General features: G+C 39.8%; 53 protein-coding genes, 2 tRNA genes and 1 riboswitch (2 of these 56 running past the window's edge). Of the genes, 26 read left to right on the forward strand and 29 right to left on the reverse strand.

The genetic code is table 11. The features are described from left to right. The 3 genes from MKL36_RS01615 to MKL36_RS01625 all read left to right on the forward strand — a co-directional run. Nucleotides 1–782, forward strand: partial view of a DUF4062 domain-containing protein gene (locus MKL36_RS01615; RefSeq protein WP_021511366.1) — the 3' portion only. The gene continues 223 nt to the left of window position 1, outside the view; only the last 782 of its 1,005 coding nucleotides appear in the window; its start codon lies off the left edge, out of view; its stop codon occupies nt 780–782. Nucleotides 783–855: 73 nt separating this feature from the next. After that, nucleotides 856–1,872, forward strand: coding sequence for a ferrochelatase (hemH, locus tag MKL36_RS01620; protein ID WP_000007335.1), 1,017 nt, complete (start codon nt 856–858; stop codon nt 1,870–1,872). A gap of 23 nt (nt 1,873–1,895) precedes the next feature. Further along, the gene (locus MKL36_RS01625; RefSeq protein WP_021511365.1) at nt 1,896–2,540 is read left to right on the forward strand and encodes an MBL fold metallo-hydrolase; all 645 of its coding nucleotides are present in this window, start codon (nt 1,896–1,898) and stop codon (nt 2,538–2,540) included. Here MKL36_RS01625 and MKL36_RS01630 read toward each other — a convergent pair. After that, nucleotides 2,537–2,731, reverse strand: coding sequence for a DNA gyrase inhibitor YacG (locus MKL36_RS01630; RefSeq protein ID WP_001138289.1), 195 nt, complete (start codon nt 2,729–2,731; stop codon nt 2,537–2,539). The genes MKL36_RS01625 and MKL36_RS01630 overlap by 4 nt on opposite strands. An 87-nt stretch (nt 2,732–2,818) precedes the next feature. On the opposite strand from MKL36_RS01630, the gene MKL36_RS01635 reads away from it, so the two are divergent. The 4 genes from MKL36_RS01635 to crcB all read left to right on the forward strand — a co-directional run bounded on the left by MKL36_RS01635 (nt 2,819) and on the right by crcB (nt 5,756). Further along, complete coding sequence (locus tag MKL36_RS01635) at nt 2,819–3,457, forward strand: SAM-dependent methyltransferase (RefSeq protein ID WP_171251860.1); 639 nt, start codon at nt 2,819–2,821, stop codon at nt 3,455–3,457. Next, complete coding sequence (locus tag MKL36_RS01640; RefSeq protein WP_021511363.1) at nt 3,447–4,652, forward strand: TIGR03862 family flavoprotein; 1,206 nt, start codon at nt 3,447–3,449, stop codon at nt 4,650–4,652. Before MKL36_RS01635 ends, MKL36_RS01640 begins: the two co-directional genes overlap by 11 nt. A 77-nt stretch (nt 4,653–4,729) precedes the next feature. After that, the gene (locus MKL36_RS01645; RefSeq protein WP_021511362.1) at nt 4,730–5,140 is read left to right on the forward strand and encodes a GFA family protein; all 411 of its coding nucleotides are present in this window, start codon (nt 4,730–4,732) and stop codon (nt 5,138–5,140) included. A 44-nt stretch (nt 5,141–5,184) separates the two neighbouring features. Next, a riboswitch (Fluoride riboswitch) is annotated at nt 5,185–5,251 on the forward strand. A 124-nt stretch (nt 5,252–5,375) separates the two neighbouring features. Further along, on the forward strand, nt 5,376–5,756 hold the full coding sequence (gene crcB, locus MKL36_RS01650) for a fluoride efflux transporter CrcB (protein ID WP_005129802.1): 381 nt from the start codon (nt 5,376–5,378) through the stop codon (nt 5,754–5,756). 502 nt (nt 5,757–6,258) lie between these two features. Here the strand turns inward: crcB and MKL36_RS01655 are convergent. The 3 genes from MKL36_RS01655 to MKL36_RS01665 all read right to left on the reverse strand — a co-directional run bounded on the left by MKL36_RS01655 (nt 6,259) and on the right by MKL36_RS01665 (nt 8,498). Beyond that, on the reverse strand, nt 6,259–6,591 hold the full coding sequence (locus tag MKL36_RS01655; protein WP_000046495.1) for a HopJ type III effector protein: 333 nt from the start codon (nt 6,589–6,591) through the stop codon (nt 6,259–6,261). A gap of 252 nt (nt 6,592–6,843) precedes the next feature. Beyond that, nucleotides 6,844–7,098, reverse strand: a complete 255-nt coding sequence (locus MKL36_RS01660) for a type B 50S ribosomal protein L31 (protein WP_001224256.1) — start codon at nt 7,096–7,098, stop codon at nt 6,844–6,846. A 101-nt stretch (nt 7,099–7,199) separates the two neighbouring features. Then, nucleotides 7,200–8,498, reverse strand: coding sequence for an ABC1 kinase family protein (locus tag MKL36_RS01665; RefSeq protein ID WP_021511360.1), 1,299 nt, complete (start codon nt 8,496–8,498; stop codon nt 7,200–7,202). 257 nt (nt 8,499–8,755) lie between these two features. On the opposite strand from MKL36_RS01665, the gene MKL36_RS01670 reads away from it, so the two are divergent. Both MKL36_RS01670 and MKL36_RS01675 read left to right on the forward strand, forming a co-directional pair. Continuing rightward, nucleotides 8,756–10,003, forward strand: a complete 1,248-nt coding sequence (locus MKL36_RS01670) for an SfnB family sulfur acquisition oxidoreductase (RefSeq protein WP_000202662.1) — start codon at nt 8,756–8,758, stop codon at nt 10,001–10,003. Between the two features lie 33 nt (nt 10,004–10,036). Then, on the forward strand, nt 10,037–11,287 hold the full coding sequence (locus MKL36_RS01675; protein WP_021511359.1) for an acyl-CoA dehydrogenase family protein: 1,251 nt from the start codon (nt 10,037–10,039) through the stop codon (nt 11,285–11,287). 35 nt (nt 11,288–11,322) lie between these two features. Here the strand turns inward: MKL36_RS01675 and abeM are convergent, their stop codons facing one another. Then, a complete protein-coding gene (gene abeM / locus MKL36_RS01680; RefSeq protein WP_000073360.1) occupies nt 11,323–12,669 on the reverse strand; it encodes a multidrug efflux MATE transporter AbeM in 1,347 nt (448 codons plus the stop codon). 33 nt (nt 12,670–12,702) lie between these two features. Then, nucleotides 12,703–13,164 (reverse strand): DMT family transporter, encoded by a 462-nt coding sequence (locus MKL36_RS01685; protein WP_001984522.1) that lies wholly within the window; start codon nt 13,162–13,164, stop codon nt 12,703–12,705. A gap of 117 nt (nt 13,165–13,281) precedes the next feature. Between MKL36_RS01685 and hemW the strand changes: the two genes are divergently transcribed. Next, the gene (hemW, locus tag MKL36_RS01690) at nt 13,282–14,436 is read left to right on the forward strand and encodes a radical SAM family heme chaperone HemW (RefSeq protein WP_021511358.1); all 1,155 of its coding nucleotides are present in this window, start codon (nt 13,282–13,284) and stop codon (nt 14,434–14,436) included. A 51-nt stretch (nt 14,437–14,487) separates the two neighbouring features. Here the strand turns inward: hemW and MKL36_RS01695 are convergent, their stop codons facing one another. After that, nucleotides 14,488–15,243 carry an SDR family oxidoreductase gene (locus tag MKL36_RS01695; RefSeq protein WP_000207252.1) on the reverse strand — a complete coding sequence of 252 codons (756 nt, stop codon included), beginning with the start codon at nt 15,241–15,243 and terminating at the stop codon, nt 14,488–14,490. Between the two features lie 112 nt (nt 15,244–15,355). Between MKL36_RS01695 and MKL36_RS01700 the strand changes: the two genes are divergently transcribed. After that, the gene (locus MKL36_RS01700) at nt 15,356–16,252 is read left to right on the forward strand and encodes a LysR family transcriptional regulator (RefSeq protein ID WP_000375499.1); all 897 of its coding nucleotides are present in this window, start codon (nt 15,356–15,358) and stop codon (nt 16,250–16,252) included. Nucleotides 16,253–16,315: 63 nt separating this feature from the next. On the opposite strand, the gene MKL36_RS01705 is transcribed toward MKL36_RS01700, so the two are convergent. The 4 genes from MKL36_RS01705 to MKL36_RS01720 form a co-directional block, all read right to left on the reverse strand. Next, nucleotides 16,316–16,391, reverse strand: a tRNA-Lys gene (locus tag MKL36_RS01705). A 22-nt stretch (nt 16,392–16,413) separates the two neighbouring features. Then, nucleotides 16,414–16,489 (reverse strand) — tRNA-Lys (locus MKL36_RS01710). Between the two features lie 232 nt (nt 16,490–16,721). Then, the gene (locus tag MKL36_RS01715) at nt 16,722–18,563 is read right to left on the reverse strand and encodes a long-chain-acyl-CoA synthetase (RefSeq protein WP_000084326.1); all 1,842 of its coding nucleotides are present in this window, start codon (nt 18,561–18,563) and stop codon (nt 16,722–16,724) included. A 192-nt stretch (nt 18,564–18,755) separates the two neighbouring features. Continuing rightward, complete coding sequence (locus MKL36_RS01720) at nt 18,756–22,088, reverse strand: Rne/Rng family ribonuclease (RefSeq protein ID WP_021511357.1); 3,333 nt, start codon at nt 22,086–22,088, stop codon at nt 18,756–18,758. A 721-nt stretch (nt 22,089–22,809) separates the two neighbouring features. Here MKL36_RS01720 and MKL36_RS01725 point away from each other — a divergent pair. The 4 genes from MKL36_RS01725 (at nt 22,810) to MKL36_RS01740 (ending at nt 25,837) form a co-directional block, all read left to right on the forward strand. After that, on the forward strand, nt 22,810–23,742 hold the full coding sequence (locus MKL36_RS01725; protein ID WP_001089412.1) for an RluA family pseudouridine synthase: 933 nt from the start codon (nt 22,810–22,812) through the stop codon (nt 23,740–23,742). Further along, nucleotides 23,739–24,413 (forward strand): HAD-IA family hydrolase, encoded by a 675-nt coding sequence (locus MKL36_RS01730; RefSeq protein WP_005112194.1) that lies wholly within the window; start codon nt 23,739–23,741, stop codon nt 24,411–24,413. Before MKL36_RS01725 ends, MKL36_RS01730 begins: the two co-directional genes overlap by 4 nt. A 73-nt stretch (nt 24,414–24,486) precedes the next feature. Then, nucleotides 24,487–25,182, forward strand: coding sequence for a helix-turn-helix transcriptional regulator (locus tag MKL36_RS01735; RefSeq protein ID WP_000091415.1), 696 nt, complete (start codon nt 24,487–24,489; stop codon nt 25,180–25,182). 49 nt (nt 25,183–25,231) lie between these two features. Next, nucleotides 25,232–25,837 carry a glutathione S-transferase family protein gene (locus MKL36_RS01740; RefSeq protein WP_000053848.1) on the forward strand — a complete coding sequence of 202 codons (606 nt, stop codon included), beginning with the start codon at nt 25,232–25,234 and terminating at the stop codon, nt 25,835–25,837. 57 nt (nt 25,838–25,894) lie between these two features. Here the strand turns inward: MKL36_RS01740 and MKL36_RS01745 are convergent, their stop codons facing one another. After that, nucleotides 25,895–26,572, reverse strand: coding sequence for a DUF1345 domain-containing protein (locus MKL36_RS01745; protein WP_000232915.1), 678 nt, complete (start codon nt 26,570–26,572; stop codon nt 25,895–25,897). Between the two features lie 264 nt (nt 26,573–26,836). Beyond that, nucleotides 26,837–27,736 carry a DNA-binding transcriptional regulator HcaR gene (hcaR, locus tag MKL36_RS01750; RefSeq protein WP_000423241.1) on the reverse strand — a complete coding sequence of 300 codons (900 nt, stop codon included), beginning with the start codon at nt 27,734–27,736 and terminating at the stop codon, nt 26,837–26,839. A 734-nt stretch (nt 27,737–28,470) separates the two neighbouring features. On the opposite strand from hcaR, the gene MKL36_RS01755 reads away from it, so the two are divergent. After that, the gene (locus MKL36_RS01755; RefSeq protein ID WP_000653392.1) at nt 28,471–29,523 is read left to right on the forward strand and encodes an MBL fold metallo-hydrolase; all 1,053 of its coding nucleotides are present in this window, start codon (nt 28,471–28,473) and stop codon (nt 29,521–29,523) included. Nucleotides 29,524–29,589: 66 nt separating this feature from the next. On the opposite strand, the gene katG is transcribed toward MKL36_RS01755, so the two are convergent. The 3 genes from katG to MKL36_RS01770 form a co-directional block, all read right to left on the reverse strand. Then, entirely contained in the window at nt 29,590–31,746 is a 2,157-nt protein-coding gene (gene katG, locus MKL36_RS01760) for a catalase/peroxidase HPI (protein ID WP_021511356.1), read from the reverse strand. Nucleotides 31,747–32,276: 530 nt separating this feature from the next. After that, nucleotides 32,277–34,571, reverse strand: a complete 2,295-nt coding sequence (ptsP, locus tag MKL36_RS01765) for a phosphoenolpyruvate--protein phosphotransferase (protein WP_000069121.1) — start codon at nt 34,569–34,571, stop codon at nt 32,277–32,279. Between the two features lie 85 nt (nt 34,572–34,656). Continuing rightward, complete coding sequence (locus tag MKL36_RS01770) at nt 34,657–35,142, reverse strand: RNA pyrophosphohydrolase (RefSeq protein WP_000567254.1); 486 nt, start codon at nt 35,140–35,142, stop codon at nt 34,657–34,659. A 182-nt stretch (nt 35,143–35,324) separates the two neighbouring features. On the opposite strand from MKL36_RS01770, the gene MKL36_RS01775 reads away from it, so the two are divergent. Then, nucleotides 35,325–35,975, forward strand: coding sequence for an HAD family hydrolase (locus tag MKL36_RS01775; protein ID WP_021511355.1), 651 nt, complete (start codon nt 35,325–35,327; stop codon nt 35,973–35,975). 4 nt (nt 35,976–35,979) lie between these two features. On the opposite strand, the gene MKL36_RS01780 is transcribed toward MKL36_RS01775, so the two are convergent. Then, the gene (locus MKL36_RS01780) at nt 35,980–36,840 is read right to left on the reverse strand and encodes a LysR family transcriptional regulator (protein ID WP_001046500.1); all 861 of its coding nucleotides are present in this window, start codon (nt 36,838–36,840) and stop codon (nt 35,980–35,982) included. Nucleotides 36,841–36,957: 117 nt separating this feature from the next. After that, nucleotides 36,958–37,212, reverse strand: coding sequence for a DUF2061 domain-containing protein (locus MKL36_RS01785; RefSeq protein ID WP_000244900.1), 255 nt, complete (start codon nt 37,210–37,212; stop codon nt 36,958–36,960). Nucleotides 37,213–37,449: 237 nt separating this feature from the next. Between MKL36_RS01785 and leuC the strand changes: the two genes are divergently transcribed. The 4 genes from leuC (at nt 37,450) to leuB (ending at nt 41,348) form a co-directional block, all read left to right on the forward strand. Further along, nucleotides 37,450–38,868 (forward strand): 3-isopropylmalate dehydratase large subunit, encoded by a 1,419-nt coding sequence (gene leuC, locus MKL36_RS01790; protein WP_000907603.1) that lies wholly within the window; start codon nt 37,450–37,452, stop codon nt 38,866–38,868. Nucleotides 38,869–38,886: 18 nt separating this feature from the next. Next, nucleotides 38,887–39,534 (forward strand): 3-isopropylmalate dehydratase small subunit, encoded by a 648-nt coding sequence (leuD, locus tag MKL36_RS01795; protein ID WP_000649453.1) that lies wholly within the window; start codon nt 38,887–38,889, stop codon nt 39,532–39,534. Between the two features lie 112 nt (nt 39,535–39,646). Beyond that, on the forward strand, nt 39,647–40,237 hold the full coding sequence (locus MKL36_RS01800) for a hypothetical protein (RefSeq protein ID WP_001984507.1): 591 nt from the start codon (nt 39,647–39,649) through the stop codon (nt 40,235–40,237). A 31-nt stretch (nt 40,238–40,268) separates the two neighbouring features. Continuing rightward, on the forward strand, nt 40,269–41,348 hold the full coding sequence (gene leuB / locus MKL36_RS01805) for a 3-isopropylmalate dehydrogenase (protein WP_000043186.1): 1,080 nt from the start codon (nt 40,269–40,271) through the stop codon (nt 41,346–41,348). A gap of 53 nt (nt 41,349–41,401) precedes the next feature. Here leuB and MKL36_RS01810 read toward each other — a convergent pair whose 3' ends face one another. Beyond that, on the reverse strand, nt 41,402–41,809 hold the full coding sequence (locus MKL36_RS01810; protein WP_002058669.1) for a hypothetical protein: 408 nt from the start codon (nt 41,807–41,809) through the stop codon (nt 41,402–41,404). 168 nt (nt 41,810–41,977) lie between these two features. On the opposite strand from MKL36_RS01810, the gene MKL36_RS01815 reads away from it, so the two are divergent. Continuing rightward, a complete protein-coding gene (locus tag MKL36_RS01815) occupies nt 41,978–42,346 on the forward strand; it encodes a lysozyme inhibitor LprI family protein (protein WP_000724602.1) in 369 nt (122 codons plus the stop codon). Between the two features lie 51 nt (nt 42,347–42,397). Here MKL36_RS01815 and infA read toward each other — a convergent pair whose 3' ends face one another. Continuing rightward, entirely contained in the window at nt 42,398–42,619 is a 222-nt protein-coding gene (gene infA, locus MKL36_RS01820) for a translation initiation factor IF-1 (protein WP_001284370.1), read from the reverse strand. 264 nt (nt 42,620–42,883) lie between these two features. On the opposite strand from infA, the gene MKL36_RS01825 reads away from it, so the two are divergent. After that, nucleotides 42,884–43,894 (forward strand): AraC family transcriptional regulator, encoded by a 1,011-nt coding sequence (locus MKL36_RS01825; protein ID WP_002009591.1) that lies wholly within the window; start codon nt 42,884–42,886, stop codon nt 43,892–43,894. A gap of 19 nt (nt 43,895–43,913) precedes the next feature. Here MKL36_RS01825 and truA read toward each other — a convergent pair whose 3' ends face one another. The 5 genes from truA to asd all read right to left on the reverse strand — a co-directional run bounded on the left by truA (nt 43,914) and on the right by asd (nt 49,706). Continuing rightward, nucleotides 43,914–44,711 carry a tRNA pseudouridine(38-40) synthase TruA gene (gene truA / locus MKL36_RS01830; RefSeq protein WP_001190102.1) on the reverse strand — a complete coding sequence of 266 codons (798 nt, stop codon included), beginning with the start codon at nt 44,709–44,711 and terminating at the stop codon, nt 43,914–43,916. Nucleotides 44,712–44,725: 14 nt separating this feature from the next. Beyond that, nucleotides 44,726–45,697 (reverse strand): asparaginase, encoded by a 972-nt coding sequence (locus MKL36_RS01835; protein ID WP_021511354.1) that lies wholly within the window; start codon nt 45,695–45,697, stop codon nt 44,726–44,728. Between the two features lie 58 nt (nt 45,698–45,755). Beyond that, complete coding sequence (locus MKL36_RS01840) at nt 45,756–47,015, reverse strand: hypothetical protein (RefSeq protein WP_021511353.1); 1,260 nt, start codon at nt 47,013–47,015, stop codon at nt 45,756–45,758. 59 nt (nt 47,016–47,074) lie between these two features. Continuing rightward, entirely contained in the window at nt 47,075–48,439 is a 1,365-nt protein-coding gene (locus MKL36_RS01845) for a type IV pilus assembly protein FimV (protein ID WP_021511352.1), read from the reverse strand. A gap of 148 nt (nt 48,440–48,587) precedes the next feature. Beyond that, the gene (gene asd, locus MKL36_RS01850) at nt 48,588–49,706 is read right to left on the reverse strand and encodes an aspartate-semialdehyde dehydrogenase (RefSeq protein ID WP_000862762.1); all 1,119 of its coding nucleotides are present in this window, start codon (nt 49,704–49,706) and stop codon (nt 48,588–48,590) included. A gap of 189 nt (nt 49,707–49,895) precedes the next feature. Between asd and MKL36_RS01855 the strand changes: the two genes are divergently transcribed. Continuing rightward, nucleotides 49,896–51,017, forward strand: a complete 1,122-nt coding sequence (locus MKL36_RS01855) for an endonuclease/exonuclease/phosphatase family protein (protein WP_000639217.1) — start codon at nt 49,896–49,898, stop codon at nt 51,015–51,017. A 688-nt stretch (nt 51,018–51,705) separates the two neighbouring features. Next, nucleotides 51,706–52,992: a glutamate/aspartate:proton symporter GltP gene (gene gltP / locus MKL36_RS01860; RefSeq protein ID WP_000787677.1), complete on the forward strand. Its 1,287-nt coding sequence runs from the start codon at nt 51,706–51,708 to the stop codon at nt 52,990–52,992. Nucleotides 52,993–53,049: 57 nt separating this feature from the next. Here gltP and MKL36_RS01865 read toward each other — a convergent pair whose 3' ends face one another. The 3 genes from MKL36_RS01865 to MKL36_RS01875 all read right to left on the reverse strand — a co-directional run bounded on the left by MKL36_RS01865 (nt 53,050) and on the right by MKL36_RS01875 (nt 56,103). Beyond that, on the reverse strand, nt 53,050–54,150 hold the full coding sequence (locus MKL36_RS01865; protein WP_000867095.1) for a glycosyltransferase family 4 protein: 1,101 nt from the start codon (nt 54,148–54,150) through the stop codon (nt 53,050–53,052). Nucleotides 54,151–54,415: 265 nt separating this feature from the next. Further along, the gene (locus MKL36_RS01870; protein WP_000078868.1) at nt 54,416–55,351 is read right to left on the reverse strand and encodes an LpxL/LpxP family acyltransferase; all 936 of its coding nucleotides are present in this window, start codon (nt 55,349–55,351) and stop codon (nt 54,416–54,418) included. Nucleotides 55,352–55,470: 119 nt separating this feature from the next. Further along, nucleotides 55,471–56,103, reverse strand: a complete 633-nt coding sequence (locus MKL36_RS01875; RefSeq protein ID WP_000886290.1) for a LysE family translocator — start codon at nt 56,101–56,103, stop codon at nt 55,471–55,473. 140 nt (nt 56,104–56,243) lie between these two features. Between MKL36_RS01875 and MKL36_RS01880 the strand changes: the two genes are divergently transcribed. Further along, a complete protein-coding gene (locus MKL36_RS01880; RefSeq protein WP_001245077.1) occupies nt 56,244–57,251 on the forward strand; it encodes an acyltransferase family protein in 1,008 nt (335 codons plus the stop codon). A 19-nt stretch (nt 57,252–57,270) separates the two neighbouring features. Here the strand turns inward: MKL36_RS01880 and MKL36_RS01885 are convergent, their stop codons facing one another. Further along, nucleotides 57,271–57,671: the final stretch of an ATP-binding cassette domain-containing protein gene (locus MKL36_RS01885; protein ID WP_000323469.1), read on the reverse strand. It continues 1,510 nt past the right edge of the window; only the last 401 of its 1,911 coding nucleotides appear in the window; the start codon falls outside the window, past its right edge; its stop codon occupies nt 57,271–57,273.

The raw sequence follows: 57,671 nt of genomic DNA on the forward strand, positions 1-57,671 counted from the left end.
CGAGTTATTTTTCTTTAGAGTATGAATATGCATTAAGTCGCGCGAAGCCCATTGTCGTTTTTATGCATGAACAACCTGAAAGTCGTGATATACATTTACAAGAGGCCCATCCGCAGCTTAAAGAGAAATTTCTGGCATTCCGAAAAAAGTTATTACATGAAGCGAATCATATTTTTTATTTTCAAAGCCCACGTGATTTAGAACTTGCTGTCCGTTTAAATATGCCTTTAATGGTTGAACAGTATATGGGGCAAGGTTGGGTGCCTGCACGCCAAGCGCATCATTTGGAAGATGAAATTAACCGATTAAAAAGTAAAGTTTTACAATTAGAACAACAGTTATCAGAGTCATCAATTCAAGCAAATGAAGTGGCACCGCAAGATGTTTTTGCTTTTGAATATCAAATTCAGGCTTTTCAAGATGGCAACTTTAAAGAGCTTAAGCGCCAGAGACAAATGACTTGGTCTCAACTGTTAAGTATTTTGGCTAAACATTTTGAGACAGCCATGCCAGAAGAGAACTTTGGGACTTGCCTCAATGAGTATTTAAATCAGGACGGGTTAGAAGACGCTCGCCAAGAGTTGCCTAGAGCACATGCAGTGGCAGGTGCACAAATTAATCATAAAGCCCTGTTTCGTATTAAAAAGCAAATGCAATCACAAGGATGGATTGTTCCAACCAAGATTGATCAACAACATAGTTTATGGAAAGTAACGACCAAAGCCCAAAAGCTCTTGCTCAGTTATAAATGGAATCATCGGAGTACTCGATTAAAAGCTTAGAGCGATTCAATTTAGATATGACCATGAAAGCTGTTACATTAGTGTCATAAGATGAACTGAAAGGCATTTACACATGTCGTTTGAACAAAAACCGAAAGTTACTGTCATTTTAGCGAATTTAGGCACACCGGATGAGGCAACTGTCCCAGCGGTGCGCCGTTTTTTAAAGCAGTTTTTATCTGATCCACGTGTAATTGAAATTCCAAAATTCATTTGGTGGATTATTTTAAATCTGTTTGTTTTGCCTTTTCGCCCAAAAAGAGTAGCGCATGCCTATGCTTCGGTATGGTCTACCGATTCACCAATGCGTGAAATTGTATTTGAGCAAACTCAACGTGTGCAGGCTTATTTAGAGCGTGAAAATAAACAGTTTGATTTAACTGTGTTGCCCGCTATGACTTATGGTAATCCGGGTATTGATGCAGTTTTAGAAAAATTGTCGGCTCATCCACAAGAGCATGTCATTTTACTGCCTTTATTTCCCCAATATTCTGCGACATCGACTGCTCCATTATATGATGCTTTTGCTAAGTGGATTCCTACTCAGCGAAATTTGCCGGGTCTGACCATTATTAAAGATTATTATCAACATCCAATGTTTATTCAGGCGTTGGCAGAAAGTGTTCTAGCTTACCAAGAGCAACATGGCAAACCTGAAAAGCTGTTGATGTCATTTCATGGTATTCCACAGCCTTATGCAGATAAAGGCGACCCTTATGCAGACCGTTGTCGTATTACCGCAAAGTTAGTCGCTGAAGCTTTACATTTAAAAGATGATGAATGGGCAATTAGTTTCCAATCACGTTTTGGCAAACAAGAATGGGTGAAACCTTATACTGATCAACTTTTACAAGATTGGGCGAAGCAGGGCGTTAAGTCTGTTCAGGTCTTAAGCCCAGCTTTTTCTGCTGACTGTTTAGAAACGCTTGAAGAGCTCGCTATTCAAAATGCTGAGTTATTTCAGCAAGCTGGTGGTGGTAGCTATGCTTACATCCCTGCTTTAAACAGTGATCAAGCGCATATTGATTTGCTTGCAGGTTTAGTTCAGGCTAATCTTGATGCCCTTACCCATACCTTAGCCCACCGTTAATTGCGTTTTAGCCAGAGGTTTTTATGCTGCAAGTCAAAATTGTTCCAGTTACTGCTTTTGCTCAAAATTGTTCTTTAGTTTGGGACAGTGAAACAAAAGAAGCAGTTTTGATTGATGCAGGCGGCGATGCTACTGTTTTGAAAAAAGAAGTAGAAGCCTTAGGTTTAAAAGTAAAAGCGTTATGGCTTACTCATGGGCATTTAGATCACGCAGGGGCTGTAGGTGAACTCGCAAAAGAGTGGAGTGTTCCTGTTGTTGGTCCGCATAAAGAAGATCAGTTCTGGCTAGATATGATTCAGGAAGTTTCGGCACGTTATGGTTTTCCAATCCCACAGCCTGTAAAAGTCGATCAATGGCTTGAAGGCGGTGAAGTGCTAAAACTGGGTGAAGATGAGTTTGAAGTGCGTTTTGCACCAGGACATACACCAGGTCACGTCATGTTCTATAACAAGAATCATGGTTTACTCTGGACTGGCGATGTCCTGTTTAAAGGCTCAATTGGAAGAACAGATTTTCCACGTGGTAATCATGAGCAACTGATTGAATCAATTCAGCGTGAGTGTTTTAGCTTACCAGATGAAACCCAGTTTATTTCTGGACATGGGCCAATGAGTACCATTGGCTATGAAAAACAATTTAACCCGTTTGTCGCAGGTAAAGCGGGTTAATCCTCATAATCATCTTCATGCTGACTACCCTTGTCTTGCTGAGGAGCATCTTGGGTAGGCAGTCTATATTCATCGTTTGCCCAAGCGCCTAAATCAATAAGTTTGCAACGTTCAGAACAAAACGGGCGAAATTCATTACCTTCCCAAACACTTGGTTCACCACAGCGTGGGCAGGGAAATGTACGTGGCATAAAGCAGTAACCTCAAAGTGAAGAGAAATAGATTAGGCAAAAGTCAGGTGACTTGTTAGACTTGTGCCGATTTTTATTTAGTTTGATGTGATTATGCAGATTCGTCAATTTCAAGCACAACGTATGCAAGCGCCTCGCGATTTTACCCCAATTGAAAATACTCCGATTTGTGTAGAAATTGGAGCAGGCAAAGGTAAACATGCTTTGCTATTTAGTGGGCAAAATCCTCAGCACACGTTATATGCAATTGAACGAACTAGAGAAAAATTCTTTGCCATGCAAAAGCAGCATGGTTTGGAGCCAAGAGATAATTTAATCCCTGTGCATGCAGATGCTTTACCTTGGGTTGTACATGCTCTATATCCTGCTCAAGTAGAACATTTCTTTATCCTCTATCCGAACCCAGAACCTCATAATCCGGCACAACGCTGGTTGAACATGCCATTTTTTGAGTTCCTGTTATCACGCCTGAAAACAGGTGGAACGATTACATTGGCAAGTAATATTCCTGAATATATTGAAGAAGCTGAACAACAGTTATTAAACGTGTGGAAGCTGCCTTACCAAAAAGAAAAAATTGCGCAAACTTCTGCACGTACTCATTTTGAAATTAAATATTTAGAGCGTGGCGAGCTTTGTCAGCAGCTCATTATGACCAAGCCTGAAGGTTATAAAACTCGTTTTGATGAGTTTGCACCGCTACAAGGGCAAACACATGTCGAATAAGCAGATTGCCATTATTGGCGCGGGTCCGGCTGGTTTAATGGCAGCGGAGGTGCTGAGCCAGTATGCTTATGAAATTGATGTGTTTGAGCAAAAACCTTCGGCTGCGCGTAAGTTTCTGATGGCTGGTAAAACAGGGCTAAATATCTCGCATACTGAACCATTACCCCAGTTCATTGAACGTTATGACCATGCAGAATGGCTCAAACCGTGGGTTGAAAAATGGGATGCAGTCTGGATTCAGAACTGGATGAAAGGATTGGGAATAGACTCGTATGTGGGTAGTTCCGGTCGTATTTTTCCTGTTGAAATGAAAGCTGCTCCTTTACTGCGTGCTTGGCTAAAACGTTTAGCAGAACAGCAGGTTAAATTCTTTTATCGTCATCGTTGTATTAATTTGCATGGTACAACAGTGACTTTAGAAAACCAAAATAAACAGAATACTGAAACCTTTACCCAACAATACGATGCGGTCGTGTTGGCTTGTGGGGCTGTATCTTGGTCTCAATTGGGCAGTGATGGTACTTGGCAACAATGGATGGATCAATCTAGTATTGAACCTTTTCAAGCAAGTAATGCAGGGGTATTGCACACTTGGTCAGCTTTTATGGAAAGCTGTTTTGGTGAGCCTTTAAAGCGTATCAATGCGTGGGTTGAACCTAGCCAAGTTACTCATGGTGATATTGTGATTACTCACTACGGTTTAGAAAGTGGGGTCATTTATAAACTCGGACGTGACTTAAGAGAACAACAAAAACAAGGAAAAAGCTTAAATCTATTTTTAGATTTATTGCCTGATGTAGAGCTTACACAGTTAGTTAAAAAGTTACAGGCTAGCAAAAAACAATCTCTCACCAATATCTGGCGTAAAGCAGGCTTAGATACAGCTAAAATTAACTTAATTAGAGAAGTGGTTGATAAAGCACTATGGAGTCAACCAGAGACGATGGCGCAAAAAATGAAAGCACTTCAAATTAAGTTAGATGGCTTTAGGCCTATTGAAGAAGCGATTAGCTGTGCTGGTGGTGTTAAGCAAGATGCATTAACTGAAAGTTTAGAGTTGAAACAAACTTCAGGTGTTTTTTGCTGTGGCGAAATGCTGGATTGGGATGCTCCTACAGGGGGATATTTGCTGACAGCATGTTTTGCTACGGGACGAGCAGCTGGTGAAGGTGTGCATTCATTCTTAGAGAAATAACAACGAATTCGGTGCTATGTTTGATATGTGAAAAGTGTTATTTTTGAGCGATCAATAATAATAGGAGCCGGAATCGTATGTCTCAAGCATCGCCAGTCTATCAGGGAAGTTGTTTATGTCAGGGTATTAGCTATGAAATTAAAGGCGATATCGGAGATATTATCCAATGCCATTGTCAACGCTGCCGAAAATCCAATGGAACAGCATTTGCAACGAATGCTCCTATCAATAGTGCAGATTTTAAAATTACGCAAGGTGAAGACCTTATCAAAAAATTTGCTGTGAATGGTGTGTACCGTTGGTTTTGTAGCGAATGTGGTTCACCGCTTATTAGCTCGCGTGATGCTCAGCCTGAACTGTATCGTTTAAGAATTGGGACACTAGATACACCATTAGACCAAAAACCGACTATGCATATTTTTGCTGCTTCAAAGGCAGAGTGGGAATGCATTCATGACGATTTACCACAATATGATGAACGTCCATGATTTAAAAAGTATGTTTTAATCAAATTTTAGATGATTTAATATACTTAAAACAGGGAGATGGCATTCCTCCCTTGAAAAACCGCCGTATTGGCTAATGATGCCTACGTTACCCTCATGTATTTATAGCGCTGGGTACGTAGGTTATTGCGTACTCTGCTTATTTTTGGAGTGCGCCATGTCACGTTTCCCATCATTTTTGTTTGCTCTTTTAGCATCTCACTAAAGGGATGGTCCTATGTATTATCCTTTACTTTCAATTGCCTTAGGTTCAGTGCTCGGGGCGTGGTTGCGTTGGCTTTTAGGTTTAAAACTCAACCCGATTTATCCGCAAATTCCGTTGGGTACTGTTACTGTTAATTTGGTCGGTGGCTTTATTATTGGTTTTGCGATGGCTTATTTTGCTCATAGTGATTTGAGTCCGAACTATAAGCTTTTTGTGATTACCGGTTTTTGTGGTGCTTTAACTACATTCTCAACTTTCTCAATTGAGATCGTCACCTTATTGCAAAGTGGTAAGTGGGGAATGGCAATGTTGGCCATTTCTATTCATTTAATTGGGTCTTTAATTTTTACGTGTTTGGGGTTGGCGACTTATTATTGGGTAGCGGGGCATTGAGTTTTTATATTTAAGAATTGACCATGATTTCAAGTTGTGATAGCTCATCGAAGTTGAGTGTTGGGTAGGATTTTCACGACGGAGTCTTATCGTTGAGTTATCTAATGGAAGCAGCTAATTAAGTTACTTTGGTTTTGCCCAAAGTAACCAAAGGCATCTGTCATTCGCAGAACCTGTTCACTGAATCCATTTATCTTATGCTTTGCAAAAACAATCTTTTATTGACACTACGCAGGCTGCGAATGATGTTATCGCGTATCAAATGTAAGAGGCTAATAAAATAATTAAGAAAAATAAGGCATTTACTATCGTGACAGACGGCATGGATGCCGTCGTTTCGCTGTGCTACATGGATGTAGCATCAGCGCAACAAAGGATTTTTGTTACTTTTCATCCTTGAAAAGTAAGCTTAGCCTATACAATCCATCATTTGGATATCACTTCCATTTAAGGCAGTGCTCATAATAAAAATTAAGTCGTTTCTATTATTTATTTAAATCTATTATTTTTCAGTTAAAGCCTGACCTTCAAACTTCACACCATCCCAACCATTTTGCATAAACTGACGAATATTTTGGTGGTCAGTTCCCTCTGGGGTAGCCAATACAGATGCGTAGTGCTCTGCAAATAAACTTAAAGTTTGTGCTTGGTCTAAACCTTGTAACTTGGCAAAAGAGAAAACTTTCGCACTGCCTTGATTTTCAGTTGCAGCGTTATGCTGTGCGCCATTTTGAAAAGCTGTTGGAGTATGTTGGTAGCGTGCTTCAATATAAGCTAAAACATCTGAAAATTTTGCTGTGCCTGCTTGTAATTGGGCAAGTAACTCTTGTGCCATAATCTTAAACTTCCTATCAAATGGGGCTTAAGCATAGCATTGAATACATGTTTTGAAAGCTTGAGAGCTATAAAAAATGATGGGTTGTTGAGAAAAATCAGAAGCGTTCTTGTGAAAATTGTGGATAAGTTTAACTTTATACACACCTTAGAAAATCATTAAAAAATGCACATAAAAAAAGAAGCCTAAGTGGAGGAGATGAGTCTTAGGCTTCCAATGATTTAAGTGTATTGGTTAAAACTTAACGTAAGATTAACTTTTACGATTGAAGCGGGCGAAGCGTTTGTTAAAGCTTGCAACACGCCCTTCATTACTTGCTTGACGTACTTCACCTGTATAGAACGGGTGTGATGCACTTGAAATATCAAGAGTCACATAAGGATAGACTTGTCCTTGATATTCTTTGGTTTGTTTAGTCTGAATAGTACTACCAATTAAGAAGTATACGTCTGCATTGGTGTCATGAAATAACACTTGTTGGTAAGCAGGATGAATATCTTTACGCACGAGAAATTGTCCTAAATTATTTTTGATTAAAGAAATGTTATAACATAACATCAAATAAGTCAATGTAACCTTAAAAAGGCTACATTGATAAGTAAATTAAGTTAGTTAGAAGGTGGTACAAGCTCTTCAAATAGATCGTTTAGATTGTCATGAACTTTTAAGTGAATGAGGTTCCAGTAGTGTCCTGAAATGGTTCTATTGACCATTAATGTATCTGGTGAAGGCTTAAAGACATCCCAATATTTTAAAGATTTCTTCACGAGTAGCATGCCATCATGATGTGATGAGTTCTCTGCAAAATCATAGGTTGTGGTAAGTGGACGTAACAACACTTCAATCCAGAGTTTATAAAGATCGCTCGGGAATTTACCTTTTTCTGCTAGTGAATGTAGTTCGAGTAATTCTGTTTCAATTAAATCGATATCTTCATGGCGAGCTGCATTCACCAGTCGTTTGAAACTATACACAATTTCATTGGAAAGTGTTTTAACACTGCCATAGTCATAAATAATCACACTACCATCTTGGCGGAAGGCAAAGTTACCTGGGTGAGGGTCACAGTGGAAACGTTTTAAAAAGAACATTTCTTGACCTAAAGCGCGGATTAGACGACGGCCAATTGTGTTTCGAATTTCGATAGGCCAAGAACTAGCAATTTCAATGCTGTCACCTTGTTCAAGGCTTAAGGTTAAAATACGTCTTGAAGAGTAATCTTTATAAACAGTCGGGATAATAATTTTGTCGTCTAATTTACTATGAAAAGTTTTAAAGACTTCAAGATTTTGAGCTTCGATTTCATAGTTAAGCTCTGCTGATAGACTATCTTGAATCTCTGCAAAAAGCTGATCTTGTAGCTTTTTATCAATTTTAAGAACACCCATTAAACGAAGTGCTAAACGTACTTGTTTTAAGTCACTTTCGCAGGCTTCATCAACACCAGGGTATTGAACCTTAACCACAACTTGTTGGCCATTTGGCAAAACTGCTTTGTGAACTTGTCCAATTGATGCAGCGGCAAAAGGCTGCTCATCAAAAGATTTAAAGGCAGCGTTGAGGGGTTTTCCAAGCTCACGTTCAACTTGTTGCTGAATTGCAGAAAAAGGCATAGCTGGAGCTTGGCGTTGTAGTTTTGATATTGCTTTTGCAACTTCGGGTGGGAAGATATCTTTATATTGCGATGCAATTTGCCCAACTTTCATGACAGCACCTTTCATTTCTCCTAAGGTGTCTGCAATCTGTAGACCGATATCTTGAAACAATTTAGTTTTTGCAGCCAGTTTCTGTTCTTCATCCGCAGTCAGGTTTCGAATCGAGTTAGAAACGGTTTTTGTTGCAATGCTCGCGGTCATTCCTGCAAGTTTCATAAATCGTTTGCCAGGTGAACTTGCATTCTTTGCCATATCTTCGATACCTCATTGACTACAACATAATATTGCCTAGGTTTGATCATAGGTGACAAAACTTAAAAAGCCTATAAGAAATTGTTTATCTCCTGTAAGAAAATTTTCGAAAAACAAAATGTTATTTTTATAGTAAAAAATATGAAAAGCTTTTGAAAATTCATTTCATAAACAAAGCTTTAATATCTATAAAGTCGCTGTTTTTTTAGTGCTAAGGTGAAGGGCATGTTAAATAAGAAATAGAGACAATAAAAGTTATGACCAGTCTAAATTCGTCCTATGGGCGCTCTCAAGCGGTTCCTTTATCTGTATTCGAGCAGTCGAAAGACGCACATATTATTCGTTCTGATGAAGAGGCAATAGAGATTGCCAAGCAACTTGCTCAAGAGTTTGCCACAGAAGCATCAGATCGAGATAGAGAGCGCCGTTTACCCTTAAATGAAATTCAACAGTTCTCACAAAGTGGCCTGTGGGCCATTACAGTACCTAAGCAATTTGGTGGGGCGCAAGTCAAGTACCGAACTTTAGCGGAAGTGATCAAAACAATTGCGAGTGTTGATCCTTCTCTTGCTCAATTGCCTCAAAACCACTTGGCTTTTATTGAACATTTAAGACTAGATGCGAAACCTGAACAGCAACAATTCTTCTTTAACTTGGTGTTAAGAGGAATTCGTTTTGGGAATGCATTTTCCGAAAAACACAGTAAGACAGTAGCAGACCTCACTACCACATTAAGAAAGACCGAGCACGGTTATGAAATTAACGGCAAGAAATTCTTTGCAACGGGTGCCTTGCTCGCACATTGGATTCCAATTGTTGCTGTAAATGAACTAGGGCAACCTTATGCTGCACTTGTGCCACGTGAAACATCTGGGGTCAATATTATTAATGATTGGTCTGGTTTTGGACAACGTACCACGGCTAGCGGCACGGTAGAGCTGAATCAGGTTCCAGTACGTGAAGAATATTTAGTTCCGATTTACCAAGCATTTGAGCGCCCAACACCAGCAGGTGCTATTTCTCAGTTTATTCAGGCTGCGGTCGATGCTGGTATTGCACGTGGTGCAATTGAAGAAACGATTCAATATGTCAAAAACCATAGCCGTGCATGGATTGATTCAGGTCTGGAAAAAGCCAGTGATGACCCTTACACCATTGCAAATATTGGTGACCTAAAAATCAAACTGCGTGCAGCAGAAGCGGTATTGGATTTGGCTGGAGATGCAATTGATCAGGCCATTGCCAACACCACCGAAGAACATGTAAACCAAGCCACTCTATTGGTTGCCGAGGCAAAAGTACTCACCACAGAAATTGCTATTTTGGCAGCCAATAAACTTTTTGAGTTGTCGGGTACGCGTTCTACTTTATCTGAACTCAACCTTGACCGTCACTGGCGCAATGCCCGTACCCACACTTTGCATGACCCTGTGCGTTGGAAATATCACATTGTTGGTAACTATTATCTCAATGGAGTTCAGCCGCCTCGTCATGCATGGAGCTAAATTGAAAGAAAAAACAAAATTAGGAGAATAACGATGACAACAGCTCAAATTGAATTAGAAGAACTATCGGTCGGTGCTGATTATGAAAAGGTTGCAAACAGATTTCGTCCCATTTTTGAAAAAATTGCACAAGGTGCAATTCAACGGGAAAAAGAGCGAATCTTGCCTTTTGAGCCGATTCAGTGGTTAAAAGAAGCCAAGTTGGGCGCTGTACGAATACCCCGTAAATATGATGGAGATGGGATTTCATTACCTCAACTGTTCCAGCTTTTGGCAGAGTTAGCAGAAGCTGACTCCAATATTGTGCAAGCTTTACGAGGTCATTTTGCATTTGTTGAAGATCGCTTGGTTGCTCATAAAGAGCATTCTCAGGAAGTCTGGTTTCAGCGCTTTGTACAAGGTGATTTAGTCGGGAATGCGTGGACAGAAGTTGGAAACGTACAGATCGGCGATGTCGTTACTCGTGTCACCAAAGACGCTTCGGGTAACTTGGTGGTAAATGGTGAAAAGTACTATTCAACAGGAAGTATTTTTGCAGACTGGATTGATTTATTTGCTTACGATGAAGTAAATGACCGTCATGTGATTGCTGCTATTTACCGCCATGAAACAGGGGTGAGCGTGATTGATGACTGGGATGGTTTTGGTCAAAAGACAACGGGCAGTGGTACTTTAAAAGTACATCAGGTTCATTTGCCAGCTTCACACCTTATTCCATTTGACCAACGTTTTAAATATCAGACCGCTTTTTATCAGGTGGTGCATCTTGCAACTTTAACGGGTATTGCGCGTGCCGCGGTTGAGACGTTTAGTCAGGAAATTCGTGAACGTAAACGTATTTTTAGTCATGGTAATGGGGACTTAGTTCGTCACGACCCACAAGTTTTACAAGTGGTTGGCAAAGCCTCAGCTCAAGCGTATGCAAGTGAAGCAATTACCTTAAAAACCGCTGAGGCACTGCAAAAAGCCTATGAAAGTCATTTTGCCGAATCCGAAGTGAAAGAGCATCAATTCAATGTAGATGCCGAGCTTGAGTCGGCACAAGGGCAGGTGGTGATTTCTAATCTAGTACTCGATTTAACCAGCCAGTTATTTAATGCCTTAGGGGCATCGGCGAGTAGCCAAGTGAAACAACTTGACCGTTTCTGGCGTAATGCGCGGACAGTGTCTTCACATAATCCGCTTATTTACAAAGAAAAAGTGATTGGAGATTGGGAAGTAAACCGTACAGATTTACCATTTGTCTGGCAAATTGGAGCAAGCCCACGGGCAAAATCTGCATAAAATAAAAAAAGCCGATGTTTCATCGGCTTTTTTTATTAGGTTTGACTTAAACGTTTGGTATTTAAATAGAGTCGTGAGAGCAATAAAACACAGGCAATACTTAAACCAATAATTAAACCTAACCACACACCAGCTACGCCCCAATCGGTATAACGCGCTAAATAAAGACCGATTGGAAAAGCAATTACCCAATACGCCATTAAGGTGATCCACATCGGTGCCTGAGTATCTTGCATACCTCTTAAACAGCCGGCAGCGCTGACTTGTAGGGCATCCATTAATTGATATGCCATTGCAAACCAGAGCAAATACATGGCAACCGGCACAACATTTATATCTTGAGTATAAACCGAGACAATTTGTTCACGGCCTAGAGCAATAAAAGACATGGTCAATAGAGCAAAAAATACTGCTGTGCTTAGACCAATTTTTTGTACTTGGTACATGGAAGCCCAGTTCTTTTCGCCATAATACGTCCCCACGCGAATAGTTAAAGCAATGGCAAGAGAAAGTGGAATCATAAACAATACCGAAGTGACTGAAATCGCTACTTGGTGTGCGGCAATAAAGACTTCTCCTAGAGGGCTAAGGACCAATGCCCCTGTACTAAAAATACTCACTTCAAAAAACACAGCTAAACCAATTGGCAGGCCAAGCTGTAAAATTCTTTTAACCCAAGTCAGGTTAATTTTATCGAATCTGCTAAAAATAGATGTGTTTCGATAAGCCGAAGCCTTATAAATATAGCCTGCTAACGTAATGAGCATCAGCCACTGTAAAATGGATGTTGCAAAACCACAGCCTGCGCTACCCAAAGCAGGTATTGGTCCTAAGCCATACATAAAAATCATGTTAAGCGGGATTAAAACCACTAAGGCTAGTAAGCTAATGACCGTGACAGGGCGGGGATGGCCTAATGCTTCGGAATAGCCTCGGAGCGCTGCATACATGGTTACAGCGGGCATACCCAAACCAATTGCATGTAAGAATAAACTGGCTTTAGGTTGTAAACTTTCTGGTACGCCAAACACATGTAAGAAAAATGGCATAAGCTGCAAAATGAGCATTGCCAATACCCCTAGAATTACTGCAACCCATAATGATTGGCGGACAATCACTGGAATTTGCTCTGTATTTCTAGCGCCTTTTGCTTCGGCAACTAATGGTGTGGTTGCAATCATTATGCCACTGAACAAGAGCATGACTGGAATCCATAAGCCTACACCTACCGCAATAGCGGCTAAGTCTGCGGCAGATAAATGCCCAGCCATAATGGTATCAATTAACCCGAACCCTGCTTGAGCAAACTGCGTAATTAAAATAGGTAACATTAAATGGAAGAGTTGTTTTAATTCAGACCGAAACGACGTGACATTCGACACAAAAGGTACTCTTTATAAATATAAAAAATGAAACTAGCGTTGCAAGGTAAGTAATACACCAACAAAGATGACCACTCCACCTAGAAACCGTTGCCATGTAACAGGTGTCTTTTCGGTACCTAACCAGCCAAAATGGTCAAGTAACATAGAAATGACCAATTGCCCAAAAACGACTAACCCTGTAAAGGTTAAAAAACCAAGCTTAGGTGCAGTATAAATGCTCATGCTAATTGCATAAACCCCAAGAAATCCTCCGGTCCAGAGAAGCCATGGAATATTGGATATTTCACTTAAACTCGGTTTCTCGGCACTTTGGAAGAACACCATAATGGCTAAGACGATAGTACCTATGAAAAATGATAACAATGCTGCTTGCAATGGTGAGTGTAATTGCTCACGAAGCTGAGCATTAATTGCAGTCTGAAAAGCCATGGCAACACCGATTCCCATAGCTAAGGGTAAGATCAGGAAAAGTTGACTAGAGAATTTCATCATTTTTATCAATATTTAAGTATGTTTAAAAACAGTCTAAAGCAATTAAGGTATGTTTTCATAAGCCCATTGATGCAGTCATGTTAAAATAGAAATATTGTGTAAATTGGACCCTGTTCCTTGGCCGTATTAAATCCTGCTTCTGTTCCTTTATCTTTATATATCCACATGCCTTGGTGCGTGCGTAAATGTCCCTATTGCGACTTTAACTCACATGCGGTGCCTGATGGCGCGCTTTCGGCAGAACTCGAGCAAACTTATTTAAATGCATTGGTGGCCGACTTTGAAACTCAAGTCGAGATGGCACAAGGACGTTCAATTCACAGTGTATTTATTGGTGGTGGAACACCTTCGCTCATTTCTGCTAAAGGTTATGCATGGCTATTTGAACAGCTTAAATCGCTGCTTAACTTTGAAGATGACTGCGAAATTACTTTAGAAGCTAATCCGGGAACATTAGAACATGACCCGTTTGCAGGCTATTTAGAGGCGGGTATTAATCGTTTGTCGATTGGTGTACAGACTTTTAATACCGATCACCTGCAAAAGCTTGGGCGTATTCATTCAGCCAACAATGCCATGGATGCAATTGAGCAAGCAAGACGAGCAGGCTTTAAGCGAGTTAATGTCGATTTGATGCATGGCTTGCCAGAACAAACACTAGAGCAAGCACTTTATGATTTAAAGACGGCTGTAGAGCAGGGTGCAACACATATCAGCTGGTATCAACTGACCATTGAACCAAATACTGTATTTTTCCGAACACAACCTGTTTTACCTCAAGATGAGGTGTTAGAAGATATTCAAGAGCAAGGTGAAGCCTATCTAAAAGCAAATGGCTTTATCAATTATGAAGTGTCAGCTTGGCGTAAAGAGCAGCCTTCAGTTCATAATTTAAATTATTGGCAGTTTGGTGATTATCTTGCGATTGGTGCAGGAGCACATGGCAAAGTAACCCGACCAGATGGAGTATATCGTTTCCAAAAGACTCGTTTACCGAAAGACTATTTGGCTAAAGTTCCAGCCGAACATTTGCAAATGAAAAAGATTGAAGCAGATGAACTACCTTTTGAGTTTATGATGAATGCTTTACGTTTAAATGATGGGGTAAAAGCTGAGTTATATGAACAGCGTACAGGCTTAAGTTTAGATGATTTAAATGATCTGCTTACTTCATTGCGTTCGAGAGAGTTATTGGTAGAGGATAGCGGTCGTTTGGCTTGTACAGAGCAGGGGCATATTTTCTTAAACTCGGTACTCGAAGAGTTCTTATAATCAAAGCGTTATAAAGAAAAAGCCGCACGATGAGATGCGGCTTTTTTAATTTTAGCGGGTAGTATAACCACCATTTGCGAAAATCGTCTGACCTGTAATCCACCAACCGTCGGTGACTAAGAAACGGACTAATGGCTCAATATCTTCAATTTTAGTAAGTCCACCTAAAGCTGAAGCTGATTTATGGTAAGCGACTGCTTCGGCAGACTCTTGACCATAAAAGAATGGTGTGTCCATTGGTCCCGGTGCAACAGCAGTCACAGAAATTTGGCGATCTCCAAATTCTTTCGATGCAGCGCGGGTGTAATGCTCAACAGGTGCTTTTAAACCTTCATAGGTTGAATAGAACCCTGTGTAAGCAGCGAGAAGAGAAGTTACGATTGAACAGATTTTTCCGCCGTTATTTAAATGTCGACCCGCCGATTGAATAAAGAAATAGGCAATTTTTGAGTTGATATCACTCATGCTATCAAACTCTTGTTCGGTGGTTTCTAAAAACGGTTTTTTAAGGACTTTTCCGACGGTATTAATCGCAATATCGATACCACCAAAATGTTGTTTCGTATCTATAAACAGTTTTTCAATATTCTCAATATGAGTTAGATCTGCCTGAATTAGAATTGCATCTGCACCCAATGCTTTAACATCTGCTAAGGTCTGCTCTGCATCTGCCTGAGTTTCCGAACTATTATAATGAATTGCGAGTTTTGCACCCTGTTCTGCAAATTTACGACTAATGAGTCCGCCTAGGTTTTTAGCACCGCCAGTAATCAATACAACTTTATCTTTGAGGCTATGAGTTGTCATGATGATTGTTCCTATGATGAATTGTTTTAGTGTTTTTAAGTCTAGATTGGCAGTAATTTGTGATCAATTATGCTAGTTTGGTTTAACTATTCGGAAAATACGAACAATTAAAATGGATCGGTTGCAGCAATTTTATATTTTTACAGAAGTCGCTAAACGACAAAGCTTTAGTGAGGTAGCAAATCAGCTTGATCTACCTCGCTCGACAGTGACGAGTGCCATTCAACAGTTAGAAACTCACTATGGAGTACGCTTATTTCATAGGACTACCCGTAAAGTCAGTCTTACTCAAGATGGCCAACGAATATTGCCAGAATGCCAAAACCTGTTGTTTGATTATGAACAATTAGAACAGTTGATCCAGACACAAAAACAGCATTACCGGGGCACATTAAAAATTTCGATGCCTAGCCGGATTGTGCATCAAGTGATTATTCCTGAGCTGCCTGATTTTTATCATCGTTATCCGGATATTCATTTACAGCTCAATAGTTCTGATGACCTGACTGACTTAATTGAAAAGGGAATTGACTGTGTTGTTCGGGTAGGAGAGCTAGATAACAGTAGTTTAATTGCAAGATTTATTGGCCATTTGGTGATGGTGAATTGTGCCAGCACGCAATATTTACAAGATTATGGTATTCCTGAGCAGTTAAATGATCTTGAACAGCATAAATTAATTAATTACGCAGGAGCTGTAGGAGAAAAGCAGGGAGAATTTATATATCAAGGTGGAACTGTGATGATGGATAGTGCTTTAAGTGTGAACAATACCGAGGCCTATATCGCCGCCGCTTGCGCAGGTTTGGGAATTATTCAACTTCCTTATTATGATGTTCAGGATAAAATTGAACAGGGGATTTTAGTTGAGGTACTGAGTGCTTACAGTGCACCATCGCTTCCACTTAATATTTTGTATCCCAACAGGAGTTATATTCCAAAGCGACTAGAAGTTTTTATGAATTGGGTGGGGGAAGTTTTAAATCGCAAATGTATCGTCATCTTTTAGTCATAAAAAGAAAATAGGATAACAATAAAAAAAGCCTCTCGAACTGAGAGGCTTTTTAGAATTTGGTGGGTCGTCCGCGACTCGAACGCGGGACCAACGGATTAAAAGTCCGCTGCTCTACCAACTGAGCTAACGACCCAAATAGGTTCAAAACTAATAAGTGGTGGGTCGTCCGCGACTCGAACGCGGGACCAACGGATTAAAAGTCCGCTGCTCTACCAACTGAGCTAACGACCCTGAGCGAGAATTAAGTAAAACCTTGTTTTACTTGAATGCAGGAGAAAATCTATAATTTTCTTTAGCAATCAAACTCGAACTGACTCAGAGAGAAGTAACACTTCTAAACACTGTATCGTTTTGATGTCGCGTATTTTAGCAAGTTATTCAACTAACACAAGAGGAAATTTAAAAACATTTGCATGATTGCTTATAAAAAGCACGATTTCCTCTTGTTTAGCTAAAAAATAAACTAAAAACGGTATTTATACGCCTGAATATTGTCAAAAATTTCAGTTGTGATATCACAATAACTGCTTGCACCAGGTAATAAAGCGAGTAAACGTTCAGAAGTTTTGCTTGGATTAAACGCTTCTTCCTTCAGTTTATTCTTCTGATATTTAAATGTACCTGTTGTTTCGACCTTTTTTTGTACACGTAAAAATACAGGTACTGCATAGGTAGGTAAACATTTCTTAAATACGGTCACCATTTCGGTTAAATCAGCATCATTTAGCTCTTCACCATCTGCGAGAGTGATCGCTGCCATACCGGCACGGCCATTGGTATTTGGAATTTCTACCCCATAAACGACAGCTTCGGCAATTTTGTCGTATTCGCATACCATGTTTTCAACTTCAGTCGTTGATACGTTTTCACCTTTCCATCGGAAAGTATCACCTAGACGGTCAACGAACTGTGCATGACGGAAGCCGATGTCACGGACCAAATCACCTGTGTTGAAATAAGAATCGCCTTTCTTGAAGACATCTTTCCAGATCACAGACTTGTTCTTTTCAGGGTCGGTGTAACCATCAAATGGCGAGCGGCTGGTAATTTTCCCGATGAGTAGGCCAACTTCACCTGCTTTTACTTTCTGGCACCAGCCATTTTTATCGCGTATTGGCTCGTTTTTCTCTTTATCGAATTGGATAATGGCATATGGAGTAGGAGAGAAGCCAACCGTATTGTCAAAGTTGAAAATATTACTAAATCCAACATTGCCCTCACTCGATGCATAAAGCTCAAGTACTTCTTTAACACCAAAGCGTTGTTTGAACTTGTCCCAGATATTTGGGCGCATACCATTACCAATCATTTTGGTTACACGATGGTTGCGGTCAAGCTCGGTAACAGGAGCATCCATCAAGTAGCGGCAAAGTTCACCAACATACCCAATGGCAGATGCATTAAATTTTTGAACATCTTTCCAGAATGCGCTAGTCGAATATTTACGTCGAATCGCAAGTGTTGCACTGCCCGCGATAACGCCACACCAGCAAACCACCACGCCTGTTGCATGGTAAAGCGGTAAGGTCACGTACATGACGTCATCTGGTCCTAAGTTTAAGATATGTCCATAGGTGCCATACGCTAATGTCCAGCGACTGTGCTTGAAAATAACCGCCTTTGGTAAACCTGTTGTACCTGATGTGTAGATATAGAACAGACCATCGTTACCAGTGACAGAGCGGGTAGTAGACGGATTGAATTTTGGAAATTGATCAATTTGATCCGCAAGATTGACATAGCCTTCAGGCGCTGTACCCGAGTTTTGACGTGTTGCCTGATCTGCGAACCAGTGGAAGCGGTCTTTAGGTACATTTAAGTCCTGACGAATTTCATCAATAGCAGCTCGGACTTCTTCACCTGCAATAACGGCAATAGGTTTTACAAGATTGATGCTATGAGCGAGAACCTTACCGACTTGAGATGTATTTACAAGTGCAATTGTCACACCAACTTTGGCTAAACCAACAATTGTTGCAATCAGCTCAGAGCGGTTTTCAATCATTACAGCAATGACGTCCCCTTTACGCGCTCCGAGAGAAAGGTAGTAATGGGAAATCTGGTTTGCCCATTCATTTAAAGCTTCATAAGAATAACTTTGATCTTCAAATAATAATGCCGTGCCTTTCGGATTTCTTTTAACAGCTTTTTCAAAAGCAATACCCAAACCTGTTGGAGTATTTGATGTTCTTAAATAAGCCTGTTTAAGACCATTTAGGATATGGGGTACTTTGGGAATGAAGCTAGGAAGTCTTGTGGCAACATCACCAAGCGTAATGATATCGGTCTGTGTTGTCTGGCTCATATCAATCCTATTTATTTTTCGATCAATCCAAAAAAGGTTGTGTGGGCAAAAAGTCCAATAGTTTTCATGGTTCACCATGCTTTTAAAACTTTTCTTCTAGTGCAATCAACCTAATTGGCTAAAAATAACAAAAAAAACCTAGTCATCGAAATGACTAGGTTTGTTTAAATTAGCTGCAATTGAGCAAATGGCTTACTCAGCTACAGGATTAGCTTTTTTTGGCGGACGGCCACGAGGGCGACGAGGGCGGCTCGGTTTGTCCTTATCTGCCTTAACGTCTTCTGACTCGGCATCAGTTGTTGCTTCAGTCGGAGCTACTGTTTCTTCAGCCGCTGCTTTTGCTTTGCTTGCTGCTTTTGATGGCGCAGGTTCCTTTGCCACAGGAGCTTCAGCTACTGTTTCTTCTGTAGCTTTTTCCTCTGCAGGAGCAGCTTCAGGTTGTACGACTTCAGTTGACTGATTAAGTTCAAGCGGTTGTTGTGCTGGTTCAACTGTTGCTTGTGTTTCAGCAGTTGGAGCAGCAACGGTTTCTTCTGCTATAGGAGCAGGAGTAGCAACTTCTTCTTGAGCAGAATGTTGTTGTTTCACTTGCTCAAATGCTTGTTCCGCAGCAAGTTTTGCTAAACGACGGCGCTCACGCGGGTCATTTGCAACACGTGGAGCTGGTGCTTGCGGCGGAGTAAGCGGAAGTACTGGTGCAGGTTCTGCTTCTTCAGCCGGTTTGTGGCTTGGAAGTTCTGCATCACGAGTTACCGGCTTTTTCTCTTCTGTTTCAGCAGAAACTTCAACCACTAACGTACTTGCGTACTGTTCTGCAAATTTCTGCAAAGCACGATTAAACGTTGGGACTAGACCAAATTGTTCAATCAATACGGTGCAATCTTCACCATACACATGACGGATTAAACTACCGATTGTGTGTTGTGCCAAAGTTGGAATTTGCGATGGCGCAATAGATGGCGCAGCTGCCTTAGCGTGTTTAGCCTCACGTTGCTGACGACGACGCATACGAGGGTCATTGCTAGCACGTTTGATTTGTGGCTGAGCAGCTTCTTGGCTTGGCTGAGCTTCTTCTTTGGTTTCAACTACAGCAGCTTTCTCGGCTACAACAGGAGCTGGAGTTGGCTCTTGAGCAACTTCAGTAGAAGTCGTTTCAACTCGCTCAACGTGACGACGCTCAGGTGTAAGTGCAACAATCTCACTTTGACCTTGATCAACATTGATGATTAAAGCAGTGTTCATGACATCATGCTTAGGTGCATCAATCACATCAACCTTAATTTGTTTTTCATCAACAACAACCGGTGTATTTTGATTTTCATTTAATACACTTGGATCGCGGTGGCGATTTGGACGGTTTGGACGTTGTTGATTATTACGGTCACGACGTGGCACAGCATTTTCAGTGTGTTGTACATCATTATTTTGATGTTGCTGATCTTGCTGCTGTTGACGTTTTTGCTGACGTTTTAACTCACGTTGTTCTTGGCGTGACAATTGAACCACTTCTTCATGAACTTGATGTTGCTGTTCATGGGATTGGTGATGTTGTTCACGTTGCTCTTTATGTTTACGCTTTTTGTTGTTCTGACGTTGTTGTTGAGATTTATCATCTTTTTCAACATGTTCGCGAACATCTTGTTTCACAGGTGACTGTGAAATGTAAGCGTTATTTGATTGAACTGGCGCAACTTCTGCAACAGCAGGTACGGCTACTTGACCGAACTGTCCGCGGCTTACTGCGCCTGTATTCACCATTTGCTCAATCGCAGCAGCAGCATTTTGTGCTGAACGAGATTGGTCAACTGTTTGCGCTTGTTTTTGAACAAACAGGTTTTCTAACCATGCACAAGGGCTTGCTGCTTTTTGAGCAGAAGGTTGTGCTACAGGTTGAGTTGCATGATTTGCTTTTTTCTGAGCCGCAGCATGAGTTGAAGCTGTAGCAGTTACATGAGCATGGCCATGATCTGCTTCTTCTAAATGCCATTCAGAAGACTCATAACCTAACTCTTTCTCGCTAGAACGGGTTGCTTCTGTACGTTCATAGCTAGATGGAGCAAAGCCATCTGGGTTATATGCAATTTCGTAATGTGGAGTTTCTAAGTGTGGGTGTGGTAATACAGTCACACGTACACCAGAAGTTTGCTCTAAATACACCAGACTATGGCGTTTTTCATTAAGCAAGAAGGCTGCAATTTCAACTGGAACTTCAACCTGAACTTCACCATGACGTTCACGAAGTGCAATCTCTTCAACTTTACGCATAATTGAAAGAGAAAGCGAACGTAAGTCACGAACCATTCCTGTACCATGACAGCGAGGGCATACATAACCTGTTGCTTCTTCAAGCGATGGGCGTAAGCGTTGACGGCTCATTTCCATTAAGCCAAAACGAGACAATTGACCGAACTGGATACGTGCACGATCGCTTTGTGTTGCTTCACGAAGTTTTGCTTCAACCATACGTTGATTGCGTTCTTTAGTCATATCGATGAAGTCGATAACAACTAAACCGCCAATGTCACGTAAACGAAGCTGGCGAGCAATTTCTTCTGCTGCTTCAAGGTTGGTGTTCAGTGCAGTTTCTTCAACATCATGACCGCGAGTCGATTTCGCAGAGTTAATATCGATTGAAACTAAAGCTTCAGTCTGGTCAATGACGATTGAACCGCCCGAAGGAAGTTTTACTTCACGTTCATAAGCAGTTTGAATTTGGCTTTCAATACCAAAATGAGCAAACAATGGCTCGTTTAAAGTATAAGTTTTTAATTTGTCTAATTGACGAGGCATCACTGCTTTAACAAAGTTATATGCTTCGTTATAAGCTTGTTCGCTATCAATTAAGATTTCAGCAACGTCATCACGTAAGTAATCACGAATTGCACGTGTTACTACACCCGCTTCTTGATGAACAAGCATCGGAGAAGGGCCTGAGCTCGCTGTACCTTGGATTTGTGCCCAAAGGTCAAGTAAGTGTTGTAAATCGAGCTGTAATTCTTCTTGAGTACGCCCAATACCGGCAGTACGAACAATCACGCTCATACCACGAGGTACATTTAAAGAAGCTAAAATTTCTTTTAATTCTTCACGTACTGAACCTGAAATTTGACGGCTAATGCCACCACCTTTCGGGTTATTTGGCATAAGAACTAAATAACGGCCTGCAAGGGAAATAAACGTAGAAAGTGCTGCACCTTTATTACCACGTTCTTCTTTTTCAACCTGAACTAAAAGCTCTGTGCCTTCAGTAATAAGTTCACGAATGTTTGAAGTTTGACGTGGGTCTGCCTGAAAATAGCTGTTCGCAATTTCACGCATAGACAAGAAGCCTTGACGACCTGCGCCATATTCAACAAAAACAGCTTCTAAAGATGGTTCTACGCGGGTGACATGGCCTTTATAGATATTGGATTTTTTCTGTTCTCGGGTACGATTCTCTAAATCAAAATCGTAAAGACGATTACCAGTGATAAGTGCAACGCGAACTTCTTCGGCATGAGTTGCATTAATCAACATACGTTTCATGGGTGTGACACCTAATAGTGACTCACACAAACAAACCAAACAAACTTAAAGGTTCTGAACGAACATCGAACATGACGGATCATTTCCCAGATCTCAAAATACTTGTGGTCTGAGTCATCTGTTACCGGCTACATTTAGCCTTAGCTTCGATTCTCGTCTGTGATGTAGGCAATACTGCTTCAACCTTTAAATCGGAATTCCTTTTTGCTTCACTGGCGGGTGAGCGGTGCATTGGTTAATGACTTTCACTGTCATTGGGCGCGAAGTGACTTCTTTTTGGAAGTTTGATACGGAATGCTCATCGTATCGGTGCTTTCGGCAGTTCCAATGCATCAACGCTTTAGCCTGAAGGCAACATTAAGGAGCGATTTGTCTGATGTGTATCAGTTTACGTTCCATAACCAACTAGAGTTGGTAACATATTTTTTTGAACAAACTGAATTAAACGCAACAGTTTGTCATTTTGCCGATATAATAAGCCTTCGGCGTCGGCATAATTCTTTAGGACCTGTCCGAGCTGGTGATGAAAGCATCATTTTGATTGAGGTTTCAATCAGGGAAATTTCCCTTTAGATGTTCACTTACGGTGGTATCCGTGCGCTGACTATATCAAACCTTGCAGCATCTGCCTATGGGCTAAGCTTAGATTTCTTGTGAAAAAACTAAGCTAATCGGTCATTTATTAATCAAATTTCGTAAAATTTCAGGTTTAAATATTAGTATGAATTCTACACAGCAATGGCAAAGTGTCACTTGGTTTGAGGTGGATGAGCATCAAGCAGGACAACGAATCGATAATTTCCTGTTTTCACGTTTAAAGGGTGTGCCAAAGAGTCGAATTTATCGTTTGATTCGTGAAGGTCAGGTTCGCGTGAATAAAAAACGTATTAAAGCCGAGACCAAACTTGCAATTGGGGACCAGATTCGTGTTGCACCTATTCGCTATGAACAAAAAGATGAAACTGCTGTTCCTGTAAGCGACAGTGTGGCTCAAGGTTTATTAAGTCGTGTGGTCTATGAAGATGAAGGTCTATTAGTTGTAAATAAACCATCAGGTATTGCTGTACATGGTGGTAGTGGCGTGGCTTATGGTTTGATTGAGGCACTACGTGCGGCAACAGGTAAAAAATATTTAGAACTGATTCACCGTATTGACCGCGATACTTCTGGCCTAGTTATGATTAGTAAGAAGCGTAGCACTTTAAAACTGCTACAAGATATGTTGCGTGAACACAAAATTCGTAAGACCTATGCAGCGATTGTAAAAGGTCAGGTGAGTCTTGATAAACAGCTCATTGATGCTCCTTTATTTCGTTATGAGTTAGCCAATGGCGAACGTCGTGTACGTGTATCTAAAGAAGGTAAGCCAAGTAAAACCGAATGGGTAGTTGCAGAGCGCTTTAAAAATGCCACTTTAGTTCATGCATCTCCTTTATCAGGGCGTACCCATCAAATTCGTGTACATGGTTTAAGTATTGGACATCCGTTGGTGGGCGATGATAAATATGGGCACAACACTGCATATACGGGGCCTGAAGCACGCCGTTTGTGTTTACATGCCATGCGTTTGGATATTCCGGGTTATCCAACGATTGAAGCACCGTTGCCAGAAGACATGACCCAGTTATTAGAGGCTTTGAGAGTAGCAAAATGAGTCTGAAAACCGAATTAGTGATTTTTGACTGGGATGGTACTTTATATAATTCTGTTGGTCAGATTGTTGCAAGTTTACAGCATGCGGCAGAAGAGCATAAGTTAACTCTGACTGATGAAGCCGCAAAGAGTATTATCGGTTTAGGTTTGCCGGAAGTGATGCAGACCTTATTTCCAGACGTACCTGATTTGCATGATTCGATTTTAAAAGCATATGGCGATCACTATATTGCCAACTCGACAAATGATGCATGGTTTGAAGGTATTTCTGAACTACTTCATGACTTAAAAGCTCAAGGTTTAAAACTTGCAGTTGCGACGGGTAAAAACCGTCGTGGATTAGACCGTGTGATTGCAAAAACACAGAGTACTCATCTGTTTGATGTCACTCGAGCAGCCAATGAAACCCGTTCAAAACCAGACCCGCTCATGTTACAAGAAATCTTGACTGTAACTGGAGTAAGTGTCGAACAGGCAGTTATGATTGGTGATAGTAGTTATGACCTTGAAATGGCTCAGCGTTTAGGTATGCCTCGTATTGGGGTGGGCTATGGAGTGCACTCGGTCGAAGTTCTACAACAGTTCCAGCCTTTAACCATTGCTAAAGATGTACCTGAGCTGCACAACTTTTTAAGAGAGTATGCAAAGTTATCTACTGTAGACGTAGCGTAATTTAAAATGATGTAAGAGGGAGGAATTTATTCCTCCTTATTTTTAAAACTAAAGAACAATAAGAAGAGAAAAAATGAGCCGCTCTATTCGTCTATTAAATCTTTTACAGCAACTCCGTGAATCTCGTTATCCCGTTACTGCTCAAGTCTTGGCTGAACGCTTGGGAATTAGTATTCGCAGCATTTACCGTGATATTGATAGTTTACGTGCTCAAGGTGTCAGAATAGATGCATCGGCTGGTTTGGGGTTTCAGCTTAAAGAAGATATTTTATTACCACCGGTTACTTTTAATGAGAATGAAGCCGAGGCTCTATTTTTAGCTTTAGAGTGGTTGAAAGACGTTCCAGATCAGGCAATGAAATCGGCAGCTGTTTCAATCTATTCCAAACTTTATGCGGTTTTACCAGAGCACCGGAAATATTTGATCGATGACATGACGCTAGGCGTTACACATTACTGGCATCCGGTTGATGAAGCTTTAGTAGAACAAGTACGTTTAGCGATTCGTAAACAAGTAAAGATCAAAGTCGATTATTGCGATGAACACAAGCGTATAAGTCAACGTTCTCTTTGGCCTTTTGCTTTAGGGTATTTACATGACAAAGTTGTACTTGCTGCTTGGTGTGAATTACGGCAGGCCTTTCGCCATTTTCGGATAGATCGTATTCATGACTTGCAAATGAGTGAGGAAATATATCCTGAATTTAAAAAACATCTGTTTCAAAGATGGTGGAAACAAGAAATGCAAAGGACTACTGACAAAAACTGACAAAAGGTATTTGTAGACTAGGAATCACGATAAACAAGGAGCAATAAGAATGAGTCTTAAACTTTATACTAACAATGAATCGCGTGGTGTCGTTATAGACTGGCTTTTGGTTGAGCTTGGCGTGGAATGTGAACGTATTGAAGTAGCATACCGAACCGAGATGAAATCACCAGAATATTTAAAGCTTAATCCGTTTGGGAAAGTGCCTGTATTGGTAGATGGCGATGTCGTTATTTATGAATTAGGTGCAATTTGTGCATATCTGGCAGACAAATTTAGTGACAAAGGTTTGGCACCTGCTTTAGATGATCCGAAACGTGGTTTGTACTATCGTTGGCTTTTTATGATGGCGGGTCCTTGGGAAGCTGCTGGTGTCGATAAAGCTTTAGGAATAGAGATCTCACCTGAGCAAAAAATGTTTGTGGGTTATGGTGATTATAACGATGCTTATCAAGCTTTAGTTCAAGGACTGAGTGAAGCAAATCCGTATGTATGTGGTGAACAATTTACCGCTGCAGATGTAAGTGTTGGAGCCATGCTATTATGGCAATTAAAAATGAAAACGATTGAATCGCACCCAGTTATTACACGTTATGTTGAAACGATCAAACAGCGCGAAGGCTTAAAACAAAGCAGTATGGGCCAACTGTTGTAAGTATAATTATTCTTAAAAGCCCCCAAAATGGGGCTTTTTTGTTTTTTAATAAAGGTTCTAGTTAGTAAGAAAGCCAGCAGCAACGTTAATACAAATCGCTAAAATGGTCGTGTTGAAGCCAAAAGATAATACAGCATGAAATAAGTTTAAAAGACGCATATGTTTGTTGGTAATTGAAACATCGGCGGTTTGTGCTGAGGTGCCAATGATATAGCTAAAATATAAGAAGTCAGGGTAGGTCGGATGTTCGGTACCCGGGAAGTCTAACCCACCGTTCTCTTCATTTCTGGATAGAGCCATATAAAAGTCATGGGCGTAATGCAATGCGAAAACGGTATGCATGAAAAGCCATGCTGAAATAATGGTAAGTAAAGCTAACGCTACATGTCCTAACTTTTCATAATGCCCAGAAGGGAGCTGGGAAAGTTGTACCAAAATCGCAACTAGACTCATTGTGATGGCCAATAAAACAATGAGCATAATGACCCATTTACTTTCGTCCTGTTTTTTGGCTTGCTGTTGCATTTGTGAATGGTCGGCACTTCTCATCAGTTTCCAGACATGGAGTAAATATAAACTGATCGAGCCATTCCAGCTTGCTAATAAAATGGTAGACCATTTCCATGAAGTGAGCCATGCTAATAAACTTGCAACAATCACTCCAAAAATTAAAGCAATAAAGAAGTGAGGGCGGTTTTGTACACTACGTCCTAAATGCTGAAATAGTCCAACCATCTTGTTAACTCTCCTTGCTGTTATCTTAAATATATTTTTTTACTGTTTGGTTAATTTAACATTAGGTTTTATATAACCTTTATACTTTAGATCGTCATTTTTGTTTTTATTAAGTGTGACAATCTAAAATATAATAAAAATTATCTCAAATTAATTAATCGATAAAAGATATTAAATAAATTTTAATTTCATTTATTTATACATACATTTAAATTTTCTAACTCATTTATTATTTAATAATAAGCGTAAATATACCTAAAGTGCTTAATCTAGATTTTTATCAAGATGAAATACTTTGTTGAGTTGATCAATAAATCTTTTTACACCGACTGACTCTGTATTTTTACGATAACTAACAAATAAATCTAAAGAAGGTAATTCGACATCTAGAGGGCGAACTACAGTGTTAGAAACCCCTAAAGGCGCGACATAGGCAGGTAAAATAGTACAACCTAAGCCTGAACCAATAGAGTTTATATTAAGTAAAATGCTATCGGCCTTTTGTACAATATTGAGGTCAATACCATGAGTTTTAGTAAACTCTAAAATTGTATTGTGTAGTGTATTAGATTGCTCAGCTGCCGGAATAATAAAATCAATACCATGCAAAGCTTTGACCGGAATACGGTCATATTTCGCAAGTGGATGGTTTCTTGGTAATAAAAAAATTAAAGGTTCTGTTAAGACAAATTGGCTTTGGATTTCATCATTTTCAGTATTATCACGGGTAAACGTGATGTCGAGTTCACCTCTTTTTAAGGCTTTGAGTTGCTCAGCATTATTTAAACTTGATAATTCAATGGTGAGGTCAGGGTGTTGTAAGCGCAGATTTGGAAGTACGTATGGAAAAATTTTCATTTCTGCGATGGGGACGAAACCGATACGTAATAATTGTTGTTTAGCCTTTGAGACTTGGCGGGCCATCGCTACTGCTTTATCAGCTTGAGCAAGCGTTAAACGGGCATGCTCTAAAAATACTTCACCTTCTTCTGTTAACTCAACTTTACGTTTTGTGCGGTTTAAAAGTCGTACCCCGACATCTTCTTCTAAATCTTTAATTTGTTGGCTAAGGGAGGGTTGAGCAGTATAGAGTTTGAGAGCGGCCTTACTAAAATTTAATTCTTCAGCAACTGTAATGAAATATCGAAGATGGCGTAATTCCATAAGACTAATCCAAAAAATGTCTTACTATGATTTAAGCAAAGTATAAAGCATAAAACTATATAGCGTGAAGGTGCTTTAGGTATTTATAAAATAAATGAAAATTTATAAATCATTATGAAATTAATATGAAATTTTATTTAATTATTAATTTGTAAAATATATTAATTCATATTCATAACCAAAGTGATTTTAAATTTAGAAAAGAAATTTAAATTACTTTTCAGAAATTCACTTAAAGTTTTCTCATATTATGAAAAAAAGTATTGTTAATTTAACAATTGAGAATCTTAATTTCTAACAAAAAATGTGTAAGGAGTATTTTGTTAATAAATGTTTCGGTTCATCTTGCTATATTTTTTAGTTTTTTCAGTGCATGTGCTGCTTGGTTTAATAGTTTATATATGAAGCAAAATTGATAAAATTGAGCAGTTTTAAAAATAAGAGATTAACCACAAAGAAATTAGCTCACCTCTGCTGTAATTCTTTGCTTATTATATTCTATTGTTATGTTATACAGTAGCTTTTAATAAGAATAGTAATTAACGAATCACAAACTCAACACATCTAAACATTTTTTTGTGGCACTTTAGATTGATCTATGTCGGCTGTGACAAAAATAAAAGGGATATTTATATGATAAATAAGTGTAAGTGTCATAGCTTAATTTATTTAAATCGCTAAGATAGAAAACTGAATGATTCATCCTCCTGATGCTACAACCATAGAATAAGCCCATGAAAGACAAGCCGACATTAACTTATCAATTGCCGACTCAGTCCTGTTGGACGCATACATGGATAAAACCACCTTTTTGTCATCCTGAACTGGGCCATGAAAATGACACCCGTTTTTATAATCAGCAGCCTAGATCGCCTGCACGAGGATCGAAAGAGTTATTGCGTTGGTTAGTCACTCGTGAGTCTTATACTTGGAATGTTGATATTCAGAATGAATATGATGTACGTGTTAATACACCAATTGCTTTACCACAAAACCGTCCACATGCGGATTTAGATGATTGGCAAGTTTGGTTTGTAGGGCATGCTACGGTACTCATTCAAATTGGACCTTATAACTTTATTACCGATCCGGTATGGTGTGACTACGCAAGTCCTTTACATGGCCGTGGTCCACGCCGTGTATGCCCAGCGGGTTTTGCTTTAGAACAGTTACCTACCATTCATGGGGTATTGTTGAGCCATAACCATTATGACCACATGGATTTAGCAACGCTTGAGTGGCTTCATAAGAAGTTTGCTATGCCGATTTATACAGGGCTTGGCAACGGATTTTACTTACCTAAAGAGTTCCATGTAATTGAAATGGATTGGTGGCAGGAAATTCCTTATCACGAATTAAGAATTGTTTATACACCTGCTCAGCATGGCTCGGGGCGGGGTTTACGTGACCAAAATAAGGCACTTTGGGGCGGTTTTTCGGTTTTGGCGAAAACAGGACATTGTTTTTTTGCGGGTGATACCGGTTATGCGGGCCACTTCAAACAAATTCATACGCGCTATGGCGCGCCGCGTGTGGCCTTACTTCCAATCGGAGCTTATGAACCTCGTAAATTAATGAGCTATGTTCATATGAATCCGCAAGATGCAGTTCATGCGCATCTAGATTTACAAGCACATCGGTCGGTGGCAATTCACTATCGAACTTTTCAGTTAACGGATGAGGGGCGTGAAGATCCTGAACATGCATTAGCTCAAGCCATTAAAGCTTCATCAAAGCTTGCTAATCCTTTTTATTGCATTCGAGAAGGGCATAAATTGACTGTCTAAAATTCATTGTTTTGTATTAAAAAAGCCAGTTCAATTTGAACTGGCTTTTTATTATTTTGGCTTAAATTAAGCTAAGTCAAAACGGTCAAGATTCATGACTTTAGTCCATGCAGCAACAAAGTCTTGAATAAATTTTTCTTTACCATCTGCCTGAGCATAAACCTCTGCTAATGCACGTAAGATAGAATTCGAACCAAAGACTAAATCATTACGTGTTGCGGTAAATTTCACTGTGCCTGATTTACGGTCTTTACCTTCAAATACTTCACTTGTTGAATCAACAGGTGCCCATACATTCGACATGTCGAGTAAGTTTGTGAAGAAGTCTGTGCTGAGTACACCAACTTGCTGAGTGAAGACACCATGTTGAGAACCATCCCAGTTAGTGCCCAGTACACGTAAACCACCAATCAATGCAGTTAACTCTGGTGCAGTCAAAGTCAGTTGTTGTGCTTTATCAATTAATAAGACTTCAGCTGGTGTGTTGACTCCCTGTTTTTTCCAATTTCTGAAACCGTCAGCAAGACCGAGCAGTAATTGGAATGATTCAACATCGGTTTGACTTTGTAATGCGTCAACACGACCAGGGGCAAACGGAACGGTAATATTGAAACCTGCCGCTTGAGCAGCTTGCTCTACACCAACATTACCAGCTAACACGATTAAATCCGCCAATGACAATAGGGTTGATGCCTTGAGCTCTTCAATTTTAGTTAAAGTCTCAACAGCTTTTTTGTTTACTTCCCACTCACGTTGTGGTGATAAAGCAATACGTGCACCGTTTGCACCACCACGTTTATCTCCACCACGGAATGTTGATGCAGATGCCCATGCAAGGGAAACCAACTCACCAGCAGATAACCCTAGAGCAACGATTTTTGCTTTTGCATCAGCAATGCTTGCAGAAGATGGTGTAGCGCTAGCAGCAGGTAATGGATCTTGCCAAATTAAATCTTCAGCAGGAACTTCTGGACCTAAATAACGTGCTTTTGGTCCCATATCACGGTGGGTTAATTTAAACCAAGCACGAGCAAAAGCATTGGCAAAGGCTTGTGGATCGTTAAGGAAACGACGAGAGATCTTTTCAAACTCAGGATCAAAACGTAGGGTCAAATCTGTAGTAAGCATCGTTGGCTTACGTTTAATTGATGGGTCGAAAGGATCTGGAATAATGGCTTCAGCATCTGCTGCTACCCATTGAATTGCGCCAGCAGGTGAACGTTCTTGTACCCATTCGTATTTGAAGAGGTTTTCAAAGAAGTAATTGCTCCATTGTGTTGGCGTTTGTGACCAAATAACTTCTAAACCTGAAGTGATCGCATCTTTACCGACACCTGTGCCATAGCTGTTTGCCCAACCAAAGCCCATTTGTTCAATTGGTGCACCTTCTGGGTCTGCTTGGACATGGTCAGCAGAGGCAGCGCCGTGAGTTTTACCTAAAGTATGACCGCCAGCAATCAAGGCAACAATTTCTTCATCATCCATTGCCATGTTGCCGAAAGTGGCACGAATAAACGGTGCTGCTGAGCGTGGGTCACCACTCGCTTGTGGTCCTTCAGGGTTCACATAAATTAGGCCCATTTCGGTTGCAGCAAGATTACTGCCCGCCAATGCTTCAGAGTTACGATGAGCTAACCATTCTTTTTCATCGCCCCAGTTTACATCGTTGTCTGGTTCCCAAACATCTTCACGACCGGCACCAAAACCAAAGGTACGGAAACCAGAAGACTCAAGTGCGATGTTCCCGGCAAGAATAAATAAATCGGCCCAAGATATTTTTTGACCGTATTTTTGTTTAACTGGCCATAGTAAACGGCGTGCTTTATCTAAACTTGCATTGTCAGGCCAACTATTTAATGGAGCAAAACGTTGTTGACCACGACCGGCACCACCACGGCCATCGCCCATACGATATGTACCGGCAGCATGCCACGCTAAACGGATAAATAAGCCCGTATAATTTCCCCAGTCGGCTGGCCACCAGTCTTGGGAATCGGTTAATACATTTTTGATGTCGGCTTTAAGTGCGTAGTAGTCGAGTTTTTTAAATTCTTGACGGTAATTAAAATCTTTACCGAGCGGATTAGAGCGTTCTGAATGTTGATTAAGTAAGTCAACACGTAATTGATTTGGCCACCAGTGTAAATTAGCCGTGCCACCACCGACTGTTACTTGCGGTTTTGAGTTATGACCTGAAAAAGGACATTTTGATTCGTTTGACATGATTATATTCTCTCTGGGTAATATTTATTGAGCTCTTAATAAAAATGAAGGCTCATTTTCCTGGACTTCTGGGTTAAAAAATGATGCGTATCGAATAAAGAAATGAGAGAACAAATGGTGAGAGAAACCGTTTTAAAAATTTTTCACTGTTATGTCAGCTCATCAGTTTTATTCAACAATACATGAGTTTCCTTTGTTTATTATTCCTTCAATTTACTGCATGAAGGCTAAAAAACAAGAGGGAAAATGGTTCAAATTTTGCAAATAATGACGCATGGCATGAGCTCCTTAATCATTGAAACATCGCAATATCTTTCAATTTCGTTCTTTAAATATACTAGAATCTGATTGTTTATTTTTCAAATGGATTAAATTGTCCATATTAATTGGTAAAACCGATTTTTGGGGAATTAAAGATCAGGAGTCCGCTAAGTGGCAGCTTAAAAATGAAGAGAAAATTTAAAAATAGATGAATTGAAAAATAGATGAATTGAAAAAGGAGAGCTTTTTGACTCTCCTTTTTTAAATATTTATACGCTTACAAGGCGGTTAGATTTAACCATATCGGCTAGACCGTGAGTTTTAAAGTAGTACTCAAGCCAGCTTTTTACAATAAGCGGATTATTCATTTTCATGACATCATCAAGCAGCTTTTGGGCATCTGACATTGGGACATGGCAAATTGCTTTTCGGACACGCAAGATGTTACTTGAACTCATCGAAAGGGTATTGAAGCCCATGGCCATCAGTAAGATCGCCGATAACGGATCACCCGCCATCTCACCACAAATACTTACCGGTTTTTGGTATTTATGGCATTCCTTCACGAGTCGAGTTAAAGCCCGCAAAATAGACGGATGGAAGTGTGAATAGACGTTTGCGACATGCGGATTATTACGGTCCACAGCAAGTAAGTATTGAGTTAAGTCATTTGAACCAACCGAGAAGAAATCGACAAGTTCGGCGAACTCATCAATTTGTAGCAGTACACTCGGTACCTCAACCATAATCCCGATTTTTGGTTTGGTAATTTTAACTTGTTCTTCTTCTTGCACTGCAATCCAGTCACGCTCAAGTAAATAAAGTACTTCTTCGACTTCACTTACTGTCGTTACCATTGGCAATAGGATGTGCAAATTATTTAAACCAATACTGGCTTTGAGCATTGCTCGGATTTGTGCTGAGAAAATCTCCGGATGATCGAGCGTGAAACGAATACCGCGCCACCCTAATGCCGAGTTCTCTTCTTCAATACTGAAGTAAGGTAAGTCTTTATCGGCACCAATATCGAGGGTACGCATGACTACCGGCTTATTGGCAAAGTGACTCAACTGTTGGCGATAGATGGCACGTTGTTCTTCTTCACCTGGGAAACGTTCCCGTAACATGAATGGAATTTCACTACGGTACAAACCCACACCTTGAGCGCCACGTTGTACACCGCGGACTACATCAATCATAAGGCCCGTGTTCACAAACAGTTGAACAGAGACACCGTCTGGTGTAATCGCTTCTTTGGTCTCATATTGTTTGAGATCTTTTGCGATTTGCTCGTCTTCTTTTTGAATTTCTTTATAACGTTGACGTAAACGACGTGGAGGGTTCACAAAAACACGGCCCTGATAGGCATCCACAATCATTTCTGCATCATCAAGCGTATTTACAGGCAGTTCGGTTACGCCGACAACCGTTGGAATACCTAATGCACGGGCAACAATCACCATATGCGAATTAGCTGCGCCTTCTGACGTCACAATCGCTGCGATATTATCTACTGGTAATTCTACTAGCGCTGCGGTACTAATTTCTTCACCAATTAAAATACTGTCTGGGCTAAGTTCACGGTGGCTCGAATCTTCTTCTTGTAAGCACGCTAGAATACGTCGCCCTAAGTCTTTAAGGTCAGAAACGCGTTCACGAAGATAATCGTCCTCCATTTGTGCAAATAGGGCAGTGTGTTTTTCAATTACACGGCGCACCGCACCTTGTGCCCAATGCCCATCACGGATCAGTTCTTTAATTTCTGCAGGTAAGGCATTTTCATCTAGCATTCTTAAGAATACGCTAAACAAAGCCCGTTCTTCTGCCATGAGCGAGTCATGCATTTTTTCATCTAAAGAACGAATCTCTGAACGTACCGATGAAATAGCTTGATCTAAAATGCGGAGTTCATCGCTGATATCTTCTGCTTCACGGTCAGGTACTGAACCTAAGTCGGCAGGCGGATATAAAATAATAGCGCGACCTAAAGCCACCCCACCTGCACCGGAAACGCCTTGGAAGGTCTTATAGGCAGGCCCATTGCTTGGCTTACGAAATACGTCAATATTTCCAACCGCATGCGCATGTGCAATAACACCTGAGAGCTGTGCACATAAGGTGACTAAAAATGATTCGGCCGCTTCACTAAAATCTTGAGGAAGCCGATTTTGGACAACTAAAACACCCATAACCTTACGGCGATACATGACGGGTACGCCAAGGAATGAGTTATAAATTTCTTCGCCCGTTTCAGGTAAATACAAAAAGCGTTCGTGCTTTGGCGCATTGTCAAGGTTAACAATTTCTTCACGTTGCCCAACCAGACCCACCAAGCCTTCACCTAACTGCAATGAAACATGCCCAACAGATTCTGGATTTAAGCCTTTTGAGGCCATCAATACATAACGTTGATTGCGTTCATCGAGTAAATAAATAGAGCAAACATCCACTTTCATGGCCTCAGCAACCTGATTGACCATAATGTCTAACGATTCATGCAAACTCACGGACGCATTAATCTCTTGGACAATGCGTCTTAGAGTGTCGAGTTGCATGTTTGACATGGATGTATACTCCAGTATTTTTTTAGACTATGAATGTATTTATAACAGCACTTTTAATAAAAATCATTTGCTAGATAAATGATTTTTAGGGTAATTGTTGCACTGGCAACTGTGTACACAACTCCACCATGGCTTTACGGTAAACATCACGTTTGAAGTTCACCACTTGACCAAGAGGATACCAATAGCTAACCCACTGCCATTCATCGAATTCAGGCGGGTCGGCGAGGTTTAACTGAATGTTTTTTGCAGGCGCAGTTAACTTCAGTAAAAACCATTTCTGTTTCTGTCCGATACATACGGGGTCAGAGTCTGACCGAATATACCGATGTGGCAAACGATAACGCAGCCATCCTTTGGTTTGCGCAATAATCTGGACATGCTCGGGCAATAAGCCGATTTCTTCTCTCAGTTCTCGAAAAAGTGCCTGTTCAGGGGTTTCTCCAAACTGGATGCCTCCTTGTGGAAATTGCCAAGCATTGTGACCAATGCGCTTTGCCCATAAAACCTGTCCATCATCGTTTGCCAAAATGATCCCGACATTGGGTCGGAAACCTTCTGAGTCGATCATTTGGCTACCTAAATATTGTCTATATCGTTGACTTCGATCACGGGGACAAACACTTTTTTATGTCCAGCTCGAAAAGATCAAAGTAAAATGTTTAAATTGTTACGATCTTAACGAATTTCTATCGACTAGCGGAGATAGATTTACATTTTTTTTCTTAAATTTCAGTTTAAACGAGAATTTTCATGAAACTGGCGTTGTTTGATTTAGACCATACCTTGTTAAATACCGATTCAGACCACTCGTGGGGTGAATTTTTAGTCAATGAAGGTTTGGTTGATCCGATTCATCATCGTCAGATGAATGATAAATTTTATGAAGACTACAAAGCAGGGCAACTAGATCCATATGCTTATAATGAGTTTGTTTTCGGCTTTCTAACAAAGCATGACAATAACTACTTAACTGAGCTTCATCAGTTGTTTATGGAAAAAGTGATCCGCCCTCAAATGCGACCAAAAGGTTTTGATGCAATCAAAAAACATCAAGATTTAGGCCATACCATTGTAGGTATTACAGCAACAAGTGATTTTATTACTGCGCCGATTTTCCGTGAATTTGGAATTACTGAAATCTTAGCAACTAACGCCGAGGTTGCTGATGGTAAATATACAGGTAAAGTGGCGGGTTTAGCGTGTTATCAAAAGGGCAAACTTGCACGTCTTGAGGCATGGCTGGACGGTCGTAGCGTTTCTGAGTCTTGGGCTTATTCAGATTCAATTAATGACCGTTTTTTACTTGAATATGCAACGCATGCGATTGCAGTCAACCCTGATGATCGCCTTGAAAAGTTAGCTCAAGAGCACAACTGGGAAATTCAGGACTGGTCGATTTAATTGACTACTCCTGCATCATTTTAATTAGTTCCTGCATGGCTCTAGATTGAGTACGTGCAGGATGCCATACCATACCTAGCTGACGGTTCATCTCGACATTTAAATCAAGCTGCTGCATATCTTGATTCAGCAGAGTTTTTGGTAAAACTGACCAACCTAAACCAATAGAAACCAACATACGAATTGACTCTAGTGGGTTATTGCTCATGGTAATTTTCGGTTTAAGGCCTTGTTTTTCAAACTCAGCTAAAGTGATTTGAGCTGTATAAGTCTGTGCGGCAGGCAGCAAACTTGGATATTCAATTAAATCTTGTAAGGTTAAATTCTTTTTTTGAGCCAATGGATGAAATGGAGCAGCTACAAAAACTAAAGGATCATTCCAGATCGTAATATAGTTAAGACGCTCATCACCTGAGGGCGGGAGTGTTAAAAAAGCTAACTCTAAATCGCCAGCAAGTACCTGTTCGTGTGCTTGTTCGGAATCAACAAAATGTACGTCTAGCGTGACTTGAGGAAACTGCTGAACAAAGTGTTTAAGCGGAGCAGGCAAGTGATGCAAACCGATGTGATGACTCGTCCCGATTTTTAAACGACCTTGTATTTGGGTTTGCTCATGACTTAGCGTGTGGTGAATATCACGAAGTTCATTTAACCAGCTTTTAACTTTTGGTAATAATGAATGGGCAGCATGAGTTGCTTGAACCCCACGGCCTGCCGACTCAAATAGCTTTACGCCAAAGTACTCTTCTAGGCTATGAATACGTTTGGTGACAGCAGGTTGAGTAATAAATAGTTGATCTGCAGCCACAGAGATCGAACCTGTTTCCATAACTTTTACAAAAGCTTCAAAGGCTGCAAGATTCATAATACAACTCTACTTGGAATAGAAAAATCGAGAGAGGCTAAAGTTGCCAAGCCAAAATCGTATCATGCTTGCAGCTCAACGTTCTATAAAGTTGTGATTTAGCGTATTAATCTTAATCTAAGCAGTCGTCTCGTTTTCGCTTAAAGCTGATATACGGCGGTCTTTTGCTGCCCATACTTTTTCATGAAAGAAAAATGCAAAAGCTTGTACTGTTGGTTCTAACATACTTAATGTTAAAGCCATCCAAATATTACCCGTTACAAAGTAGGCAACTAACATGGCTACCGTAATATGCATTATGTAGTAACTTAAGGTTTTCTTTAATGTACGTTGATTATTAACAACGAATTTTTGAATATTAGCCATAACCATTCTCTCTACCTGTATTTGATATTTTTAGTATAGAGATGAGAGTATAAGATTAAAAATGGATTATGCAAATGATAATCATTAGCAAATCCGATTTATATATTTTGACCGATATTAAAACATTCAGGAATGATTCCTAAAAGTTTTCTAATTTATAAAAATGATAAATTAGATTTATGTAAAACTCTGGCTATAATCGAAGAAAGATTAGAATTACCCAGTCCAATGGAGCAAGACGACATGGCAGGCAAAACTTTATATGACAAATTGTGGGATGACCACGTAGTTACTCAGCGTGATGATGGTTCGTGCTTACTTTATATCGACCGTCATTTATTGCATGAAGTAACAAGTCCACAAGCATTTGAAGGTTTGCAACTTGCTGGTCGTCAACCATGGCGTTTAAGTGCAAATGTAGCTACCCCAGACCACAACGTTCCAACCTCTAAAAAAGAACGTGATCAGGGCATCGCTGGTATTGAAGATGATACATCTCGTATTCAGGTTCAGACCTTAGATGATAACTGTAAGGCATTTAATATTGTTGAATTCGGTATTAATGATATTCGCCAAGGAATTGTGCATGTTGTTGGGCCTGAACAGGGCTTAACTTTGCCGGGTATGACGGTGGTGTGTGGTGACTCACATACAGCGACTCACGGTGCTTTTGGTTGCTTGGCACATGGTATTGGGACATCTGAAGTTGAACATGTGTTAGCAACACAATGTTTGGTTCAGAAAAAATCTAAAAACATGTTGGTTCGCGTCGATGGCGTTTTAGGTAAGGGTGTAACACCAAAAGATGTAGTGTTGGCCATTATCGGTAAAATTGGTACTGCTGGCGGTACGGGCTATGCAATCGAATTTGGTGGTCAGGTATTCCGTGATATGTCGATTGAAGGACGTATGACGGTATGTAACATGGCGATCGAAGCTGGTGCTCGTGTGGGTATGGTTGCTGTTGATGATAAAACCATTGAATACGTAAAAGGTCGTAGCTATGCACCAAAAGGTGAGCAATGGGAACAAGCCGTTGCTTACTGGAACACATTGCATTCAGATGACGATGCTGTGTTTGATGCAGTTGTTGAATTAAATGGTGCGGAGATTGAACCACAAGTGTCTTGGGGTACTTCACCTGAGATGGTTATTCCGGTGTCGAAAGCTGTACCAACTTTAGAACAAGCGAAAGATGACGTACAACGCAATGACTGGACACGTGCTTATCAGTATATGGGCTTAAATGCAGGTCAGGCATTAGCTGATATTCAACTTGATCGTGTCTTTATCGGTTCTTGTACGAATTCACGTATTGAAGATATTCGTGCTGCTGCTGAAGTAGTTAAAGGTCGTAAAGTGGCACCTAGCATTAAGCAAGCCATGATTGTTCCGGGTTCTGGTTTAGTTAAACAACAGGCAGAAAAAGAAGGTTTGGATAAAATTTTCTTGGAAGCTGGCTTTGAGTGGCGTGAGCCGGGTTGCTCAATGTGCTTGGCAATGAATGCAGACAAGTTACAACCAGGTGAGCATTGTGCATCGACGTCTAATCGTAACTTTGAAGGCCGTCAGGGTAATGGCGGTCGCACTCACTTGGTCAGTCCGGCAATGGCCGCAGCGGCTGCGATTGCAGGTCATTTTGTTGACGTTCGTTCATTTTAATTCGGTCTGGAGCAAACCATGAAAGCTTATACAGTTGAACAAGGTATCGTTGCACCATTAGATCGTGCCAATGTTGATACAGATTTAATTATTCCAAAACAGTTTTTAAAGTCGATTAAACGTACAGGTTTTGGCGACAACTTATTTGATGAACTTCGTTATTTAGACGAAGGCTATCCGGGACAAGACAATTCAGTACGTCCAAAAAATCCGGATTTCGTTTTAAATCAGCCTCGCTATCAAGGTGCAACCGTTTTAATTGCTCGTACTAACTTTGGTTGTGGTTCAAGCCGTGAGCATGCGCCTTGGGCATTAAACGAATATGGTTTCCGCACTGTTATTGCGCCAAGCTTTGCTGATATTTTCTTTAATAACTGTTTTAAAAACGGTATGTTGCCAGTCATTTTGCCTGAAGACACTGTTGATCAGTTATTTAAGGAATGTGCTGCGCAAGAAGGATATCAATTAACAATTGATTTGGCTGCGCAAGAAGTTCGTACACCAACTGGCGAAGCATTTAAATTCGAAGTAGATCCATTTCGTAAGCATTGCTTGTTAAATGGTTTGGATGATATTGGCTTGACACTTCAAAATGCGGATGCAATTCGCGCTTATGAAGAAAAAACCAAACAGGTTCGTCCTTGGGTATTCCAAGAGATAAATTAACCTTTCGGTACATTTTAAACATAGTCATGGCGTCGTGTTCAAACTCTTGCTAACATGCTAAAGCATAACAACAGCTTAAAATTATGCACTAGATGAGGATTGGGCTTGAACAATGAAGAGGAACGTTACTCATAGCTTTTTGTTGAGCCTGTGCGCGATAACACTAAGTGCTTGTCAGAGCACTTACAATGTAGTGGATACTGTTCGTATTAAGCAGGCTGAACAAGAAAATTTGGGGCAGAATGCAGCAATATATTGTTCGGGCGCAAAAAGTTGCGAATTTGAACGGCTAAATGATATTACTGTTGTTGATGCACAGACACGTCGTATTAGTAATCAGGCAATTCATCAAGGAATTGTGAGATTAAATGGTTCGGTGTTAAGTCAAAGCAATAGTTTGTATCTATCTGTGCCTGCCAAACAATATGAAGTGGTGATTCGTTATTATCCGATTTCTCCAGATCGGGCTGAAACGATTCATGTTATTCACCAATTCAAAGCTAACCATCGCTATATGTTTAAAATGTACCGAGACAAATCTAACCGTTCGGGTAGTTTGCTAAATGTTTCTGTACCAGATCCATTATGTGTTGACTTAGAGCAGGATGGGCGGGTAATTCGCCGTTTTTGTCGACCATTTGATGTCACCACAGGACTAGGTGAATTTCTCGAACAGAAAAAACTAACACCACGGCAGTCATAACGCTGTCTTGTCTTTGAAAATGGAAAACTTCATGTCTAAACAGATTTTAATTTTGGCTGGCGATGGGATTGGTCCTGAAATTGTTGGGGCAGCAGAAAAAGTATTAAATAAAGTAAATGAAAAATTTAATTTGTCGTTGACTTGGGAACATGGCTTGTTAGGTGGTGCAGCGATTGATGCTCATGGAGAGCCGTATCCAGCTGTAACTAGCGAGCAAGCAAAGAAGGCTGATGCCATTTTATTAGGTGCTGTTGGTGGACCAAAGTGGGACACTATTGAACGTTCTATCCGTCCTGAACGCGGTCTTTTAAAAATTCGTAGTGAACTTAACTTATTTGCTAATTTGCGCCCAGCGATCTTATATCCACAATTAGCTGATGCTTCTAGCTTAAAACCTGAGATAGTTGCTGGTTTAGATATTTTGATCGTTCGTGAATTGACTGGTGGTATCTATTTTGGTCAACCACGTGGTATTCGTGAACTCGAAAATGGTGAAAAACAGGGGTATAACACTGACGTTTATTCTGAAAGCGAAATTAAGCGTATTGCAAAAGTTGCTTTTGAACTTGCAGGATTACGTGGCGGTAAAGTGTGTTCTGTAGATAAAGCCAATGTTTTAGAAGTAACAGAGCTTTGGAAGCAAACGGTCACAGATTTACAGCAAGCCAATTATCCAAATATTCAGCTTTCACATATGTATGTGGACAATGCTGCCATGCAGCTTGTACGTGCGCCTAAACAGTTTGATGTAATCGTGACAGGTAACTTGTTTGGCGATATCTTGTCTGATGAAGCAGCAATGCTTACCGGCTCAATTGGTATGTTGCCATCGGCTTCTTTAGATGAAAATGGCAAAGGCATGTATGAACCTTGTCATGGTTCAGCGCCTGATATTGCAGGGCAAAACGTTGCAAACCCGTTGGCAACCATACTTTCAGTTGCGATGATGCTTCGTTATACCTTCCGTGAAGAAGCTGCTGCTAAAGCAATTGAAGATGCAGTAGGGCAAGTACTTGATCAAGGTTTACGTACAGCCGATATTATGTCTGAAGGCATGACTAAAGTAGGTACAGCCGAGATGGGTGAAGCAGTCGTTGCTGCTCTTGCTTAATCGCTACTTTGCTAAAAAACGCAGCTTAAAGCTGCGTTTTTTTATGGTTGTGTTTAGCAAGCTTTACCTTCGTATTGAATAGACTCGGCAATGTCATTTTTGAGCTTAAAAATAACCTTGCAATTAAAGTTAATATCATAAGAGTTGCCGCTCAAATTTCCTGATTGCACAGGAATAGAACCACCTCTCATATCGACATTACTCACCATCGGAATTGGGATGCTTAAGGGCCGTAAAATTGTATAAATAAGTTGATCAGAAGTTTTTTGTGGTGTGCGGGCGACTTGAAAGCCAAGACTCCGTAAGTTGAGATCTTGCTGAATCGTTGTAGATGATTTGCCTATAAAATTTTTTAAATATTCTTGTAAATCTATAGATTGGCGTGGATGACTAGCACAGCCGTTAATATTAAGCAGCATGAATGAAAGCAAACTCATTTGACATAAGGTAGATATATTCATTTTTTCTCTATATAGAATTATATTTATCATTAAAGAACAATAGGTTGGATTTGCTAACTTGTAAAGTAAAAAAGCAGGATTATGATAAATAGAAGGTGAGTTTGCCTTTAGACTTATTCTTATATTTACAGACTAATAATAATTGCCCAAAACTTAAGGAAGAAGAGTATGAAAAAAATAGTTTTTGCCTTTTTGTGTTTCGGAATAACCGCGGTCTATGCTGATAACTGTGATAGTGCTCGTAATACTTATGATGATATTTACTGTACCAATAAAATCTATGCGAGTGCTGATGCAGACCTGAATAAGAATTATCAGGCATTAAGAGCGAAATTAAATACAGCACAAAGAAATACGCTTAAGAAGTCGCAGCTTGCTTGGATACGCCAACGTGATGCTGAATGTACAGATTCTAATAGAAATAGCGTAGACGTGCAGTGTCGTTTACAGACAACGCAAGAAAGAAACCATTGGCTGCAAGAAAGATTGCGTGAATGCCAAACGGTGGGATGTAAAACCAGTCGATTAAGTGAATAAAAAACACAATAAAAAAGCCACATGATGAAGTGGCTTTTTTGCATTCACTAATTAGCGAGCACGGTACGTAATACGACCTTTGGTTAAGTCATATGGAGTCATTTCGACTTTCACACTGTCGCCAGTAAGAATACGAATATAGTGTTTACGCATTTTACCAGAAATGTGTGCAATAACTTCGTGACCGTTTTCAAGACGTACACGGAACATCGTATTAGGAAGCGTTTCGGTGACAACGCCTTCGAACTCAATGAGTTCCTCTTTATTGGCCATAGCCTACCTGATGATCAAATTGGAAAGGCGCAAATTATAGTCAATTTATTTAAAAAAAACAAGATAGACATCTTCTTGTGAAAGCATCTGGTTAAAGTATGACTAATAAAAAAAGATGTAATTTTTTTCACAAAAGAACTCTAATTCTGTTGTCAGTTTGGTCAATCAACGCTAATCTAAAATCATAGTTATTAGGGACTGTTCATGCATAAAGAGTCAACAGCTCCTAAGTATCAATGAAGTATCTACATGGAAGGGCACTGCGTGGGTCAGCTAACAGATGCATCAGTTGTATTACGTTTTGGCTATCAAGCAATTCGTCGTGCAGGATTGCCAACAGAAGAAATATTAACTAAAGCGGGAGTCGCTTTAAATCAGGTCGATACAAACGCACGTACTCCGTTAAGTGCGCAGTATGCCTTTTGGACTGCTGCTCAAGAAGTCAGTAAAGATCCAGACATCGGTTTGCATTTAGGTGAGCATTTACCTTTGTACCGTGGTCAGGTGATTGAACATTTATTTATTAGTAGTGAAACTTTTGGTGAAGGGCTTAAGCGAGCTTTGGCTTACCAGCGTCTCATTAGTGATGCATTTGATGCAAAACTGGTGGTTGAAGATGGACGCTGCTATTTGACCAATGGTGAGCAGGTAGGGGCAGACAATCTTGTTAATCGTCATTTTTCAGAATGTGCGATTTCAGGTGTGCTCAGATTCTTCAAATTTATTACCGAAGGCCAGTTTCATCCGATCTTCATTGATTTTAATTTCAGTGAAGGTGCTTCTGAAGATGAATACTTCCGCGTCTATGGCTGTCCGGTAAGCTTAGGGCAGAAAGAAACACGGCTATATTTTGACCCTGCCATTTTAGATTTTCAGCTTTGGCAGGCAGAGCCTGAATTACTTCAATTGCATGAACAATTGGCAATTGAAAAGTTACAAGAACTTGCCCGTTATGATTTAGTGGGTGAGGTTCGTCGTGCGATTGGTTCGACACTTGAAAGTGGAGAAACGACGCTAGAAACCGTAGCGGCACAATTAAATATTACGCCGCGTCGTTTACGGACGCAGTTAAGTGAAGCAAATACCAGCTTCCAGCAAATACTTTCTGACTACCGTTGTCGTTTAGCTAAAAAACTTTTAGCAAATACTAATGAAAGTGTTGAGCGTATTGTGTATTTAACTGGTTTTTCTGAACCGAGTACATTCTACCGCGCGTTTAAGCGCTGGACTAACGAAACACCGGTTGAGTACCGTAAGCGTAAGCAACACCGTTAGAACTAAAAATTGGTTAAGCCTACTCAGGTAGGTTTAACCAATGTGGCCCGAGCGGTGGTTGTGGTAAGTCAAACTGCTCGGGATAATAACATTGAATAAAATAGAGACCATCAGGTGGGGCGGTAATTCCTGCTGCCTTTCGATCTTCGGCTGCGAACATTGTATCAATATGGTCGATTTCATACATGCCTTGCCCAATTTCAAGTAAGCAACCCATAATATTTCGAACCATATGATGTAAAAAGCCATCAGCTTGAATATCTAAAACCAAATAACGTCCATGTTCAAACAAACGGCAATGCTTTACATGTCGTACAGGTTGATTTGACTGGCAGGCTGCTGCACGGAAGGTTTCAAAGTTATGCGTACCTTCAAATTTGCTGGCAGCTTTAATCATTTTTTGCACGTCTAATTTTTGATAAATATGCGTGACTTGTTTATGTAAAAGTGCAGGGCGATGTGGAGCGTTATATACAACATAGCGGTAGCGACGAGCAGTGGCTTTAAAACGTGCATGGAACTCTTCATCCATCTGTTTAATCCACTGAATTGAAATATCCTTAGGAAGTTGGCTATTTGCTCCCATGATCCATCCACGCTCTGGACGAATTGCATTGGTGTCAAAATGAGCCACCATATTTGTTGCATGTACTCCTGCATCTGTTCGACCAGCACCGTGAAGTGTGATTGGTTCATCAGCGATTTTGCTGAGTACACGCTCTATAGTTTCCTGAACGCTGGCAACGCCTGGCTGTTGTGTTTGCCAACCTCGATATTGAATACCACTAAATTCAATACCGACCGCATAACGTTGCATGGCTTCACCTCTATTTAATGCAGATTTTCATTCCAATGGTTCAACCATTGTTCTGGGGTTGGGTATTTTAAATAGATTTGAAGTGCTTTTGCATAGAGATCTGCATGGCTATGGGCATCATTAATGGCAATTTTTGCAGTTTTGGCCCAAGCACTAATTGCATAACGTTGGTCAATACCCCCAAAAGTCACTTGTGTCGCCAAAATTGGTACACATCCACGAGCATAGAGTTCATCTAATGTTGCCAAAAATTCATCGTTTACGGCGATATTACCTGTACCAAAACCTTGCAACACTAAAAAGTGTGGTGGGGCAGGAAGTAAGTGACGTAATTGTTGTACTAAATGCTGTGTTGCAATCGGTTGCATCATCCAGTTTAAAAGCTGAAAGGAAGCAGCTTTTTCAATTTGAGCATCTTGTACGATCAATTCATTTTGCTGAGGCGTAAACTCAACGTTACTACTTAACCCTGAAAATGCATCAAGTTCAGTGGTATGCGTTTTTAATGCAGTTTGTGCGTGAAATACTTGATGGTGGAATGCGAGATAAGCACCAACCGGAAGTGCAATGACCTGCTCTAATGCAAGATATAAGTTTTCAATTGCATCAGTAAATTCACGGGTGTTATCACCTTGAATATTGAGTAACGGGTATTGGCTACCAGTAATCACAATATGACAGCTTTGCCCTAAAAAGCGAGCTAAAGTCGCAGCTGCATAACTGAGCGTATCTGTACCATGAATCACAACAAAATGCTGATAGCCTTCTAGTTGTAGTTGTTGTATGCGTTGAATTAGGCGTAACCAGTCAGGTGCTGTACATGCACTGCTATCGACAATATTGGGCGCAGCAAAGCAATCAACTGTTAAGTGTGGGGGAATCACTTTCTCAAGTTGAGGTAGGAATTGGTCATAAGGCATAGGAGCTAAAGGTTCACCAATGCAACCAAAAGTACCACCCATATAAAATAAAGCTATTTTTTTCATCTTTTTGCAGGCATAAAAAAGCAGTCATCTCTGACTGCTTATGGTAAATCGAACAGTTCTAAGAAGCTATGCGATTAAGTAGGTTTTTCGCATGTTGTTGTTGTTCTGTGTTGAATTTTTGCTCATCACCCTGTAGTAAATTACGCGCTGCTTGGTTCGCTCCAAACTTAATGTATTGTTCAGCCAATTTTAAATCGAGTTCATTTTCATTTATTTGTTTTAATTCTGGAAAAGCTTCTAAAAGCGGATCCTCTATTTGGGTTGGAGTAACCCTTTCGTTTACTACCTCATTATTTTGAATTTCAATCTCTGGCGCTGTAACTAAGGCAGGCTCATCTAATGAAAACTCAAGAGGTGCGATAGAATTCGCTTCTAATGGGGCTTGTTCTACGAGTTTAATTTCATCTAATGATGGAGCGTGTTCAACAGATTTCGTCTCTGAACTTGAAGGATTTAAGTCAAGGTTAAAATCTAATGCATTGATGCTATTTTCTTGGTCTGCTTTTACCTCTACTGCTTGAGATTTTTCCTCAGTTTCATGCAGAGGGGCCAAGTCAAAAGAAAACTCTAAATCGGCCAGCTCATTTGTTTCTTGAGTGGATGATAATTCAGGTTGTTGTGCCGGTTGGTTGGTATTTTCCGTAGTCGAAGTCTGTTCGAATGAAAAGTTAAACTCTAAAGGTTCAATTTCAACAGCTGGTTCTTGTTTTACAGGGGTATAGTCTTTCTGTAGGTCATCAAAAGAAGCCTCGGAAGAACTTGTTGTTAATTCATCGAACTGAGCCGTTATATCTGTGTTTTTCGGTTCTTCATATGTTTGAGCTTGAGGGAAATCAATAGCATCAGGTTGTCTGGATGATTCATATTCTTTTTGTCGAGTTTCTGCTTGAGCTGCTATTTCATTTAAACCTAAGCTACGAATATGGCTAATCAACTGTTGAATTGCAAATTCATCTTTCTGAGCAATATGAATTTCAAGAAGTAATAAATACAGTTCATGTTGAGTATTATCTTTTTTTAGCGCCTGATTGACTTGAGCTTCAGCTGCTGAAAACTGTTTTTCTTGAATGAGCTGTTGGATATTGTGTCGTAAAGCTTCCGGTACAGGATTACTTTGAGGGATAGCAGGAGTATTTTCCTCAATGACCTTGGCTTTGGTTTTTTCACGCGCACTTTTGCTTGATTTAGCACTCGCTTTTTTGCCAGATTTTCTATTTATATTTTTTGGGGAAGTGGCCTCTTGTTTTTGACTATTCTCGCGTTTTTTTAAAATAACGGCGACCACGAGTAATATGATAAACGGAATCACATATAACATTACTTTCCCCTTAAAAAATAAATATTTGCAATATAAAGCGTGCTAACTCTGGTTTTAACTTAATGTTTTTGCTTGTGAGTTTGTTGCTGTGCCTGTAATTGCTGTTGTAACTCTGCCAAACGCGCATTCAAGAGTTGAATACGTTGGTCTTTTAAACTTAAAGTTTGATTTAGTTTGGTTACATTCCTTTGTAATGTAACGGTTTTTTTACGAGTTGTCATAACTTTTACTGCTAACTCAGTATTGTTTTGACTTTGTTGTGTGCTCTTTTTTGCACTTCCATGAGCAGAATTTGGGCTGTTCTCTGCCACAATGCTCATTTCAGCTTGTTGTAAACGATATTTAGCTCTGCCAGAAGAGGGTTTTGCCAAGTGAGCTTCACTCGATTTAGGTTTTAAATGGGAAGCTTTAGTTGCATTTGTTGTTAAGTTTAGCGAACTTCCCTGACGTAAACGGTTTACATCACCTTGAATAAACGCATGTCGGTTTTGTGCTTGGATATCTCGCATGACTTTAGCCACAGGTTGTTTGGTCTGTGCTGCAATACGATTGGCAATACTCCATAAAGACTCGTTACGTTGTACGACATATTTACCAGTAGGTACCGGGCCTTTATAAGCGCTAATTTTTTGCTTTTTCGGCGTATTTTTACTTAATACATTTTTTTGTTGGGCAGTTTTAGATTGCGCTGCTTTTTTGACGGTAGTTGTTTGATTGCCATCACTTGATTTGAGTGAAGTCGAAGGTTGTTTCTCTACAGCCGATGATTCGGTATTCATTGTAGCTATAGTTGGCTGAAGTGTTTGAGTCGAAGGTTTTTCGGTAAAAGGAGCCACAGGAGCAGGGCTAGAACTATTCAAAGCTGGAGCAGTTCCAGTGCTAATATTTAGATTATGTTCATTACTTGTGGTTTCTGCCACCGTTGATGTATTTTCAGTAGATGTGTACTGAGTACTTTCAGGTAAATTTAATGCGATATCTTTTTCATTTACGATAAATTGCGGTGAAAGTGGACTTTCGTTCATGGCGGCCTTTTTTATAGGCGATGGCTTTAAAACGGTTTTAATATGTTGAAGACGGGTTGCGTTACCTTCACTGACTTTTACGACAATATTCAGTTCAGGATCGATAATAGGACGCGATGAGGTAATCACAATAACGCCAGAACCCTGACCATTTTGGCGTGTATAAAAGTTTAGGTTGCCCGGAGGTTGATGAGTTACTCCCAAACCATTGAGATCATCTTGAGTAGCCAAACTGACTTGCAATGGGGTATTAGGATCTGCTTGCTGAAAATTCATTTCTGCATAAAGTAATTCCCCAGGTGCAGATTGAATTTGAATAGGATCTAATGTAATCGCATAAAGAGAAGGCGAAGACATAATGGTGAAAATGGCAATTTTTAATTTGTTATATGCAGTCATCTCAATCCATGACCTGATCAGTCGTAAAGTCGTTCAAAATTATACAATAATGGAATGTAAATAAATTGTTAATTTTTTACAAACCAGTTACGAAAAAGCCGATCAAATGTGATCGGCTTTTTATTTTGACTGAATAATTCAGATCAAATTATGAGCTTTTGTATTCTACTAAAATACGTAACATACGACGTAGAGGCTCAGCAGCACCCCAAAGTAACTGATCACCTACTGTGAATGCGCCGAGGTACTCTTTACCCATATTGAGTTTACGTAAACGACCTACAGGTACAGTTAGGGTACCAGTTACAGCAACAGGTGTAAGATCAGTCATTGATGCTTCACGTGTATTTGGTACAACTTTAGCCCACTGGTTTGAGTTACGAATCATATCTTCGATCTCATCAAGCGGAACATCTTTTTTCAATTTGATGGTTAATGCTTGAGAGTGGCAACGCATTGCACCGATACGAACACAGTGACCATCGATAGGAACGATTTGAGAGTTACCTAAGATCTTGTTGGTCTCAACTTGTCCTTTCCACTCTTCTTTTGACTGACCGCTTTCAAGCTGTTTATCAATGTAAGGAATTAATGAACCAGCAAGTGGCACACCAAAGTTCGCAGAAGGGAAACCCTCACCGCGTTGTAACTCGGCAACTTGACGGTCAATATCAAGAATTGCAGATTTAGGATCATCTAACAAAGTCTTGGTATTGTTATATAAATAACCCATACCTGTTAACAACTCACGCATGTTTTGTGCGCCAGCGCCTGATGCCGCTTGATAAGTCATCGCAGTCATCCACTCAACCAAATTATTTTGGAAAAGTGCGCCAACACCCATCAACATGAGTGATACTGTACAGTTACCACCAACGAAAGTTTTAGTACCTTTCGCTAAGCCGTCTTTAATTACATTAAGGTTAACCGGATCAAGAACGATGATTGCATCATCAGTCATACGTAAAGTAGATGCCGCATCAATCCAGTAGCCATCCCAACCAGTTGCTTTTAACTTTGGGAAAACTTCAGACGTGTAGTCACCACCTTGACAGGTAATAATGACATCCATTTGCTTCAGACTGGTAATGTCTGTAGCTTCCATAAGTGCTGGGGCAGTCTTACCACCAAATGAAGGAGCTTCACCACCTGCATTACTGGTAGAGAAGTAGAATGGCTCAATATGAGCAAAATCATTCTCTTCAACCATACGTTGCATAAGGACGGAACCGACCATCCCGCGCCAACCGACCAGACCTACTTTCATGTCATTTTGCCTCGGTGCGTTAAAATTGTTAAAGGGGGAGTTGAGTGTATCAAAAGTGCTCACAACTGCAAGCGTTACAGAATCAAAACAGCAATTTTATTGAGTAGAATATCTTGTTTATGTTACATACAAAATTGATAAAGATGACAAAAACATTAAAAAACAAATCATCTTAAAAGAGTAATTTCAATGATTTATATCGAAGTACTGGCAGTAGTGGTGATTTGGTTAAGCTTCTGGTCACTTATTCCTCGTGATGAGTGGTGGTTTCGAGGTGCAGATTTTCCAAGATTACAAATTCTGTTTATTGGCTTAATTGCTTTAATTGGTATGTTGTTTTGGCCGACCGAATGGGATGTATGGCGTGAGCTGTTGCTTGCGGTACTCATCGCAGCGATTGCCTACCAACTTAAAATGGTTTTACCGTATACGCTGTTTTGGAAAAAACAGGTTAAAAAGGTCAAACAGCATCAGCTAGATCCTACAAAACAGATTTCACTGATAGTTTCTAATGTGCTCACCCCGAATGATAAATATCATTTATTACTTGAGCATGTACGGACTTTAAAACCTGATTTATTGCTTACTTTAGAGAGCGATACAACTTGGGAAAATGCTTTAAAAGAGATCGAGAAAGATTATCCATACCGTGTGCCCGTACCTTTAGATAATTTATACGGAATGCATTTATATAGCCGGTTACCGCTTAAAAATACTGAGGTTAAATTCATTTTAAGTAATGAAATACCTTCTATTCATACCACGGTAATTTTGCGATCTGGCATGCCTGTTCAGCTCTACTGTTTACATCCTAAGCCACCTAGCCCAACTGAAGCAAAAGATTCAACACTGCGTGACGCTGAGCTTTTAATTGTCGGAGATCAAATTAAAGATCTTGATGAAAGTTGTATTGTGATGGGGGATTTAAACGACGTAGCGTGGTCACGAACAACCCGTTTATTTCAACGTATTAGTGGGCTACTCGATCCACGGGTGGGGCGGCATTTTATTAATACTTTTCATGCGGACTATCCTTTATTGCGCTGGTCACTTGACCATATCTTTCATAGTACAGACTTCGGTTTAGTAAAAATGCAGCGTTTATCTCATATTGGATCAGACCATTTTCCTGTCTATGTCGTTTTACAAACAGGTCGAATATTTGAAGAGATTCACGAGGAACTAGAACAAACTCAAGCCGATGAAGAAGAAGCTCAAGCCGCGATACAAGAAGGTATTGCTAAAGCTGAAAAAGAAGAAAAAATCGTGACTGATGAAATTGCACAGCCTTATAAAGAGAAAAATATATAAAGTGAGTTGTAAGCAATAACGTACAAAGATTTGAGTCTAGGTCCAATAGGCAGGCAGAGTTAAAACCCGTATTCTACATTCATCGGTACACGGAAGCGGGAATGGATAATCCCAAGTAAGGATGCACTAAGCTGATATGGAAGACATCACGGATAAGATGTTAGAACGGAAGCGATAAAAAGAATTATATACCCTGAAAGCACAACCTCATTTACCCGAGTTTTGCAGGACGCAGAACTCGGGTTGATATTTTATAGATATACCATTTAATTCGTTGTAAATAAAACCAATATTTTTAAGGTATTCTTAATTTTAAAATCTACTTAATTATAAGTCATCGTCCATAAATTTTTTTATATATCTGAGCAATTTTTAATGAAAATGGATACAAAAAACTTTTTTGTTAAGTTTTTGTTTTTATAGATTATTGACGGATAAATCTAGGCTTTGACCTATTTAGATATAAATTGGACTTGTTTAATTGGCAAATCTCAATAGAATGTGCCGATCGTTGACATGTTGGATCGTCAACAGGCATTGTTGTTTACTTCGCCGGATCGGCGGGTTGTGATTTGCTTGTGCATTTAAATTTCTGTTTGGAAATTCGTGTACATATTGAGGTTTCACTCTAAAGTAGTGGTCTTCTCCCTCTCATATTTGATACTTTGCGGTGCATAAGGATTGTCTTATGAAGAATTTTAAATTTAGCCTTGCATGGCAAATTTTAATTGCTTTAATCCTAGGGATAGTTGTCGGGGCTGTTTTACATAACCAGCCTGAAATCAAAGATAGTATTGTAAATAACGTTCTTACTCCATTAGGTAAGATCTTTATTAGCCTGATTAAAATGATTGTAATCCCAATCGTTTTCTCTACATTGATTTTAGGTATTGCTGGTGTTGGCAGTACAAAAAGTCTAGGGCGTCTTGGTTTTAAAACCATTCTCTATTTCGAAATTATTACTACTATTGCTATTTTGGTTGGCTTGTTTGCAGCGAATATCTTCCATCCAGGTTCAGGCATTGATATGTCTCAACTGGTACAAACTGATATTTCTCAATATAAGCATACAACTGAAGAAGTACAGTCACAGTCTCATGGTATTATCCAGACGATATTATCGCTTATCCCAACGAACATTATTAGTTCAATGGCGCATGGCGAAATGTTGCCTGTGATTTTCTTTGCTGTGCTATTTGGTATAGGTTTATCTTCATTACCAGCAACAACAAAAGACCCATTATTAAATGTATTTCATGCTGTATCGGAAACAATGTTCCGTGTAACACACATCATCATGAAATATGCGCCAGTAGGTGTATTTGGCTTAATCGCTGTAACTGTTGCAAACTTCGGTTTTGCTTCGCTTATTCCATTGGGTAAATTGGTTGTATTGGTTTATGGTGCAATCTTATTCTTTGCTTTAGTGGTTTTAGGTATTACTGCAAAAATGTTCAGCATCAATATCTTTACTTTGTTTAAGATTTTGAAAGATGAATTAATTTTGGCGTATTCGACTGCAAGTTCGGAAACAGTTTTACCGCGTATTATGCAAAAAATGGAAGCTTATGGTGCGCCAAAAGCGATTTCTAGTTTTGTAATCCCAACTGGTTATTCATTTAACCTTGACGGTTCTACGCTTTACCAAAGTATCGCAGCAATCTTTATTGCACAGCTTTACGGTATTGAAATGTCAATCAGCCAACAAGTGATTTTAGTTGTAACATTAATGATTACTTCTAAAGGTATTGCAGGTGTTCCTGGGGTATCATTTGTTGTGTTATTGGCGACATTAGGCAGTGTTGGTATTCCTGTAGAAGGCTTAGCATTTATTGCTGGTGTTGACCGTATCATGGATATGGCTCGTACTGCGTTGAACGTTGTAGGTAACGCGCTTGCTGTACTTGTAATCAGTAAATGGGAAAAACAGTACGACTATGAAAAAGCTGCTGCTTATGAAGCATCTCTTAAGTAATAGAGAAGTTTTTTAGTCAAAAAAAAACCCGCGAACATCGCGGGTTTTTTTATTGGGTTATTTCAATACACTTTGATATAGCTCAAGGGTTTGGTCACACATATCTTTTAAACTAAACATTGTCACAGGAGCGACTGTTTGAGGTTGTTCAATATGATGCTTTACTATTTCTAATAAAGCTTTTTCATTTTCTGCTTCAACAAGACCCTGCGGGTACACATGAGATAAAATCTCGGCAACACCTCCACGGTTCCAACCAATCACTGGCGTACCGACTGACAGCGCTTCTAATGCTGTTCTACCGAATGTTTCTGCTTGATTGGATAGAGAGAGCACTATATCGCTAAAAGCGAGCCATTCGCGTATATCTGAGCGATGTCCTACAAAGGTAATTTTATCTGCAAGTCCTTTGCTTTGAATGGTGTTTTGCAACTCACTTAAATAGGCTTGTTTTTTTACATCAGCCCCACCCACAACAACAGCATGCAGTTGAGGATATTGCGAATGAAGTTGCTGCATCAGTTCAATTAAACTTTCATGTCCTTTTAAACGCGTGATACGGCCAGGTAGGCAAAGTAAAAATTTATTTTCGAGTTCGGGAAAGTCGTTAAAGACCTGGTTAAACCACTGTGCTGAAGGTTGGTAGTTATGCGGAAAAGCAGCAGGGTCAATTCCTCGATAAATCCGGACAATATCTTGTGGTGGACAGTTTTTATAATGGTCTGTGATGTATTTAACTACGCTGTCAGAAACAGCGATCACTTTTTCTGCCTGAGTCATGATCGCACTATAACGATTAACTGAATAGAAACCATGTACCGTGCTAATGAGGTGAGGGCGTTTATTCGCTGGTATTTTTCTTAAAGCGAAGTGGGTTAGCCACGCAGGTACGCGAGAGCGCACATGTACAATGTCTGGTTGGTGCTCTTCAATAAGCTGACGTAATGGACGGATTTGCCACAAGCTCGACAATGATTTTTTATGGATAGGTAACGTTAAGTGTGTGGAACCTTCAGCTTCAAGTTGTGAGACCAAACGCCCGCCATTAGACACAACTAGAGACTGATGACCTTGTGCAACCAGTGCACGTGCAATTTCCAGTGTGCCGCGTTCTACGCCACCGCTATTAAGTTCTGGGAGAAGTTGCATCACTTTCATTATTTTTTGCCTTATACGTTCATAAAAGATGGATCATCCATAGATACATCATCTCAAACTAAATCATTATCCAGAGTTTACTATCGTGATAGCGACATGGATGTCGCTGTTGCGTTGTGTTACAAGGATGTAACATCAGCGGAACAAAGGATTTTTGCTTACTTTTTATCCCTAAAAAGTAAGGTCTGCATATCCGAAAGTATTTGAATATCACTTTAAATCGAGGCTGTGCCTATTACTAATCTAAAATTATTACAGCCTTATCTTAATAAATCTCTTCATATCCCTCAGGACGTGTCTTAAAACGACGGTGAAACCACATATATTGAGTTGGTGCGATACGAAGCTGGTTCTCAATAATCTTATTCACACGCGTTGCATCATCGACTTCATCTTCACTTGGCATATTGTCAACCGCAGGTTCAATCAAAATATGATATTTAGGGTCTTGTACATTGCCATGACGATAAAAATATAAAGGAACAGCAACCGCCTTCGAGATTTTTAATAAACGACGGTGAGCGGTTACAGTGGCAGCTGGGACTCCAAAAAATGGTGCCATAACACCTTGTTTAAGCCCAAAGTCTTGATCGGGACTATACCAAATTGCATCACCCTCTTTAAGATGACGAATCAAACCACGCATGTCATCATGATCAATTTGTGCTTTATAAATTGTGCCGCGGCAACGATAAATTAGCATATCGAGGAGGGGGTTATTTTGAGGGCGATACACAACATCCGGCTCGAAATATTGGGCACATACATAACCACCTGCATCGAGTAAAGTACTATGTGTACCAAGCAATAAAACACCTTTGCCTTGAGCTTGAGCATTGGTAATGTGTTCTAAGCCTTCAATAGTGACACGGTTTTTAAACCAGTAAGGCTTATACCATGCGTTTAAAGTTTCAAATACCCCAAGCATCATATCCACAAAAACTTGTTTTGCTTGTTGCTGTACTTTTTCAGGTGTCCATTCTGGAAAGCAAACTTCTAAATTACGAATTGTGGTTTTACGACGAGATTTTAAATATTTCCAAGCGATATTTGCCAACCCGTGAGCCAAACGCCATTGAATTGCCCACGGTAAAATAGCCAAAAGCATCAGGAAAGTAATCGCAATCCACACACCCCAATATTTAGGCAACAAAAAGGACCATTGAAACTCACCGGGCGTATAAGGCTGCTTTTGGCTCATAACGATATAAAGAATTTAAAAAGTTAAAACTGCCAAAAGTGTATCACGAACTGAATTTATCGTCGTAATACACAGGAGTAAATTGAAGGTTTAGACGCGATAAAGAAAAATAAAGCGGGTTATCGGCGGTGTTCTAGAAGAATACGAACCGCAAGGCCGGCTAATACTGTACCCATGACCCAGCGTTGAATGCTTGCCCAAAGTGGTTTTTTTTGTAGAAAAAGAGCAATGCTACCAGCAGAAAATACAATCAGCGCATTTACTGAAACGCTTACAAAAATTTGTATAGTCCCGAGTTGGATAGACTGCGCTAAAATACTGCCTTGTTGTGGGTGAATAAACTGAGGTAATAAAGATAAATACATAATCGCAATTTTAGGATTAAGTAAATTAGTCAAAAAGCCCATTAAAAATAACTTTAATGGTGAGTCAACCGCTAAATCTTTAACATTAAAAATAGGTGTGGCATTGGGGCGTAAAGCTTTCCATGCTAACCAAAGTAAGTACATCGCACCGGCAATACGAATAGTGTCATAGGCATATGGAACTGCGACCACAAGTGCCGTAATCCCGAAAGAAGCGCAGAGCATATAAAATACAAAACCAACCGCAACGCCACCGAGAGAAATAAAACCTGCGAGTTTGCCCTGACTAATGGAACGAGAGATAAGATAAATCATGTTTGGGCCAGGGGTGAGTACCATCGCCAGACAAATGAATCCAAATGCCAAAATTTGAGAGAGATCTAGCATGGAAATATCCTTAAATATTATTATACTGATAGGTATAACATAATTGTTTTGTATACAGCGAAACTTTATTCATTGTCTTTTTGAATCAAAAAATAAGAATAATTCAGTATGATATGAATATCTTGAATTTATAGAAATTTATGAGAAATCTCCATATTGATGCCACAAAAGGTGTCTTAATTTTTCTGGTTGTATTGGGTCATTACCTTGAAAGGTTAATTGGCTGGAACGAACCTCTAAATCAAGCGATTTTAGGGAGTATTTACTTTGTTCATATGCCCGCTTTTATTTTTATATCGGGAATATTTTTTAAAGAAGAGAAAATCCTAGAAAAGTTAATTTACTTTTTATCGTTATATTTACCGTTTCAGCTTTTATTTCAATTGCTTGATGCTTTTTATAATGGAAGTCTTTGGAATGGAACATTTCAATTCTTATGGTTTGCTAAACCTTATTGGGTGCTTTGGTATTTATTTAGCATGGGAATTTGGACGCTTTTAGCTTTTTTCCTAAAAAAGACAGCATATCCAGTTCTATTTTCTATTATTTTAGCTTTACTTATTGGATTTTCACCTATCAATAATTATAGTTATTCAATAGGTAGAATTTTCGTATTTTTACCTTTTTTTATGACTGGGGCGATCTATGGTAAAACTATTTTTCAGTATATTCCGCAGTTACCTTATGAAAAATTATTTGCTGTTATCACATTATTAATAATTACTATTGTAGCCGCTATAAGCCATTATAGTTATTATTGGTTATTTGGGAGTCTATCTTATATTCAGTTACATGTAGATTTATGGCAAGGAGTGCTGATCCGCAGTGTAATTATGTTGCTATCGGCTATGGGTGTTTTGAGTTTATTTGTATTCACTCAAAATTTTAAACAACCTTGGATTGGTTTAGGTCAAAAAACACTGCCAGTTTATATATTGCATGCTTTTGTAATTATTGTTTTGACCCATCAGTTAAGCATTAAATATTCGGTAGAGATTAATATTTTCATTAGTCTTGTTTTGGCTGTCCTAACTTGCATGGTTTTACAGTTACAGATATTTGAACGTTTAATTCGCTTCATCTCTTTATTTGTATATAAGCCTTTTATGAAATTACTAGAAATTCTAAAACCAAAAAAAGGGCTTTAATTAAAGCCCTTTTTATTGATTAACTGCCTTTACTCATTTGCTCAAGTTCATCCCAGCGCTCTAACTTTTCAAGGAGTAATTCTTCAATTTCTGCTAGACGCTGGCTTGCTTTGGTTGCCGCATCGGCATCCGTTACGAACCATGACCCGTCAGCAAGTTTGTCAGAAAGTTCAGCTTGCTCATTTTCTAACTTTTCAATTTCTGCCGGTAATTGCTCAAGTTCACGTTGATCTTTGTAGCTTAATTTGACCTTTTTTACGTTCGTTTGAGCTGCATTTTTTTCAGCTTCTGCTTTAGCCTGAGCTTTTTTTACATCGCCTTTTTGGTCAACGACTCTCTCGTTTGGACGCTGAATCAAATAGTCCTGATAACCACCGATATATTCTGCAATACCGCCTTTGCCATCAAATACCCAAGTTG

The sequence above is a fragment of the Acinetobacter sp. AOR12_HL genome, from assembly GCF_027855275.1.
Lineage (GTDB): Bacteria > Pseudomonadota > Gammaproteobacteria > Pseudomonadales > Moraxellaceae > Acinetobacter > Acinetobacter baumannii.

Bases quoted from the DNA above. Each gene is read 5' to 3' on its own strand.
- hemH (WP_000007335.1), top strand. From the start codon at position 856: ATGTCGTTTGAACAAAAACCGAAAGTTACTGTCATTTTAGCGAATTTA.
- MKL36_RS01625 (WP_021511365.1), top strand. From the start codon at position 1,896: ATGCTGCAAGTCAAAATTGTTCCAGTTACTGCTTTTGCTCAAAATTGT.
- MKL36_RS01630 (WP_001138289.1), bottom strand. From the start codon at position 2,731: ATGCCACGTACATTTCCCTGCCCACGCTGTGGTGAACCAAGTGTTTGG.
- MKL36_RS01640 (WP_021511363.1), top strand. From the start codon at position 3,447: ATGTCGAATAAGCAGATTGCCATTATTGGCGCGGGTCCGGCTGGTTTA.
- MKL36_RS01645 (WP_021511362.1), top strand. From the start codon at position 4,730: ATGTCTCAAGCATCGCCAGTCTATCAGGGAAGTTGTTTATGTCAGGGT.
- crcB (WP_005129802.1), top strand. From the start codon at position 5,376: ATGTATTATCCTTTACTTTCAATTGCCTTAGGTTCAGTGCTCGGGGCG.
- MKL36_RS01655 (WP_000046495.1), bottom strand. From the start codon at position 6,591: ATGGCACAAGAGTTACTTGCCCAATTACAAGCAGGCACAGCAAAATTT.
- MKL36_RS01665 (WP_021511360.1), bottom strand. From the start codon at position 8,498: ATGGCAAAGAATGCAAGTTCACCTGGCAAACGATTTATGAAACTTGCA.
- MKL36_RS01670 (WP_000202662.1), top strand. From the start codon at position 8,756: ATGACCAGTCTAAATTCGTCCTATGGGCGCTCTCAAGCGGTTCCTTTA.
- MKL36_RS01675 (WP_021511359.1), top strand. From the start codon at position 10,037: ATGACAACAGCTCAAATTGAATTAGAAGAACTATCGGTCGGTGCTGAT.
- MKL36_RS01685 (WP_001984522.1), bottom strand. From the start codon at position 13,164: ATGATGAAATTCTCTAGTCAACTTTTCCTGATCTTACCCTTAGCTATG.
- MKL36_RS01695 (WP_000207252.1), bottom strand. From the start codon at position 15,243: ATGACAACTCATAGCCTCAAAGATAAAGTTGTATTGATTACTGGCGGT.
- MKL36_RS01700 (WP_000375499.1), top strand. From the start codon at position 15,356: ATGGATCGGTTGCAGCAATTTTATATTTTTACAGAAGTCGCTAAACGA.
- MKL36_RS01715 (WP_000084326.1), bottom strand. From the start codon at position 18,563: ATGAGCCAGACAACACAGACCGATATCATTACGCTTGGTGATGTTGCC.
- MKL36_RS01720 (WP_021511357.1), bottom strand. From the start codon at position 22,088: ATGAAACGTATGTTGATTAATGCAACTCATGCCGAAGAAGTTCGCGTT.
- MKL36_RS01725 (WP_001089412.1), top strand. From the start codon at position 22,810: ATGAATTCTACACAGCAATGGCAAAGTGTCACTTGGTTTGAGGTGGAT.
- MKL36_RS01730 (WP_005112194.1), top strand. From the start codon at position 23,739: ATGAGTCTGAAAACCGAATTAGTGATTTTTGACTGGGATGGTACTTTA.
- MKL36_RS01735 (WP_000091415.1), top strand. From the start codon at position 24,487: ATGAGCCGCTCTATTCGTCTATTAAATCTTTTACAGCAACTCCGTGAA.
- MKL36_RS01740 (WP_000053848.1), top strand. From the start codon at position 25,232: ATGAGTCTTAAACTTTATACTAACAATGAATCGCGTGGTGTCGTTATA.
- MKL36_RS01745 (WP_000232915.1), bottom strand. From the start codon at position 26,572: ATGGTTGGACTATTTCAGCATTTAGGACGTAGTGTACAAAACCGCCCT.
- hcaR (WP_000423241.1), bottom strand. From the start codon at position 27,736: ATGGAATTACGCCATCTTCGATATTTCATTACAGTTGCTGAAGAATTA.
- MKL36_RS01755 (WP_000653392.1), top strand. From the start codon at position 28,471: ATGAAAGACAAGCCGACATTAACTTATCAATTGCCGACTCAGTCCTGT.
- katG (WP_021511356.1), bottom strand. From the start codon at position 31,746: ATGTCAAACGAATCAAAATGTCCTTTTTCAGGTCATAACTCAAAACCG.
- ptsP (WP_000069121.1), bottom strand. From the start codon at position 34,571: ATGTCAAACATGCAACTCGACACTCTAAGACGCATTGTCCAAGAGATT.
- MKL36_RS01770 (WP_000567254.1), bottom strand. From the start codon at position 35,142: ATGATCGACTCAGAAGGTTTCCGACCCAATGTCGGGATCATTTTGGCA.
- MKL36_RS01775 (WP_021511355.1), top strand. From the start codon at position 35,325: ATGAAACTGGCGTTGTTTGATTTAGACCATACCTTGTTAAATACCGAT.
- MKL36_RS01780 (WP_001046500.1), bottom strand. From the start codon at position 36,840: ATGAATCTTGCAGCCTTTGAAGCTTTTGTAAAAGTTATGGAAACAGGT.
- MKL36_RS01785 (WP_000244900.1), bottom strand. From the start codon at position 37,212: ATGGTTATGGCTAATATTCAAAAATTCGTTGTTAATAATCAACGTACA.
- leuC (WP_000907603.1), top strand. From the start codon at position 37,450: ATGGCAGGCAAAACTTTATATGACAAATTGTGGGATGACCACGTAGTT.
- leuD (WP_000649453.1), top strand. From the start codon at position 38,887: ATGAAAGCTTATACAGTTGAACAAGGTATCGTTGCACCATTAGATCGT.
- MKL36_RS01800 (WP_001984507.1), top strand. From the start codon at position 39,647: ATGAAGAGGAACGTTACTCATAGCTTTTTGTTGAGCCTGTGCGCGATA.
- leuB (WP_000043186.1), top strand. From the start codon at position 40,269: ATGTCTAAACAGATTTTAATTTTGGCTGGCGATGGGATTGGTCCTGAA.
- MKL36_RS01810 (WP_002058669.1), bottom strand. From the start codon at position 41,809: ATGAATATATCTACCTTATGTCAAATGAGTTTGCTTTCATTCATGCTG.
- MKL36_RS01815 (WP_000724602.1), top strand. From the start codon at position 41,978: ATGAAAAAAATAGTTTTTGCCTTTTTGTGTTTCGGAATAACCGCGGTC.
- infA (WP_001284370.1), bottom strand. From the start codon at position 42,619: ATGGCCAATAAAGAGGAACTCATTGAGTTCGAAGGCGTTGTCACCGAA.
- truA (WP_001190102.1), bottom strand. From the start codon at position 44,711: ATGCAACGTTATGCGGTCGGTATTGAATTTAGTGGTATTCAATATCGA.
- MKL36_RS01835 (WP_021511354.1), bottom strand. From the start codon at position 45,697: ATGAAAAAAATAGCTTTATTTTATATGGGTGGTACTTTTGGTTGCATT.
- MKL36_RS01840 (WP_021511353.1), bottom strand. From the start codon at position 47,015: ATGTTATATGTGATTCCGTTTATCATATTACTCGTGGTCGCCGTTATT.
- MKL36_RS01845 (WP_021511352.1), bottom strand. From the start codon at position 48,439: ATGACTGCATATAACAAATTAAAAATTGCCATTTTCACCATTATGTCT.
- asd (WP_000862762.1), bottom strand. From the start codon at position 49,706: ATGAAAGTAGGTCTGGTCGGTTGGCGCGGGATGGTCGGTTCCGTCCTT.
- MKL36_RS01855 (WP_000639217.1), top strand. From the start codon at position 49,896: ATGATTTATATCGAAGTACTGGCAGTAGTGGTGATTTGGTTAAGCTTC.
- gltP (WP_000787677.1), top strand. From the start codon at position 51,706: ATGAAGAATTTTAAATTTAGCCTTGCATGGCAAATTTTAATTGCTTTA.
- MKL36_RS01865 (WP_000867095.1), bottom strand. From the start codon at position 54,150: ATGAAAGTGATGCAACTTCTCCCAGAACTTAATAGCGGTGGCGTAGAA.
- MKL36_RS01870 (WP_000078868.1), bottom strand. From the start codon at position 55,351: ATGAGCCAAAAGCAGCCTTATACGCCCGGTGAGTTTCAATGGTCCTTT.
- MKL36_RS01875 (WP_000886290.1), bottom strand. From the start codon at position 56,103: ATGCTAGATCTCTCTCAAATTTTGGCATTTGGATTCATTTGTCTGGCG.
- MKL36_RS01880 (WP_001245077.1), top strand. From the start codon at position 56,244: ATGAGAAATCTCCATATTGATGCCACAAAAGGTGTCTTAATTTTTCTG.